Genomic DNA, 55,378 nt, shown 5'->3' with positions numbered 1-55,378 from the left:
AGCATGCTTTCTCCGGCAGGCCCGCTTATCAGCTCGCGCGCCACCATGGATGCTTTAGCTTCAGTAGGGGCCTCTATGAAACTACTACCCATATCCCTTATCTCAGGTAGAAGTGAATCATCAAAGTTCGTTGGTCCGGCAAAGTAAAGGATCACCTGATTCTGGGATATTGATAGCGCCTGCCTGGCTGTATTCTCTCCAGAACTCCGAGTATTTTTCCTTTCCACATTTTGCTCTGGTTTTCCTCTATCTTTCCTTGGAACACCTGTGCCATTGTTCCTTGCACCCTCGGTCTCCCTCTTATGTCTATCCGCTAGATAGCATATAATCCCGTGAAAGATGGCCTCAGCCACCTTCTCCCGGTATTCCGGGCTTCCAAGCAGCCCTTCCTCGCGCGGGTTCGACAGAAAGCCGACTTCGATGAGAATTGCAGGCATCCTGGCATTCCGTAGGACGAAATACGCATCTCCAGGTTTAGCCCGCCTGAGGTTCGGACCGAGACGCCTGGAAAGCTCATTCTGCACAGCTATAGCCATGAGACGCGATTCCTCGGAAGAAGGATGATAGAATGTCTGCGCCCCGGACCAAACTGGTTCAGGAAAGCTATTAGCATGCAGGCTGATAAACAGATCAGCTCCGCTGCCATTGGCGAGCTCCATTCTCTTTTCCAGTTCGGCGCGTCGCCAGTATAGGGTTTCATCTGCTCCTGACCCTACCAAAACCTCGTCGCTCCGCCTGGTCATTATGGTATATACAGCGACACGGTTCAGCATACGCTCGAGGCGGCGGGCGATATCCAGGACAATGTCTTTTTCCGCGACGCCAGATTTGCCAACAGCGCCCGGATCAGGGCCCCCATGGCCCGCGTCGATGACCACCATTTTGCCGCAAACGGCTCCGTAGAACGGGGATATCACGAGGGTAGAAGTCCTTGCAAGGACGAATGCCAGAATGAATATGCTCGCAAGGCTGATCAATATTAGAATGAAATTCCTGCGGTCCCATTTGACAATAATGATATTGGCCATCAGGAATCCCTCGCACACAGAGAGTAGACCGGCGTGCAGGCGGCGCAGTCGACGCCTTAGCGCCTCCGGTGGCACCGACTGCCATATGCGCCTCAGCGCCTGCCTCTCTACAGCCTATGCCAAGTTACATCATGTAAGACCTTATGACCCTATATCCACCCCCGCGTTCTACCTCGTCGGCATTCCCGAAAATCCGCTCCATTTCAGAAGCCAAAGTCAGGACGCCCTGCTTTGTCCTGGCTACCATCCAAAATGTCCCGCCCTGCCCTAGATGATCCCGAGCCCCCTCGAATAGCTTGATGAGGACCTTTCTTCCCGCGCGAATCGGCGGATTCGTGAGAATTACGTCAAACTCCAAGTCCTTGACAGGCACGAAACCTTCGCCCTGAAGGACTACCACATTTCTCACATTATTCTCCTGCGCATTTCGCCGTGAGAGCCATATGGCCCGTTCATTAATGTCCACCATATAGACGACTCCCTGAGGGGCGAGCCTGGCCGCGACTATCCCTACGGGACCATAGCCACATCCGAGATCCAGGATCGTGGCATCTGGTGGGATCTCCATGGCATCTATCAATAATCTCGTGCCGCGATCAACCCTTTCCCTCGAAAAGACAGATGAATCTGTCCAAAAGCGGTAATCACTGCCTCTGAGTCGGGCGAATATGAGTTTTTCCCTATGCGGGGCTTCGGGTCTCTCAGAGAAATAATGATCTTTCAAACTACTTGAGGCTCCCCCTTTATAGATTCAACGATCCTCTTGATTTCAGTCACCTGTTCATTATCACCTTGAACGACCAAAGTCACGGCGCCTTCGGAACCGGCCACGCCGCCGGACGCGACACATGTAGCTTGAGCGCCTGAGAGAAGATTAATTGCCTCTATTTCCGTCACGACCTCGGCGTTTGTCACAACCATCATCCCGGCAGTTCCGCCGATGGCCCAATCAAATGTCTGGGATCCCATAAGACCAGCAGCCTCCACCACAGAGGGCACCAGCTTTTCTAGTCCGATGGGCACTACAAGGGTAGACCCTCTGGACGAAATTACAGGTAATGCACGACCTATCGTGCCGCCATAACCGTCGCCTGTCAGAATCCCGACAAAACCATCGAGGTCCAAAGCATTTCCACCCTTTATGAATACATCGTGAGGCCCAAATTCAGGCAAGACATCTCGCCATGGAATCTCCACCCGCGTCCCATGCTTGATGACAAGTGGGGGCATTACCTTTTCGGGCGGATTGGCTGTGAGTTTTCCCCCGGTGATGATGCCAACAGAATAAAGAGCCTTAGAAGCCACCGTGATCTTTCCAAGTTCTTCGGCAACAAATGCATTTGTGGTACCATTCGCTACAATTATGGTGCCCCTAGACAGGGCATTCCTTACCGATGGAAGATGAGGAATTGCTTTTGCGATGAGACGCTTGGATTCGAATGGTGTCAGGGTGAATAGACCTTTCATGTTCTTCGGCGCTATCGCCTCCAAGTAGGAGAGATGTGCCAATCCCCCTTTCAGAAGAATCCTAGAGGAAGAAAAACGGACGTATCCCTTCTTGTGAGAGAATCGCCCGTTCCTTTAAGCCCGATTCCATGATGGCATATTCTAACGCTTGGAGAACTGAGGAGCCTTACGAGCCTTCTTAAGGCCATACTTCCTTCGTTCCTTCATGCGGGGATCCCGGGTCAGGAGCCCTGCCTTTTTGAGAGCCTGCCTGTAAGTCTCGTCAAATTCCACCAGGGCCCTAGCTATCCCATGACGAATGGCGCCTGCCTGGCCTGTAGGCCCCCCTCCTTGCACCCTGGCTTCCACATCAAATTTGTCCACCGTCTCTGTGAGACGGAGAGGCTCGGTGACGACCAGCTGCAAGACCTTCCTGCCAAAATACTCCGTCATCGGAACGCCATTTACTGTTATACTGCCCTGTCCGGGCTTCACTCGCACTCGGGCAATTGCACATTTCCTCCTGCCAGTCACAGGTGATTCAGCAAGAGCCAATCCAACCCCTCCTCGAAATTACCTTTGCTTGTCGTCAACTTCCAGTGGTTCCGGTTTCTGAGCAACATGAGGATGCTCCGGCCCTTTGTATACGCGGAGTTTCTTAATGAGTTTCCGTCCCAACCGATTATGGGGTAGCATACCCCATACAGCCAGACGGATTGCAAGCTCAGGCCTGGTATTGAGTAACTCATCATATTTGACTGCTTTGAGACCGCCCGGATAACCCGAATGCCGATAGTAGATCTTTTGCTGCCGTTTCTTGCCAGTTAGAATCACTTTATCAGCGTTGACAACGATAACGTGGTCTCCAGAGTCTATGAAGGGAGTATAGGTCGGCCTATGCTTGCCTCTCAGCACGGCCGCTATTTGGCTTGCAAGCCTCCCCAACACCTTATTCTCCGCATCGACCACGTACCATTTCTCTTCCTTTTCATTTCCTTTGGGCATATACGTGGTATTATTCATATCGTTATCCTCCCAGCTATACCTCACCAAGAGCGAAGCCGTAGCATAGTCGCAAAACCCACATGGGTATTCTAATATAGCCCCCCTATGCTGTCAAGGCACTCCTGCCATGGCGCTCTTGCAGATTCCCTTAATATGCAGATTCCCTCAATAATTGACGCAGACTAGCACAAGACCCTTTGGTGGCGCGGTGGGTCCCCCGCATCGCCTGTCCTGCGACTCCAGTATCCTGGAGATGGTCTCTGGGGCCATCTTGTTGTCAGACATCCAGATGAGTGTTCCCACGATTATCCTCACCATATTGTAAAGAAAGCCATCCGCCTCTATTTCCATCTGCAGGAGACTGCCTTTGCGCCTCCATTCAAGTCTTTTTATCTCCCGCTCATATGTCTTGACTCCAGCGCCTGATGCGCAAAACGCCCGAAAATTCCTGCGTCCTATGAGCAATCGTGAGGCAGCCTTGATCAAGTCCTCATCCAAAGGTCTTGGCACATGATATGAATAAAGCCTCCAGAAAACCGATTCGACAGGTGAAGTATCTATGGTATACCTGTAGACCTTGGACCGGGCACAGAATCTTGAATGGAATTCCGGCGCCACCTCGCAGGCCGTCAGCACACGAATATCTTCCGGCAAAACGCTATTTAGCGCGGGCACCCATCTGTCCTCCGGAATCCTGCTAAATGTCTTGAAATTCACTACCTGCCCGAGGGCGTGAACCCCTGCATCGGTCCTTCCCGCCGCGATGACTACAGGCATTTCCCCTGTCAGGATCTTTATGCTCTCCTCGAGGGACTCCTGGATGGTTGGCACGCCTCGCTGTCTTTGAAAACCGCCATACCTGGTCCCGTCGTATTGCAGTACGAGCTTGATATTGCGACGTGTCACCGCTCTCCAAGCCCCCTACAGACTCAGAAATACACCACCAGCAATACCATTGTGGCTACAGTGATGATGGACGCCGCATAATCAATGGAGCTGAGTCGCAGCTGTCTCAGCCGGGTCCTGCCTTTGCCCCCCCGATAGCAGCGGGACTCCATGGCCATCGCCAGTTCATCCGCCCTTCTAAAAGCGCTCACGAAGAGAGGGACCAGAAGTGGGATGAGCCCCTTCGCCCTCTGGACCATATTCCCTGACTCGAAGTCCGCCCCTCGCGCCATCTGGGCTTTCATGATCTTATCGGCTTCTTCCAGCAGGGTCGGAATAAACCTCAGGGCTATGGTCATCATCATGGCCAGTTCATGGCTCGGTACCCCCAACCTAGTGAGGGGACGTAGTAGATATTCCGTTCCATCAGTGAGCTGTATCGGCGATGTTGCCAAAGTCAAGAGCGAAGTGACAATGACTAGCAGCACCAGCCTGCCCACCATGAAGACGCCCCTGTAGACTCCCTCATATGTGGCAGTCAAGGGCCCGATGGTGAATATCATCCTCCCCGGGTTCATAAAGAGATGGAGGAGGAATGTGATAACCAGAATTGCAACAAGCGGCCGCAACCCCTTCAATACGATCCTCACCCCGATGCCAGATAAAAGAGTGGCAGCCACAAGGAATCCAAGCAGAATGGCATAACCTGATATCGAGGTGATTACGAATAGGGCCACTATGATCACCAGCGAGAGGATTATTTTTGTACGAGGATCGAGCCTGTGTACAATAGACTCTCCCGGGATATATTGCCCAATTGTTATTCCATCAAGCACGTCCTTCCCTCCTGAGAAGAGACGCAATTTCCCGCCTGGCCTCATCAACTGTAAGCACGACCGGACGCACGTCTTTACCCCTTTTGCGCAGCTCGCCCATGAGCCTAGTGACCTCCGGGACGCCAAGACCAATCTGCTGCAATTCTGCAGCCTTGAGGAAGACCTCACGCGTAGGCCCGTCCATGACGATATGACCATCGTGCATTACTACCAAACGCTTGACAAGGCGCGCCACATCCTCCATACTGTGCGACACAAGAATCACCGTAAGGCTGTGTTTTCTATGGAGCTCCTCGATCTTACCCAAGATCTCGTCGCGCCCCCGAGGGTCAAGCCCCGCAGCCGGCTCATCAAGTATGAGCACTCGAGGGTTCATGGCAAGAACCCCTGCCATTGCAACCCTCCTCATCTGTCCCCCACTCAACTCAAAAGGCGAACGATCTTTTACGGACTCAAAATCAAGCCCTACCATCTCGAGGGCTTCTTTCACGCGTCTTGAAACTTCTTCCTCGGGCAGTTTAAGGTTTCTGGGGCCGAAGGCCACATCCTGGTACACAGTCTCCTCAAATAACTGATGTTCAGGGTATTGAAAGAGAAGTCCAACTTTCTGGCGAGTCGTTGTGAGCTTCACTCCCCTTGCGAAAATATCTACACCATCAACATAGACGGTTCCGCTGGTCGGCCTCAGGAGACCATTAAGATGCTGTATCAAGGTGGACTTCCCCGATCCAGTCTTTCCTATGAGACCGATGAATTCACCATCCTCTATCAGGAGGTTTACATCCTCCAGCGCTCTGACCTCAAAGGGTGTGCCCGCCATATATACATGAGTAAGATGCTCAACTTTTATCGCCACTGTGTAAAGTCCTTCCCCGGCCCTGCTGCCTAGACTGCAGGAGAACTGTTTTCCATAATAAACCTGACCATCTCGTCTACGGTGAGAATCCCTTTGGGCACCGGAAAACCTTCTTTACGAAGCTCACTCGCAAGCTCCGTCACCTGGGGAACATCCAGGTGCAAATCCCTCAAGATAGATACATTACTAAAAACAGAACGGGGCGTTCCATCCATGACGATCTTTCCCTGTTCCATCACGATGACCCGATCGCCCATAACAGCCTCGTCCATAAAATGAGTAATATGGACGACAGTCATTCCCTCTTCTTTGTTCAGCTTCTTAACGGTGGACATTACCTCCGCGCGCCCTGAAGGATCAAGCATGGCAGTTGGTTCATCCAACACCACACATGCAGGGCGCATGGCGATCACCCCTGCGATGGCCACCCTTTGCTTTTGACCTCCTGAGAGAAGGTGGGGAGCATGCTTCTTGAACCTCGTCATATCCACGATCTCCAGGGCCTGGTCAATTCTGGCGCGAATCTCGTCCGAGGGCACACCAAGGTTCTCCGGGCCAAAGGCAACGTCCTCTTCGACAGTAGTGGCCACGATCTGATTATCAGGATTCTGAAAGACCATGCCCACGGTCTGTCGTATCTTCCAGAGATTCGCCGGGTCCCGTGTATCAAGGCCATCCACCAAAACCCGACCCGAATCCGGTAGAAGAAGGGCGTTGAGGTGTTTTGCCAGGGTCGACTTGCCCGAGCCATTATGGCCGATGATGACGACAAATTCACCCTTCTTCACAGTGAGGCATATATCCACGAGGGCATCTATTTCGCCCTTTTCCCCAGCCCCATAGGTGTAGCAAAGGTGATCAACCCGGAACATCTCCTCCCCCACACCGTCCACCCTCTTCTACTGGACCAACTCAAGAATCACCATTGAAGCAGCATCGCCGCGCCGCTGTTCCAATTTCGTGATCCTGGTATACCCTCCCGGGCGATCCTTATACCTGGGCGCAATTTCATCGAACAGCTTCTTCAGAGCGTCTTTGCCAATAACAGACGCAGCCGCAAGCCTCCTGGAGTGAAGGTCTCCTCTCTTGGCAAGTGTGATGACCTCCTCTGCCAAGGGACGTATATTCTTCGCTTTTGCTTCGGTAGTACGGATTCTCCCATTCAAGAACAATACGGTCATCAGGTTCCTGAAGAGGGACCTTCTATGCCCGGAAGTGCGACCGAGTTTTCCCTTTCTCACTTGGATCCCTCCGCCTATTCATCGGACGGCCTAAAGGACAAGCCTAGAGCCGCCATTTTTTGTTTGACTTCTTCAAGAGATTTCCTCCCGAGATTTCGAACCTTCATCATATCTTCTTCTGTCTTACGGGTAAGGTCCTCAACAGTGTTGATCCCTGCCCGTTTGAGACAATTGTATGACCTCACAGACAGATCCAATTCCTCGATGGTCATGTTCAAGGAATGATCTTTGGACTCTGACTTCTCTCCTTCTCCGGAAATAGAAGTCATAGGTTTTGCCGTAAGCTCTGTAAACACGCTCAATTTATCCATGAGGATGCGTGCCGCGCGGCTTATTGCTTCCTTAGGATCTATGCTTCCGTTTGTTGTTACCTCAAAGATCAATTTATCATAATTCGTGACCTGGCCAACCCTAGTGCTTTCAACAGTATAGTTGGCGCTGATTATGGGAGAGAATACTGAATCTACCGGAATAACGCCAATGATAGGCTCCAACCGCCTTCTTTCGGAAGGCACATAACCTTGCCCCTTTTCCACCTGGATCTCCATGAAAAGCCGTCCCCCCTTGTCGAGGGTTGCTATATGAAGTTCGGGGTTGAGTATTTCCACGTCAGATCCGGCTATGATATCAGCTCCGGTGACCTCCCCCTCACCCTCAGCCTCTATCCTGAGCGTCCTCGGCTCATCCGTGTGCATTCTTATAAGGAGTCTCTTGAGATTCAGTATTATCTCAGTCGTATCTTCTGCGACTCCCGGAATCGTCGAGAATTCATGTAGGACCGATTCGATCTTGACCGAAGTGACAGCAGCCCCAGGAAGTGACGATAGGAGCACCCGACGCATGGAATTTCCCAAGGTTATTCCATAACCTCTCTCCAGAGGCTCAATGATAAACCTGCCATAAAGCACCTTACCACAGCCATTGAGTCCGTCTTCCTTCTGGGTGATCTCGGCGCACTCGATCCTGGGTTTCTCAATATCCATCATGGGAAACATAGCCCTCCTTTGCACCAGCGCGTGAGGCACCCTTGAGCACATCATCCATGCAATGTAACCTCTCCGTCATGCTCTTTTATCTAGAATACAACTCGACGATCATGTGCTCCTGGACCGGCACATCGATCTCTTCCCGAGTCGGAATACTGACAACACGTCCGGATAGCTGTTCCGGCATAAGCTCCAGCCAAGCAGGAACACTTCGTCCCTTAAGGGTCTCAGCGAGCTGCTTGAACAAAGGGAGATCCCGACTTCCTTCACGTATGGAGATTACATCGTTTGGCATGGTTGAGTAAGAAGGAATGCTCACCTTCTTGCCATTCACAGTAATATGTCCATGCCGGACCATTTGCCTCGCCTCGCGCCTGGAAGAAGCAAATCCAAGGCGATATACAACATTATCTAGTCGCCGCTCCAGCAGTTGGAGCAAGGCCTCGCCTGTGATTCCCTTCTTCTTGGAAGCGAGTCCAAAATATCTCGCAAATTGCCGTTCCAAAATGCCGTAGATCCGGCGCAGTTTCTGCTTTTCGCGTAACTGCAAGCTATATTCCGAAGTCTTCTTCCTGACCTGTCCATGCTCCCCCGGCGCATAGCCTCTCCGATCAATGGCGCATTTCTCGGTGTAGCAGCGTTCGCCCTTGAGGTAAAGCTTCACGCCTTCCCGACGGCACAGCCTACAGGCAGGTCCTGAATATCGTGCCATATCTCCACATACACCTCCTTAGAATCAAACGGATACCCCTCCACCATCAAACTCTCCGACGCTTTGGTGGCCGGCACCCATTGTGGGGAACCGGTGTCACGTCCTTGATCATGTTCACTTCGAGACCCGCGGCCTGAAGAGAACGGATCGCCGCCTCCCGGCCGGATCCCGGCCCTTTGACCATTACCTCGATCTGTCTCATACCCAACTCCATGGCAGCTTTCGCTGCGGCCTCAGCCGCCATTTGCGCAGCAAAAGGAGTTCCCTTTCGGGATCCTTTAAACCCCTGCGCCCCAGCGCTTGACCAGGCAACAATATTGCCCTGGGGATCAGTTATCGATACGATCGTGTTATTAAACGTGGAACGGATGTGGGCTACACCGCTCTCTACATGCTTCCTCTCACGCCTTTTGGCTTTGGTGGCTCTTTTGGGCACCAACTCTTCCCCCCTTTGAATCGAATAAACCAGTCAGACTATATTAAGGTCGATCCATGCTTGCCCTTCCTATGCTGGCGGGAGCAGTCAAACTCGACAACCCACCTGGTTATTTTGCCCTTCTTACTCCAACAGTCTTCCTGGGGCCCTTTCTAGTCCGGGCATTGGTCCTGGTCCTTTGTCCCCTGACCGGAAGCCCGCGTCTATGCCGAAGGCCCCTGTATGTGCCAATGTCGATCAACCGCTTGATATTAGCGGATTCCTCGGCCCGGAGATCGCCCTCTACTTTATAATCCCTATCAATGACCTCTCTGAGCCTCGTAACTTCCTCTTCAGTCAGATCACGCACCCTGGTATCAGGACTCACACCCACCTGGGCCAAGATTTTCCTTGACGCAGTAAGGCCGATCCCATAGATATACGTGAGCCCCACCTCTACCCTTTTATCCCTGGGGAGATCAACACCTGCAATCCTTGCCACTTACCAACTCACCCCCTTGAATAGCGCCATGACGCCCTTCGTCGAGCTATCCTTGCACCTGCTTGTGCTTGGGATTCTCGCATATCACTCTGACCTTCCCTTTACGTCTTATAATCTTGCATTTCTCACAAATCTTCTTGACTGACGGCCTAACTTTCATTGAAAATCCCCCTCTCAGGCCATAAGATGGGCTGTAGGCTCTCTATTTGAACCTATACGTTATCCTGCCCCTGGTAAGATCATAGGGGGACAATTCCACATTGACCCTGTCACCCGGCAGAATACGTATGAAATTGACCCTCATCTTTCCGGAAATATGGGCAAGCACCCTATGCCCATTCTCGAGCTCCACACGGAACATGGCATTTGGCAGGGCCTCTATGACAGTGCCTTCAACCTCGATGACATCTTGCTTTGTCATAGGGCTACTGCTCCTCCTTACCATATTCACGAGTATACATCCTCACCGCACATCGGACCTCCTCATCTGTAGGCACCTCGGACCTTAATAGCTTATCTCGTATATTGTAAGCTACATAATCCATTGGAACAAGATGATATATATTCTTCTTCTTAGGATTTGACATCTTACGGGTATCTCCATCGGCCACCATGACATACCTGTCGCTGATAGTCCCGACCACCACATAGACCTTTCCCCGATCTCTCCCTGCGCGAGACCGGGCTAGTCTTCCCGGCGAAAATTCCATAAAGCTGGCTCACCTCACGTCAGGACCGTGTCAGGATCTCCGGACCATCAGATGTTACGGCTACTGTATGCTCAAAGTGCCCTGACAGCGACGAATCCGCCGTCACTACCGTCCATCGGTCTGGCTTCACGCGTACCTCCCAGGTGCCTGCATTGACCATAGGCTCAATGGCCAATGTCATCCCTGGCATGAGTCTTACCTCTTCCCCTGGGGCCACGAAATTTGGGATCTGCGGTTCTTCATGCATCCTGCGGCCTATCCCATGACCGGCATAGGATCGCACGACGGAAAAACCATGAGCCTCCACGTATTCCTGGATCGCCCTCGAGATGTCGTGCACAGTGTTACCAACCCGCGCCTGTGAGATGCCCCGGTAAAGAGATTCACTAGTAACATCTATCAGAGTCCGGGCTTCCGGCGAAACATCACCCACTGCGAATGTGGCGGCACCATCCCCATGAAATCCACCGACCATGGCTCCCACATCTATGCTTATGATGTCGCCTTCCATGAGCCTGCGTGGCCCGGGAATGCCATGCACAACCTCTTCATTCACGGAGGCGCAGATACTTGCAGGAAAACCATAAAGCCCCTTGAAAGATGGCACCGCGCCATGGCTCCGTATGAAATCTTCAGCGATTTTGTCCAGATATCCCGTAGTCACCCCAGGACGCACTTCCTGCTGAAGCAGTCCAAGCGTGAGGGCCACCACTCTCCCGGCAAGACGCATTATCTCTAGTTCTTCCTGGGATTTCAGAGTTACCATGGACTTATGACGCCTTGATACTCTTCCTGATCTCCGCGAAAACATCATCAATGTCCTGCTCCCCATTCACCGAGATTAGCAAACCCTGCTGCCGATAATATCCGATGAGGGGCTCCGTTTCAGCATAATAGACTTCAAGTCGACGTCTTACAGTAGTTTCGGTATCATCTGACCTCTGATAGAGTTCTCCGCCGCATTTGTCACATCTTCCAGGTGTTGCAGGTGGATTGAACACCAGATGATACACAGCCCCGCACTTCTTGCAGGTCCTCCGCGCCACCAGCCTTTCCACAACTACTTCCTGCTTGGCCTCGATGCTCACCACGTAGTCGAGGGGCATCGAGAGCTCCTTCAGGAGCTTATCGAGGGCCTCCGCTTGGGGAAGAGTGCGAGGGAAACCATCCAGGATGAACCCTGCATGCGTATCTTGAGCCTCGAGCCTCTCCTTGACCAGCCCTATGGTTACCTCATCTGGCACGAGCCTCCCGGCTTCCATATACTTCTTTGCCTCTAGACCCAGGGGGGTACCCTTGGCAAGAGCCGTCCTAAACATATCACCGCTTGATATATGAGGTACATCATAATATTGCGCAAGTTTCTCCGCCTGGGTACCCTTGCCTACTCCCGGGGGGCCCAGAAGAACCATCCTCATAACGCTTCCTCCTATTTGATGAATCCCTCGTACTGCCGCATCAGCAGCTGAGCTTCAATCTGTTTCATCGTGTCCAAGGCGACTCCTACGACGATAAGCAAGGCTGTGCCACCGAAATAAATGCTGCTTACCTTTGTAATGGACGACATAAAGGTCGGCAGAAGAGCAATCGCCGCCAGGAATATGGCCCCAACAAGCGTAATCCTCGAAAGCACCCTCTCCAGATAGTCTGCCGTCGGCTTACCCGGCCTGATACCGGGAACGAACCCACCATACTTCTTCATGTTACTGGCCACTTCATTCACATTGAAAGTGACGGCCGTATAGAAGTAGGTAAACAACACCACCAGGATGGCGTAGATTGTCATATAGAGTACATGATCCTGCTGCCAAGTCCTCAAAAACTCAAGCTTCGGCACGAACTGAGCTATGGTCATAGGGAATGCAAGAACCGACGACGCAAAGATCACCGGCATCACGCCTGCCTGGTTCACTCGGAGTGGCAGATGCGTGCTTTGCCCGCCATACATCCTACGTCCTACAACTCTCTTGGCATACTGCACCGGTATTCTCCTCTGCCCTTCCTGGATCCAAATGACCCCTATGACAGAAGCCACTGCCAACAGCAAGAACAAGACTACATTCAATGGGTTTATTCCCCCCTGCCCTATGGTCAGGGCTGTCACATGGATATTGGCCGGATATCTTGCCACAATACCTGTAAAGATTATAAGGGAGATTCCATTGCCTATGCCATGCTCAGTAATTTTCTCACCAAGCCACATAAGGAAACAAGTTCCCGCGGTTAGAGTAGTGACAATAAGGACAATGGCAAGCACCCCAGGAACCTCCACGGCGCCTTTGATGGCCATGGTGATCCCTAGAGCCTGGATGATTCCAAGCACCAACGTGCCATACCTGGTATACTGCGCGATCTTCTTCCTGCCCTCGATGCCTTCCTTTGCCAGCTGCTCAAGAGCCGGCACAACTACGGTCAACAACTGGATTATGATGGACGAAGTGATATAGGGGTTCACGCCCATTGCAAAGACCGTGAAATTCTTGAGCGCTCCCCCTGCGAACATATCAAGAAGGCTAAAAAGTCCGCCCTCTCCAAATTGGTCTACAAGCTTGGCTGCATTTACCCCAGGAACAGGTATATAGCACCCGATCCTAAATACTGCCAGGAGAAGCGCTGTATACACCAGTTTACGCCTGAGGTCCCCCACCCTGAATGCATTTATCAAGGATTGTAGCACCTATATCACCTCAACTTTCCCACCAGCTGCCTCTATCTTGGCAATCGCAGACTTTGAGAATCCATTGGCTCTTACTGTAAGAGCTTTGTTGACTTCCCCATTACCCAGGATCCTGATCCCGTCTTTGATTTGCTTTATGACGCCCTCCTGAACCAGGAGCTCGGGGGTTACCTGGGTTCCATCCTCAAAACGGTTCAACTTGGATACATTTACCTCGACAAATTCCTTCTTGAACGGATTATTAAAGCCCCTCGTAGGAAGTCGACGCTGCAGCGGCGTCTGTCCTCCCTCGAAACCAGGGCCCTTACCCCCGCCGGATCGAGCCAGCTGGCCTTTATGCCCTCTGCCAGCTGTCTTGCCGAGCCCCGACCCTATGCCACGCCCCCTTCTCTTAGGATCGTGTTTTGCCCCGGCTGGGGGTCTGAGCTCATGAAGTTTCATGATCAGTTTTCCCCCTCTTTTCCTCTTTTCACTCCGCAAGTTCATCTACGGTAACCAAATGCCTCACCTTGGCGATCATCCCTCGGATGGCCTGGTTGTCATCCAATATATTGACTCCATTCAGTTTACGCAACCCTAGAGCCCTGACGGTATCCCTCTGATCCCTGGGGAAACCTATGGGGCTCTTGATCAATGTGACCTTGAGTCTCTTGGTCTTGCCAGTTTCCATCGTTTCCACCTTCCTGACAGCATTGTTGCCCTTTCATTCCTTCACAACACGCGACGGCTCAAGCCAGCAGTTCCTCCACAGATTTGGAACGAAGTCTGGCTACCTCTTCAGCCGTCCTCAAGGAACGAAGGCCTTGGACCGCCGCGCTGACCACATTGATCGGGTTAGAAGACCCAAGAGATTTTGTCAAAATATCCTTGATCCCCGCGCATTCCAGCAACGCCCTGACGGGTCCTCCTGCGATGACTCCGGTGCCTTCCATAGCGGGCTTGAGCAAGACCGTCCCCGCACCGAAATGCCCCACTACTTCATGGGGAATTGTAGTGCCAGCGATGGGAACCTCAAACAGGTTTTTCTTGGCCTTCTCTGTACCTTTTCTGATGGCCTCTGAAACCTCAGCCGCCTTGCCAAGACCGACGCCTACATGGCCATTCCCATCGCCTACAACCACCAAGGCACGAAAGTTCCTAGTCCTTCCTCCCTTAGTGGTCTTGGCCACTGGATCGATAGCGACGACCTTCTCTTTAAGGTCCAATCCCTCTGGGTCGATCCGTTTCCTTTGCATCATCTTCCCTCCTCGCCTTTCATAATGTGAAGGTCTAAAACTCCAAGCCGGCCTCCCTTGCGCCATCGGCGAGGGCCTTGACCCTACCATGATAGAGATTTCCGCCTCTATCAAATACGACTTGCCTGATCCCCTTGGCGAGCGCCCTGCTGGCTATGAGTTTGCCCACCAGCTTGGCGGCCTCTGTATTGCCTCCATATGGAATTTGCTGCCTAACCTCAGGCTCAACAGATGAACATGAAACTAAGGTATGGCCCGCCTCATCATCGATAACCTGCGCATAGATATGGGAGAGACTCCTGAAAACGCTCAGACGTGGGCGTTCTGCCGTACCTTTGATGTCCCTCCTGATCCTCGCATGTCTCCTGAGCCTGGCAGCACGTCTATCAGTACCTTTGATCATATGCGACTGCCCCCTTTTTCACGGCTGAACGGAAATCTTACTTCTTCCCGCCAGCGGCCTTGCCAGCCTTTCCTGCCTTCTGGCGGATATGCTCTCCTGCATACCTAATCCCTTTACCCTTATAAGGTTCGGGCTTTCTTATCGCCCGTATCTCGGCGGCAGTCTGGCCAACCAGTTGCTTATCGATGCCTTTCACCACAATCTTCGTGGGAGCAGGCACCTCGATGTCTATACCGGGTCTCGGAGTCACCTCAACAGGCTGAGAATATCCAACGGTGAGCACAAGCTTATTCCCTTGCTTGGCAGCCCTGTAACCGACTCCGGAGATTTCAAGCCCCTTTTCGTAACCCTGTATTACACCCTTGATCATATTTGCGATGAGGGTTCTCGAGAGCCCATGAAGAGACCTTGCCTCTTTATCCTCTGCCTCACGCGTCACAATGATCTTTGAATCTTGCAAAGAGACCTTCACCCTATTGCTGAGCTTTTGCGTGAGTGTCCCTTTGGGCCCCTTGACCGTCACCGAATCCCCATCGACCTTGACCTCGATACCTTGGGGTATCTCGATCGGCATTCTCCCTATTCTGGACATACCATCACCTCCCGATCATGCCGCATACCATCATATATTACCACACATAACAAATGACTTCCCCGCCGAGACCATTCTTGCGCGCCTCTTTATCGCTCATGATCCCTTTTGGAGTGGAGATGATGGCCACTCCCAGGCCACCGAGCACTTTGGGCACCTCATTCTTCCTAGTGTATATGCGGCGGCCGGGCTTACTTATCCTCTTTAGCCCCGCAATTACTCGCGTTTTATTAGGCCCGTATCTCAGATAGAGCTTGAGGGTCCCCTTCTTGCCGTCCTTTGACTTTACAATCTCGAAATCCCGAATAAAACCCTCTTCCCTGAGTATCCTCGCTAGTTCGCGCTTAACCTTAGATGCGGGCACTTCTACAACATCGCCGGCGGCAATGTTTACATTCCTTATCCGTGTAAGCATATCAGCAATAGGATCGGTAGATTGCATCCATACCTACCTCCTTTCTGACTCCTTTGACTCAATAATCGCCTCTTACCAGCTGGCTTTCGTCACACCCGGGATCTCTCCCCGGTGAGCAAGCTCACGGAAGCAGATACGGCACAGGTCGAATTTGCGCATATAAGCCCTTGGCCTACCGCAGATACGGCACCTGTGATATTCCCTCACGCGATATTTCTGCGGCCGTCTCTGTTTTGCAATAAGAGATTTCTTAGCCAAACAGCTCCCTCCTTACTACGCCCTGAATGGCAGTCCCATGGCTTTCAGTAGCTCATAGGCCTCTTCATCCGTCTTGGCAGTGCTTACAATGGTTATATCCATGCCACGGATTTTATCGACCTTATCATAAGAAATTTCTGGGAATATCAATTGTTCTTTGATCCCGAGTGTATAATTGCCTCTTCCATCGAAACTATCTCGCGGCACCCCGCGGAAATCTCTAATGCGAGGTAGCGCCGCATTGAAAAGCTTATCCAGGAAATAATACATCCGGTCGCCCCTTAATGTGACCTTGCACCCGATGGGCATGCCAGCCCTGATCCTGAAGGCGGCAATTGATTTCTTCGCACGAGTGATCAAGGGCTTCTGCCCGGAAATCGCCGTGAGGTCGTTTACAGCCGCATCAAGCATCTTGGGGTCACCTACGGCGTCACTTACTCCCATGTTGATGACCACCTTCTCGATCTTGGGCACCTGCATGGGGCTCTTATACCCAAACTTTTGGGCAAGAAGAGGGGCTACTTCCTTCAGATATTTCTCCTTCAAGCGCGACGGCATATTCTCACCCCCTACCCAGAAACAGCATCACTTTACTTACTATCGATATCCTGGCCACATCGGCGGCAAATCCGTACATATGAACCATCGGCCAGCCTCTCTCTCCCTATCCTGGCCGGCTTACTGCACCTGGGACATACCAGCATAAGCGCTGATATGGGAAGGGGCCCAGGCCTCTCCACAATGCCTCCTTGGGGAGCGGTTCGAGTCGGCCTCGTATGCCGTTTCAGGATATTGACCCCTTCTACAGTAGCCCGCCCTTCTCGCGGGAAGACCTTGAGCACTTTTCCGCGGCGATCTTTATGCTCCCCGGAGATCACTACCACTGTATCTCCCTTTTTGATCTTGGGCCTTAAAAGCGCCACTTTCCTCACCTCATCACTACAGCACTTCAGGAGCGAGGGATAGGATCTTGGTAAAATCCCTATCTCTAAGTTCCCTTGCCACTGGTCCGAAGATTCTCGTGCCCCTCGGATTATTCTGATCATTTATGATCACTGCTGCATTTTCGTCAAACTTTATATAGGAGCCATCGGGCCTTGGGATCTGTTTGGTGGTCCTGACGACCACGGCTCTCACCACTTCTCCCTTTTTCACCATACCACCTGGCACAGCGTCCTTGACTGTTGCCATGATTACATCCCCAACAGTCGCATAACGTCGGTTAGAGCCACCCATGACCCTGATGCACATGATCTTCCTGCCACCGGTATTATCCGCTACGTTCAACATGGTTTGTGGTTGAATCATTTGAATCACCCCCTATTCCCAGCCTGCCCAGGGCATCGAAATGCCCGTAGCATGGAAGATCAAAGGCTACTTAGCTTTCTCGAGAATCTCCACGACTCGCCATCTTTTCTCTTTGCTAAGCGGGCGAGTCTCCATTACCCTCACTTTATCCCCGATATTGCATTCATTTCCCTCATCATGTGCCTTGACCTTAGTAGTCCTGGTCAGGATCTTGCCATATCGGCGGTGACGCACGCGTCGTTCAACGGCGACAACCACCGTCTTATCCATGGCATTGGAGACTACCACGCCGACACGTTCCTTCCTCGTGCCTCGATCGGCTTCAGCCAATTCCACCAGCCTCCCTTCACGCACCTGTTATCCCAAGTTGTCGCTCGCGCAGCACAGTCTTGACCCTCGCGATGGTCTTTCGGACGTCGCGCACTCTCATAGGGTTGTCAAGCTGGCCGGTAGCAATCTGAAACCGGAGGTTGAAAAGTTCTTCCTTGAGGTCCCTAAGCCGGCTTTCCAATTCTTCATTCGTCAGGTCTCGGATCTCTCTAACCTTCATGGACCTCACCCACCATTTCCTCACGCTTCACAAACCTGCTCTTAATGGGCAACTTGAAACCCGCGAGTCTCATGGCCTCCCTTGCCACGTCTTCGGGCACTCCAGCTATCTCGAAGAGTATGCGCCCGGGCTTGACAACGGCTACCCAATATTCAGGGTTTCCCTTGCCACTTCCCATTCGGGTTTCGGCGGGTTTGGCGGTCACTGGTTTGTCGGGAAAGATCTTTATCCAGACTTTCCCGCCACGTTTGATATACCGGGTCATGGCAATTCGAGCAGCCTCGATCTGGCGGTCAGTAATCCAGCCCGGCTCCATGGCCTTCAACCCATATTCGCCCAGATATAGCTCCGATCCTCTTGTCGCCTCGCCCTTCATTCTACCGCGTTGCACTTTGCGATGTTTTACTCGCTTCGGTTGAAGCATGCCTACTCGCCTCCCCCGGCAGCTGCCGTATTCTCAACAGGACGTTTGGGCTTCTCAGGCAGTACTTCACCCTTATAGATCCATACCTTTACGCCTATCCGCCCGTAGGTCGTATGAGCCTCGGCAAAACCATAATCCACATCGGCACGAAGAGTATGAAGAGGCACCTTGCCCTCATTATAGCCCTCAGTCCTTGCGATTTCCGCACCTGCCAGGCGACCGCTGCATTTGACGCGGAAGCCTAGGGCCCCAAGCTTTGCCGCTCTGCTCATTGCCTGTTTCATCGCCCTTCGGAATGATACACGTTTCTCTATCTGCTGGGCGATATTCTCTGCGACCAGCTGCGCATCGAGTTCCGGATACTTGATTTCGGAAATATATAGGCCAACCTGCTTGCCGGTAAGAATCTCAAGGTCCTTCCTCAGGCTTTCAACCTCCTGGCCACCTCTTCCGATGACCATTCCGGGCCTTGCGGTGTGAACTGTGACCTTGACACGGTTTGCTGCCCTTTCAATCTCTATTTTGGAGACCCCGGCAGCATAAAGCCTATTTTTTAGGTATCGCCGAATATTGTAATCTTCATGCAAGAGCTCGGAAAAACCTTTACGCGCAAACCATTTGCTGGGCCAGTCTTTGATTATTCCCAATCTGAGCCCAAACGGGTGCACTTTATGACCCACTCATCACCCCTCCTTCTCTCTGACGATCACAGTAATGTGACTGCTTCTTTTTCTGATAGGCGCAGGCATCCCTCTCATTCGCGCCCGCCATCTCTTCATGGTCGGGCCTTGATTCACATAAGCCTCGGCGACGTAGAGATCCCTGCGGTTCAATTCTAAATTGTGCTCAGCATTCGCCACGGCCGATTTCAGCACCTTTTCAACGACGGATGCGGAAATCTCCGGCAAGTGTCTCAGCAGGACCAGCGCCTCTGTAGCGTCTTTGCCCCGTATAAGGTCTACCACCCGCCTTACCTTGCGTGGCGAAATCCGTACATACTTGGCATGGGCCTTTGCTTCCACCCTTTATCCCCCCTGATAGTAACGTACCCATCGCCGAGGAATTATTTCAAGGCCGTGGATCTCTCGGTATGAGCTCCGTGACCTCTAAACGTCCTGGTGGGCGCAAACTCTCCGAGTTTATGTCCAACCATGTCCTCAGTAATATACACCGGTACATGTCTTCGTCCGTCATGTACAGCTATCGTATGCCCGACCATTTCAGGAAAAATCGTCGAATCCCTCGACCATGTCTTGATTACGGTCTTCTCGCCCGTCTCGTTCATCTTGTTGATCTTGGCAAGAAGCTTTGGATCAACATATGGTCCCTTCTTAAGTGACCTCGACATCCATCCTCCCCCTTTCACAAGGGTCTCAAGGTTATAATCAAACGAGGCTTCCTACTGGTTGCGTCTTCTCACAATGAACTTATCTGAGGCCTTAGGCTTACGAGTCTTATATCCAAGGGTCGGCCATCCCCATGGGGAGACCGGGCTCTTGCGACCAACAGGCGCCTTCCCTTCGCCGCCGCCATGTGGATGATCAACAGGGTTCATGACCACACCACGGACTTCGGGCCTGCGCCCCAACCATCTTTTTCTTCCAGCCTTGCCTAGAGTCACGTTCTCATGCTCCACATTCCCCACTTGGCCTATGGTTGCCTTGCAATTTAGACTTATGAGTCTCACCTCAGTGGAAGGCAACCTCACATGGGCATATTCGCCCTCCTTGGCCAGCAACTGGGCACCCATTCCTGCCGCCCGCACAAGCTGGCCTCCCTTGCCAGGGACCAGCTCGATATTGTGGATCATGGTGCCTGTAGGGATCTGGGCAAGAGGCAGAGCATTTCCGGGCTTGATATCAGCGCCCGGTCCTGACATGACCGTGTCTCCAACATTCAGCCCCAAGGGCGCCAGAATATATCTCTTCTCACCATCTACATAGTTTAAGAGCGCTATTCGCGCGGAACGATTGGGATCATATTCTATGGACGCCACCTTGGCCGGTATGCCATCCTTATCGCGCTTGAAATCAATAATCCTGTACATCCTCTTATGCCCGCCGCCTCTTTGCCGAACGGTGATCCGGCCATAGGCATTTCGCCCGCCCTTCTTGCGCAGTGGGGCGAGAAGCGATTCTTCCGGCTCTACTTTAGTAATCTCCTCAAAGTCAGATACAGTCATCTGCCTCCGTCCCGGAGTAACAGGCCTGTAGTTCTTTATCCCCAATCTCAAGTCCCTCCTTTCTTCTGACAACCGTCATCCGGATATGGGACCCGGATGACACGGAGACTCCGACTTGCTCATGTCTATTCAGCCCTTCGATTAAACCCTATACCCCTTCAAATAGAGGGATACTCTGTCCTTCCTCAAGGGTCACAACGGCCTTCTTCCAATCAGGGGTAGTCCCAACGAAACGCCCCATGCGCTTTTTCTTCCCCTTGACGGCTACAGTGTTTACATCCTTGACCTTTACCTTGAATATCTCTTCTACGGCCTTTTTTATCTCGAGCTTATGGGCCCTTTTGTCAACCACAAATGAATACTTCCTGTCTTCCAGCTGGCCGGTGCTCTTCTCTGTAACGAGAGGACGAATGATTACATCCCTAGGCTCCATTGTTTCCAAGCACCTCCTCCAGGCCGTTGACGGCGTCGCGAGTCATCAGTATCTTGTCGCTCGCCAAAATATCGCGCACGTTCAGCCGTCGCACCTCAAGAGTCTTCACGCCCGGTATGTTGCCACTGGAAAGCTGAACCAACCTATCGGGTTTGTCTGTCACTATGAGGACATTGCCCTGCGCGTTCAAATTCGCAAGAATGTTCGACATCTCTCGCGTCTTGGGCTCACTCAGCCTTAGGTCATCAACGATGATCAATTCGCCGGACTTAAATTTCGACGAAATCGCGGACTTCAGGGCAAGCCTCCTCACCTTCTTGGGCAGCTCATATCCGTAGTCGCGCGGCATAGGACCGAAAAGCGTCGCGCCACCAGGCCAGAGCGGCGACCGGCGGCTCCCGTGCCTGGCCCGGCCTGTTCCCTTCTGTCGCCAGGGTTTGATTCCTCCCCCGCTGACTTCGCCAATGGTCTTCGTCTTGGCCGTTCCAAGCCTTTCGCTGGCCTGCTGCATCACGACTGCCTCATGAAGCACCGCAGTATTCACAGGCGCGTCAAAAATGGCCTCATTCAGCTCCACCTGGCCGACCTGCTCACCTTTGACGTTGTAAACCACACCTTTAGCCATAATCGCCATTCCTCACCCCTTCTTAACGCTCTCCCTTATGGTCAGGAGGCTTCCTCGGGTGCCAGGAACTGACCCTTTCACGAGGATGAGGTTCTTCTCAGGATCTACCTTGACGATGCGAAGTTTCTGGATCGTCACCCTCTCAGCGCCCATCCTGCCCGGCATTCGCCGTCCCTTGAATACACGCTGAGGGTCTGTAGCTCCGAGTGAACCGACACGTCGGTGATACATAGATCCATGTGACATGGGACCCCTATTGAAGTTCCACCTCTTGACCACCCCGGTGAATCCTTTCCCTATCGTGGTCCCGGTCACATCGACCATCTCACCCTCCTGGAAAATGTCAGCCTTGATAGTCTGGCCCACATTATACTGGTCTGGGTTATCGACCCGTATTTCCTTAAGGTACCTTACAGGCTGCTCTATGCCCGCCTTCTTCAGATGTCCCCTGACAGGCTTCGTGATAGCGGCCTGTGACCTGGTTCCAAATCCCAGTTGTATGGCATCATAGCCGTCCCTATCTCTAGTTTTCTTCTGCACTATCTGACAGGGGCCGGCTTCAATCGCCGTCACCGGAGTAATGACACCATTCTCATCGAATATGCGGGTCATGCCCACCTTTTTGCCCAAAATTCCCTTGGCCAACAGCTTCACACCCCCCTATTCCAGCATCCCACGGACGGTCTAGAGTTTAATCTCGATATCTACACCGGCCGGGAGATCGAGGCGCATAAGATCCTCGACAGTTTTTTGAGTTGGTTCGAGGATGTCAATCAGCCTCTTATGTGTCCTCATCTCGAACTGCTCCCTTGAGTCCTTGTCGATATGCGGTGACCTGAGCACCGTATATACGCTTCTCTCGGTTGGGAGCGGGATAGGGCCGGACACAAAGGCGCCACTGCGTTTTGCAGTCTCGACGATCTTTTCCGCCGACTGATCCAAAAGTCTGTGATCAAATGCCTTCAGCCGTATCCTGATCTTGTGACCTGCCATACCATTCCCCTCTTTTCGTCCGATTGCTCTTTGCGGACATGCTCCGCGAGAATTCCCCGGGAAATCACTCACCCGGCAACCTCTCGCTTCATCGCGTTATCCATATCAACGCCCATCAACCCAAATGCGTGTCAGAGAGTTGCGCGAAAATCTACTCGATTATGGAGGTGACGACTCCCTTGCCTATGGTCCTGCCACCTTCCCTTATTGCAAACCTAAGACCCTCTTCCATCGCTATCGGCGTTATCAGGTCTATCTCCATCTTTATGTTGTCCCCGGGCATTACCATCTCCACACCCTCCGGCAACTTCGTGCTCCCTGTCACATCCGTCGTCCTAAAGTAGAACTGCGGCCTATACCCATTGAAAAATGGCGTGTGCCGCCCTCCCTCTTCCTTCGACAGGATATACACCTCTGCCGTGAACTTCGTGTGCGGAGTTATCGACCCCGGCTTCGCCAATACCTGGCCCCTCTCTACCTCGTCCTTCTCTATCCCTCTCAGCAATACCCCTATGTTGTCCCCTGCTACTCCAGCGTCCAGCGTCTTCCTGAACATCTCTACCCCTGTCACTACTGTCTTCCTTATCTCCGGACTCAACCCTACTATTACTACCTCGTCCCCTACCTTCACCATCCCGCGCTCTACTCTACCTGTGGCTACAGTCCCTCTACCCGTTATGCTGAATACATCCTCCACCGGCATCAAGAACGGCTTGTCCGTATCCCTCTTCGGCGTCGGAACATAATTGTCTACCGCATCCATCAGCTCCAATATGCTCCCACACCACTTGCACTCTCTCTTCCCACATCCACACTCAAGCGCCTTTAACGCCGATCCCCTCACAAACGGTATCTCATCCCCGGGAAATTCATTCTTGTTCAGTATGTCCCGAACTTCCATCTCAACAAGGTCTATTAACTCCTCTTCCCCTTCCATCCTGTCTACCTTGTTCAAAAATACCACTATATACGGCACTCCTACCTGCCTAGCCAGCAACACGTGCTCCCTCGTCTGCGGCATCGGCCCGTCTTCCGCTGACACCACCAGTATCGCTCCGTCCATCTGCGCCGCGCCCGTGATCATGTTCTTCACATAGTCCGCATGCCCAGGACAGTCTACGTGCGCATAGTGCCTCTTCTCCGTCTCATACTCTACATGTGAAGTCGCTATCGTGATACCCCGCTCCCTCTCTTCCGGAGCATTGTCAATCGTATCGAATGTCCGGTAGTTCGCCATACCATGCTTCGACAACACTAGCGTGATAGCTGATGTAAGAGTTGTCTTGCCATGGTCGATATGACCTATCGTCCCTACGTTTACGTGCGGCTTAGTCCTCTCATATTTCTGCTTTGCCATCTCTCTGTTTACCTCCCAATAGATAAGCAAGTCCAATATCTATGAATTAAAAAGTCTTATGCCCAAGAGTAGAATGCCCAGCGCTCACTAGATCATATCCGGATATCGCAGAGGTATTCAATAAAAAACCGGAGATCACTCCGGCCGATTTTGGAGCCCACGACCGGAATTGAACCGGTGACCCCATCCTTACCATGGATGTGCTCTGCCTGCTGAGCTACGTGGGCTCGAAATTGGAGCGGGAAACGGGATTCGAACCCGCGACATTCAGCTTGGAAGGCTGACGCTCTAGCCAACTGAGCTATTCCCGCAACCTTATGATGCGGCCCGATGTAAGGCCGTCATGGTTAATTTGAGTATTTTGGCACCCGGAATCGCTGGAATCCGGCGCTATACAGCATGTTGAATTTGTATGGTGGAGAGGAGTGGATTCGAACCACTGAAGGCGTGCGCCAGCAGATTTACAGTCTGCCCCCTTTGGCCAGCTCGGGTACCTCTCCACTGCATCTGGAGCCGACGATGGGACTCGAACCCGCAACCTGCTGATTACAAATCAGCTGCTCTGCCAATTGAGCTACGTCGGCATCTGCGCGTCATCATATATACAGCACTACTATATTGCCTGAAACTAACGTCTTTGTCAATGGATATCTTATCCTATTTGCGCTCCAAAATCCTGATTAACGGGCATATAAGACTGAAATATTCAGGCATCGCGCTTTTCTATGTACCGTTCCAGCTTTCGCTTGACGCGCTGCAGCGCGTTATCAATCGACTTAACGTGCCTGTGAAGATCACAGGCTATCTCTTGATAGGACTTGCCATCAAGATATGACATCAAAACCTGCCATTCGAGATCAGAGAGAAACTCGCCCATCTTCGCCTCTATATCCACGAATTCCTCCCTGCTTATCACTACTTCCTCGGGATCTGTGACGCGTGTCCCGGAGAGGACATCCAGCAAGGTACGATCGGATTCCTCATCATAGATAGGTTTGTTCAAGGACACATACGAATTGAGTGGGATGTGCTTCTGGCGAGTCGCGGTCTTGATGGCGGTTATGATCTGCCTGGTGATACATAACTCAGCAAATGCCCTGAATGAAGCGAGCTTGTCACTTCGAAAATCACGAATCGCTTTGAAGAGTCCGATCATTCCCTCCTGAACTATATCTTCGCGGTCGGCTCCAATGAGAAAGTAGGAACGCGCCTTAGCACGGACGAAATTCTTGTATTTGTTAATAAGGTATTCTTCGGCCGAACGATCACCTTTTCTCGCATTCTCAACGACCTCTTCATCCACCATTGACTGGTAGCCATCAAAGGCCAATTCTCCGGCGTTCGCGCCCAACCCTATCGCCTCCAGTGCCATTGCTGAAAAGCGCCCGACCAGCCCAAAACTACCAGACGGGTTCCTCATATGTTATTGTCAAAATTATCTTGTAAGACTTCTATAAATGGGATAAGCGAAGACAGGAATATAGAGGGATAGCTTGTCTTCTAGACTACCCCGATTTCTCCCCCATGCGAGCTACTAATGTAATTATATACGACCAGAAAAGGACAAGTCAAGGGACTCGTCAGACATTCAAACGCATCCATCTAGGATTGCCCAAGCCCTGCCATCTTTCAACGTCAGCGCTTGACAGATAGCGGTCCGCTCCCAACCCGTACAATAGAGGCAATTGGGGAGTAAGTATCGAAGGATATGTCCTCTCTACGGATTTCCTTTCCGTCTTTCAGCATCACCCTGATCGTCTTCACCTTATACCCTGGTTGCCCGTCCTGTTCATGAATCTCCTTGCCTTCGGGCAGAGTGGGATCGAGCCTTTCAACCACAGATGGCTCGATGCGTTCAATCTCCTCGGTCTTGACCTGGACCTCATACCCTAGATTGCGACGGCCATAGATGCTGGCAATCACCTGATTGCCGGTAACCTTTGCCTGTATCATCACCGGCCAGGGCAGAGGATTCCTGAACTTGAGGTCGAGAGAACCATAATGGACTGTCGCGTCTCGGCCAAGAGGTACATAGTTCAGCGGCAATGAATGACAATGCCGCTCGGTTATGTGTTGGCCAGCGAGCAGGGCGGCATTATACAAAGTGGAGGACATCTGGCATACTCCTCCGCCGAAGCCAGGCACGAATTCCCGCGACACGATCTCAAAGGCCTCACGAAAACCATATTCTGGCCCACGGGGACCGACCGCTTCATTAAAGGAAAACTCTTCGCCTGGTCCTACGATGATGCCATTCAGCCTTGATGCCGTAAGCCTTATATTGTAGGAACGGTCCCTATTAGAAGGGTCAAAGAATGACCTGTATGAGCTGATCATGATCCGTGCCCCCGCCGACCGCAACTCCTCCAGTGTGGTCGCGGGCCGGATGATCTCCACGGGAAGTGAGATATCCTCCCTGGGGAACCTTCCTAATGCATCGAGTATCATATTGCGGAACTCATCCACTTTGAGGCGCCTACCAGGCCTCTCCGCGATTTCGGCGCCAGTTTCATCCTCGAACGAGGCGTTGCGGGGTTCGATGTTTATATCATTAGCTATTCTTAACAGCATCTCTCCTAATTTCTGGGGGTCGACTGAAACCCGGACCGGCAAATCGATACCGGAACCATGGGCGCCGACTATCATGGCGACCCGGTCTCTTAGCGGGCCCTGTCTACCTGCATGAAGCAAATCTTCAACGGTGGCCCCAGCATCGATGGAAACCCCCAATTCCTCCGGGTGAATGGCACGTCGATATCCACCATAAACCAGGGTTATCGGCTCATGCGCAAGATATTTCTTTAATTCGGCGACTATCCCGGTTAAAGATCCAGCATCGCATCCGCCTACCTTGAAACCGGCCAGCGAAACTCCCGCCATGACATGATCTCCGAGGAAATAGTAGGCGCCGATTCCCAATGAAGCCCCGAGGAAAATCGCGGTGACCGACGCGACAAGGAGAAAATGGTCCCTTCGCCTCATACAGCCCACCCCAAATCTATGCCATGCTATGATGATGCCATCCTCTGACGCATCACTTCGTAAATCAGTATGGCATAAGCTACTGAAGCGTTGAGGGACGTGACTCTCCCCGGTTGCATCGGTATCCTGACGGCAAGGTCGCACTCTTTTAGCAGAGCCGGACCGACTCCGGCATCCTCTCCCCCAACCACCACAGCCAGCGGACCGGAAAGGTCCACATTCCAGAGTGTCTCATCAGCCTCCGCATGCGAGGCAACCACCCATAATCCATTATCCTTAAGCCATCTTACCGCATTTATGATATTTGGAACCCGAGCTACATGCACATATTCTATAGCTCCTGCTGACGCACGAGCTACGGCCGGAGTGAGGCCGACCTGGCGTCTTTCCCGGATTATGACTCCATGGACACCGGCGGCGCTGGAGGTCCTCAGAATGGCGCCTAGATTTTGGGGGTCGAGAATTCCATTCAATACGGCCACTAAAGGAGCCTCACCCCGAGACCTGGCAAGAGCCAGGATCTCCTCCGGGTCTTTGTATGCTATAGGCGAACCAAAAGCAATAACACCCTGATGCAACCCATCACCGGTCGTGACGTCAAGTCTCCTCCTATCAACCTCCACCACGGGGATCCTCCGATCCTTGGCAAGAACCAGGATTTTTTGCTTGATAGATCCACCAGTTCCCTTGGCTATCAAAATCCTGTTTATAGGGCGACCAGCTTTTATCGCCTCAATTACCGCATTTCGCCCGATGATCAATTGCAGTTCGTCATGGTCTGGGGAATCCGCCAAGACACCGGCACCTCCCTGTCCCCTCAAGTATTCTTGGCCATATTGAGCTGGGTGATTCGCCCGCAGGAGAATTTCCCCTCGGTGCAGATCCCATGGGTCTCACAAGAAGGCCCCACTTTGGCAAACAACCTTGGGGCGACGCGCCTGACTTCGATTAGCATGAGCTGTGCCATCTCCCGGATTTCCCATTGGGCGCGCTGGCACAGCCTCTTCTCGAAGAAGTTGTAAAGACTCCGGCAATTCATCGTCATGACGAATTTGGTCTCACATGCATTCGGAAGAATAAATCGGGCATCTTCTCTAGGGACCATGCCCTGCAGCTTTTGGTAAGCATCTTGAATGACTGCAATGGCCTCTGTATAAATCCCCAATGCTTCATGGTTGTCTCTTATCGAAGGAGGAATAACGTAATCGAACTCCTTCTCATCAACCCATCTCTGAGACTGCTGCGAATATGATGCTATGCGGTGGCGCACGCACTGATGAGAAAGGCTCCGGCTCACTCCTTCTATCGCAAAGGTAAATGAGGCATGTTCAGTCGGGGATAGATGTCCAGAAGATAGAAGGGTCTCAATTAGTTCCCCCACTCTTTCGTCAGTCAGATCTTCAAACAGCTTGGCTGCTCCGATCTTTGAATAACAAAGCCGCGCAGCCGCGGCGACAACTCGTTCTGGATCAGGGGTGTAAGAGATCAGCTTGACACTCATTCCAGCCATAATTTAATTCCTCTCCCATTCTGCTAATCCCGTTCCGTAAGCTCTTCCAGGCTCCAATCCACCAACTGCATCAGACGTTCATGCCGACCGGTAAGATACAAATAGCCAATCAGAGCCTCGAATCCAGTGCTCTTCCGATAGGCAGTGACACCAGCGGATTTGGGATGCCGGCGGCCTTTGGCATTTCTTCCCCGATGTAGTATCCACAGTTCCTCGTCTGTAAGGCAGGGCTCCAGACGTAGAAATGCCTTCGCCTGCGCATCCGCCTTGACCAGTCTTGATACCGTCTTGTGAAGATCCTCAACACTATGGTCCTTCCGCTGGGCAACCGCCCAGGTGCGGGCGCAAAGTTCATATACTGCATCACCAAGATAAGCCAGGACCAGAGGAGAGATCTCCGGAAAGATATCCAGATCATGTGGGTCAGGGGTAGGCACGATCTCCTGAGCGCCATGAACACCCCGAGCTCCCTGAACATGGCTTGCAGTCCTTGAAGGATCGGGGCTATGATGATGTGCCCGACCTATGACCTCCATCAGGAAGCAAACAGCCTTCTCAAGGACCTTCAAATTCTCTCCTTCTTCCACCTGGTGCCTTGCGGGGTGTCCTCCAGGATTATGCCCAGTCTGCCAAGCCCATCGCGAATCTCATCGGCAACCTGCCAATCCTTACGCCGCCTCGCGCTGTCCCGGACCTCCACAATGAATTCAATCAACCGCTCAAAGAGGTCATGATCTGTCCCTGCCGTTTGAATACCCCGCGGGTAAATCCCCAATAGATCTCCGAGCTCTAAAAGGGTCTCCCTGGCGGCTTTCAAGCCTGCAACTTCCTCCGCCGATGTGGGCATGGGCTTTCGTCTCAGGAAGGTATTTGCCGCACGAGCCAGAGAGTGCAGCGCCCCAAGGGCGCCGGCCGTGTTGAAATCATCATCCATAGCCTCGATGAAATCCCTGCGCGCCTTTTCTATCTGTTGAATCAGTTCTTGCGCTAGAATCGATGAACCCTCCGGACCTTCTCCCGTCTTTGAATCACTGTCGGGGATGACTTCGGCGGGTGTACCTTGGCCAGCGGGTGAACTGCTGCTGGCAAAAGATTTCAGGGCATGGTCAATGGCATCCAGTGCATTTAGGAGACGGTCCAGGGCGCTCCTTGCGGATTCTAATTCAGCGACGCCGAAATTGGCCGGGCTACGGTAATGGGTAGATACAAGGAAATATCTGACCTCTTCAGGTCTGAAATCTCTCAAGACATCACGGACGGTGAAAAGGTTGCCAAGAGATTTCGACATCTTTTCCCGATCGACATTGAGCATCTCATGATGGACCCAATATCTTACGAAAGGCTCCTTACCCGTGTACGCCTCGGCTTGTGCGATCTCGTTCTCATGGTGAGGGAAGATGAGGTCTGTCCCTCCCCCATGCATGTCGAATCCGCTCCCAAGATATTTCAACGCCAGGGTCGAGCATTCTATATGCCACCCCGGCCTCCCGGGGCCCCAGGGGCTATTCCACGCAGGCTCCCCTGGCTTGGCCTTTTTCCACAATGCAAAATCCGCTGGATCTTTCTTTTTTTCATCAACTTCCACCCTTGCGCCCGCCAACATCTCATCTCGAGTCCGCCCCGAGAGCTTACCGTACCCCGGAAATGAAGCAACATCGAAGTAAACGCCATTTTCTGTCTCATAGGCATGACCGTTTCTAACCAAGCCATCGATCACGGCTATGATGTCATCGATATGATCCGTGACCCTCGGATAAACGTCTGGAGGTTCTACCCCCAATGCCTCCATCGTTTCCAGAAATTCCTGATCAAACTGCCTTGCGAGCTCCGAAGGAGATATTCCCTTAGCTGCCGCCCTGGCAATGATCTTATCCTCTATGTCTGTGACGTTTTGGACACAGAATGTCTGAAACCCCCTATATCTAAGGTATTTCCTTATGATATCCCACAAGACATATTGCCGGGCATGTCCCATATGAGTGTAATCATAAGGGGTAACGCCACATTGATAGATATCGACCCTTCCTGGCTGTCTCGGAATGAAATCTTCTTTTCTTTTCGTAAGCGTATTGTATATCCTTATACCCATCGCTTTCCCCCCCGACTATTTCTCCAGGCGTCTTACTTTGGCGCCGAGACTAGACAGCTTTTCTTCGATGCGGTCATAACCGCGGTCTATATGCTCCATGCCATGGACCTCTGTAATCCCTTCCGCCATTAGCCCTGCGATTATCAGGGCAGCACCGCCCCTTATGTCCCTAGGAGATTCAAGAGGAGCGCCGGTTAGCTTATCCACTCCTCTCACTATTATGGTATCCCGGTCCACCTGTAAATTGGCCCCCATCCTCCTGAGTTCGTCAGCATACCCAAAACGGCTTTCGAACCGGGTCTCTGTAATGGCTGCGATCCCATTACATCTTGTCATCAAGGCGGTGAACTGGGGTTGTAAATCTGTAGGAAATCCTGGATAAGGTTGGGTTTCGATATTTACGGCTACGGGGTGCTCGGGGCCAATAACACGCAGGCCCTCAGGCACTTCGATGATCTCAACGCCAGCCTCTCTTAGTTTGATGATGACGGTGGTTAGATGCTCGGCCACGGCATCCTCTACTACGATATCCCCACCTGTCGCGGCAGCGGCTATCATGAAGGTGCCGGCCTCAAGCCTGTCAGGGATGATCTCATGCCGGGTCGCTCCAAGACGTTCCACTCCATCGATCCGTATCGTGCCCGTTCCGGCTCCCCTGATCTTGGCCCCCATACTGTTCAAGAGCACGCTGAGGTCTACAATCTCGGGATCACGGGCGGCATTCTCCAAGATAGTGGTTCCCTCGGCGCATACCGCGGCCAGCATCATATTCACCGTCGTGCCATGGCTCGCCTTTCCCACATAGAAATCCGCACCCCTCAACCTGCCCGCTCTCAGCTTTACATAGCCATGCTCTATAGATACATCCGCGCCCAATGCCCTAAAGCCATTGAGATGAAAGTCGATTCCCCGTGCTCCAATCATGTCACCTCCGGGAAACGGGACAGAAGCCCTGCCGAGTCTGCTCAGCAGTAAGCCGGCGGTGTAAAATGACGCCCTGAGCTTTCTTACCAGCTCATAAGAAGGGGTGTCATTCCCTATATTAGTCCCATCAATAGCCAGGACTCCTGGCGCAGGCCACTCAATCTCAGCCCCAAGCTCCTTTAGGATATCACACAATATATGAGTGTCTGTATAATTCGGGACATTTTCAAGGATGGTCTTCCCATATCCCAAGGCGGCTCCGGCAATTATCCCTAGAGCGCTATTCTTTCCTCCAGTAAGTTTGATAGTCCCATTAAGCCTGTATCCACCTTCTATCAGGAGTGTACCCACGCCCGGCCCCCCTTACAGCCAAAGACAAGATCTAAGAGCCCGATTCTGTATTTGAATATCTCATGCCTTCCATTCTTCTCTTGCTCATCAAAAAATAAGCGTCAAATATGTTACCGAGCCATAGGCCGAGTATAGGCAGGCCCAGAGCGATATACCGATATAAGAGGGATCTTAGATGGCCCATATGCGCTGTCACAGGGCCAAAGGCCACTATGGACGCATTCAGGACATTGGCCCGAAACAAAAGCCACCAGGCAATGCCCGGAATGATGCAGCCGAAAGCAAGGTATATACCTCGCCGGGGATGCCCCGTGTAGACCTGGCCGAGACCCGGGATCAAACAGGAGAGCGTTGCAGCCAATAAAGACCGCCGGAAAACCTTCACAGAGATCCTCTCTCCAACAGACCGCATGGAGATCCCTCCATTTCGTACAGATGATCCAGCATCCCCGTCAAATGATACTATATCCAACCGCAAGCTGTTCAGGACCATCAGCAAGGGCGTGACCGAACCTCCCGAAAATAGATACAGACACGCGACCGTCGCCGCGGACAACCGCCAATTTAAACCCACCTCCGAGGCCGGGATTTATCATGGCAAGCTGGGCATATGCATCTCGCACGGCGTTTGATATAGCTATCTTTTCTCGAGAGCTCTCGCCTATGACCCCCCTTGCCACTGCGGCAGCGATCATGCTCTCACGCAGTTTCAATGCAAGTTTATCGGGTCCCGCTCCCACCTGAGTGGCTGCGGCGCGGTAACCATATCCCTCCACCTTATCCAGCCAATATTGTTCATATTCCCGGCTGCGAGTCATAGACAGGTAAATGGCTGCACTTTCTACAGACAATCGCATAGGCACCTCATCAGCCATGAGCGCCCGCATTATATCACGCGGCGTGACGATCCCCGCGAGCTTGTCATCATGGCTCAGAACCACAATGGCTGGCTTGGCTCTCTCAACCATAATATTGGATGCTTCACGAACATCGAATTCTTCATGAACTCTTAGAAAATCACGATCCATGACATCACTGACATGAGTCCGGCCATCTATGTCCCTTAGAAGGTCTAAATGTGATACGACCCCCCTGACATCACCATTCTCTGCAACTACCAGAATATGAGTGCCGCTATTTAGAATAAGCTTTCTTGCCTCTTCCAGGTTGGCTTCTGGCTCTATTACAACGGGATTGCCTGACATGACCTGTCTTACATACACAGCCCGCTCCCCCTTTATGCGCTTTCCAATACACATACAGCATATGCCTCTATCCCGCGAAGATCCCCTATAGCTCCCAATTTTTCAGCCGTCTTGGCTTTGATGCCCACCTGGTCCTGGCTCACCTGCAAAACCTCGGCTATCTTTTTTTTCATGTCACCTATGTACGGCGCGATCCGAGGCTCCTCAGCTATGATGACCATATCAACGTTGAGGACCCTGTACCCCGAAGATCTTATTCGAGCCCAGACATTTGAGAGCAGTTCCAGACTTGATATCCCTTCGTATTTGGGATCAGTATCCGGAAATAGCTGACCGAGATCTGGCATGGCCGCAGCGCCAAGAAGAGAATCGGCGAGAGCGTGCAGAAGGACATCAGCATCAGAATGCCCCATAAGCCCCTTATGATATGGGATCTTTATGCCTCCGAGCCACAGTTCCCGACCTTCCTCCAGCCTGTGAACATCAAATCCTATCCCGGCCCTTATCAATTTCTCTCCCTCCAAAAAGCCTCAAAAAGCATCACGTCCGAACTGGTGGTGATCTTTATATTATCATATGAGCCAGGAACCATCTTCACCTTAAACCCATAACGCTCGACGAGACTCGCGTCATCCGTTCCCAGAAAACCTTCCTCCTCTGCAAGTTTATGAGAGGTGATCAATATAGATTTATCGAAAGCCTGGGGCGTTTGGACGGACCATAGGAGATCTCGCTCTAGAGTGCGTGAAACCAAGCCGTCTGCCCCGACTTCTTTGATAGTATCCTTGACCCGGACTCCACATACTGCGGCCCCGAACTCGCGGGCGCACCCGACAACCTCATGGATGGTTTCCCCTCTTACGAGAGGCCTGGCGCCATCGTGAACCACCACTATCTCGGTTTCATCACGAAGACAAAGCAAACCGTTAAAAACGGATTTCTGTCTGGTGCTGCCGCCGGAGACAATGGATGAGACCTTATCATGCGGGATTTGAGGGAGAAGATCGAGAGAAACCCACTCTCTACTATCTTCACGGACCACCAAGATGATCTCATCCACATCTGGAGAATCCTCGAATGCAGATATAGCGTACGCAAGAAGAGGCCGTCCTGCCAGGCACAGCCTCATCTTGTCAATCCCTTGCCCCATCCTACTGCTGGCGCCTGCGGCTACAATAATACAGGCAGTGTCTCCCATACCTCCAGGACCCCTCGATAGGCATTACATGCCGCGTTCAGATACTGCCCGGGGCCTCGCAAATATCATCCTGCCGGCGGCGGTCTGGAGGACACTCGTAACAAGGACATCAACATCCTCGCCTATGTACCGCCTGCCTCCATCAATGACTATCATGGTACCATCATCCAAATATCCAACGCCCTGCCCAAGTTCCTTACCATCTTTTATCACCTTCACCGTCAACTCTTCCCCGGGCAACACCACGGGTTTGAGGGCATTGGCGAGTTCGTTGATATTGAGGACCTTGACCCCGCGCAACTCACAGACTTTATTAAGATTATAGTCGTTTGTCACGATTTTGCCGCCGACGGCGCGCGCCAATTTGATCAGCCTGGAATCCACATCCTGCGATTCATCGACGCTGGTCTCGTAGATCTGGACATTGATCCCCGGCTCCTTCTGCATTTTATTCAGTATGTCTAGACCACGTCTGCCACGATTCCTCTTGAGTACATCGGATGAATCGGCGATCTTCTGAAGTTCCTCCAGAACAAAACTTGGTATGACCAATGTACCTTCAAGAAAGCCGCTCTTGCATATGTCAGCGATCCTGCCATCGATGATCACACTGGTGTCAAGGATCTTCCATGAATTCCTTGACCCGGGTTTCACCCCGTGTTCCTTCGCCAGGCTCGGGGTTTTCTCCACCACGGCTGCATGCCTTTCTTGAGGTCTCGCGCCTATAGAGAAAAGACCGAGCAGCTCATCCTTCTTCCTCACAGCCACCATTGTCCCGGTATACCCCAGGACAACCGTCACAAGGACTGGAAGGTATCTACCTATAATGGGCAGTTGCGTCAGCGGGAGAGATAAAAGCACCGCTATCAAAAGACCGATTATTGCGCCAAAGACTCCGACGATCATATCGTGGGTAGGAGTTCTGCGAAGAAAGATCTCCAATAATTGAGACGCGCGGCGGACAGCCCTGATGAAAAATGGAACTATTATGAGACCGGTAATTGCCCCCGCGCCTGCCGCAACCGAGGAAGAAACGGCACCGGCGCCTGAAAAACCTTGAGTTACGGGCACATGAGTTATCACGCTATGAATCCAGAGGCCTATTCCTGCACCGGCAGCCAAAAAAAATGCCCGGATTAACTTGTTAACCAGGGACACGGATATTACCACCTCCCACGAGAAGCCTGATCATATTTTAGTATCTTCATGATACACCAGTCTTATCCATTGATTCAAGGAAATATACCTCGAAACCTGTCGGATATATGCTCAGTGGTGAGGTGATCCGCAAAAACGGGCCCAACCGGACTCAACCAAGGATAGCGTCAATGGTGCGGGTGACTTCCTCTTCGTCCTTGCCGGTAGCAAGGACGATCTCGCTGGTCAAAATATGTCTTGCACTTTCCAACATCCTGCGTTCCCCGGTGGAAAGACCTTTCTCCTTATTCCTTTTGGAAAGATTCCTGACGACCTCCGCTACAGCGTACACATCTCCACTTTTTATCTTCTCCAGGTTGGCTCGATATCGCTTATTCCAATTCTGAGACATGGCAGTCTTTTCTCCACGAAGGACATCAAACACCCGCTTAACCTCCTGGCTGGAGATTACGCCCCTTAAGCCTACATTCTCGGCAGTCTTGGTAGGGACCATCACCTTCATCTCACCTAAAGGTATTCGCATTATGAAGTATTTTTGGCGCTCACCGAGTACCTCTCTCTCTTCTATTGCCTCGATGACCCCTGCTCCATGCATGGGATATACAACTTTATCGCCTACATTGAACAACACAGACGCCTCCTGATTACCCTACCAAAATCCCCATTTTTAATTTTAACATCCGCAGGTAACAGTGTCAAGGAATAGCCACTATCAGCCATATATGGGTGATTACAGGAAATTCAGATAGAACATCAAGGCCCATTTGCCCCACGGCAGATGCCAAGGTGCAAATATGAAGCCAAAAGAGCGCCAGATTCGTTGACAAAAGCCCGAAGTCAAAACTATAATTGAGATGGCCCGCAAAACATTGCCTTCCAGATAAGCTGGTATCCCGCCAAATAGGTGGGGTGGTCAAGAAAGTCTTCTTCATCATAGATGCCGGACGAGAGGTGGGAATTGCATGAGGGACCTTGACCAGCATGATTTTCAAGAAACTGTCTCAGCCTGTCTGATACGCCATAGAAGTATACTAGATTGTCTTTCGAAGCTTCAAGAATCAAGCGCAAGAGTAAATAGGGCGGTGACCAAGTCGGTGACATGCTGCGGGTGCCTGCAGATAAACGCCAAACGCCAGTGTGTCCCAGAGAATACGCCTCTTGCGGAGGCAGCAAAATATATGTCCACGCACATCATAGGGTCTCTCTGCCCTGAATGCCGCGAAGTCGTTGAAACAGAGCTCGGGGGATTGCTTTTCTATCTTGTAGCGGTATGCACGATTCTCGGCCTTGACGTTGGGGATATATTGGAAAAAGAGCAGAAATACCTATCTACATTGGGGGTGTACAACCTGCTTTAAGGTCTTCTCTCTATCATGGCGCTCTCCCTGAGACGCTTGAGACCTTCCTTGATGGTCCTTGCGCGGGATTCGCCTACCCCTTCGACCTTATCTAGCTCTTCAACTGATGAGTTGAGAATGGCAGGTAGATTCCCGAAGGTTTCCACGATATTGTCTACCACAAATGAAGGGATCTTGGGGATCTTGGACAGGATCCGGTAGCCTCTAGGACATACAGGTTGCTCCAACAGGTTCATATGAGTCGAAAACCCTAATGCCCTGGCAATAAGGACCTGGTCCACCAATTCATCAAATGATAGCCTTTTTAGCTGCTTCTTTACCGAGTCGATCGTCCTATTGTCGGAAGGGAGCATATAATCACGCACAAGATTTGTGCCCTCATTTTCCACGTCAAAGACGAGTTCCTGCAGCTGCATCTCTATGAGGCGTCCCTCCACGCCAAGCTCGGCCACATAATGCTCGATCTCCGCCTCAACCCGCCTTAGCATTTCCCTTCTCTGGACGGCCCAAATGGGGTCACCCAAGGTGACTGCGTTTTCGAACTCCAAAATGGTAAGCCTGGCAAGGGATTTGTCCAGAATGGTCCTGAATTCCTGCAGCGTCTGTATAGCTTGATTGGCCTTTGCAAGTGTCAGCCCCACATCTCTGAGAACATATTTGATGGCGTTTCTGTAGAGAGTCACTACATTCCGTCTCTGAGACACGGCCAACACAGTGGAATGGGTCTGCTTCGCGACTCGCTCTGCTGTTCTATGGCGACTGCCAGTTTCATCTGAAGGTATCGTAGGATCAGGAAGCAACTGAACATTGGCGAGGACGATTCTCTTGGCCTCATCATCGAGAATGATGGCCCCATCCATCTTTGCAAGTTCATATAGGCGGGCAGCAGTGAGCTCACAATCCAGGCGGAAACCCCCGCTCGTGATCTTTATGACATCCGGCCCATCTCCAATGACAATGAGGGCCCCGGTCCTGGCTCTTATGATGTTCTCAAGGCTCTCATTCAAGAGAGTCCCCGGAGCAACCATCCTCAGTGTATTCAGAAATAACGCCTCAGAGTCGTCACCGCTGTTGAACCCCTCATCGACCTGCACCCGGTGCACCTCCCTCGGTATATTCAAGCGCCTGGCTGACGGTTTCGGCGCCCAGGATCTCCAGCTGCGCGCTCAAAGCCTTCGCGGTTCTCAGATTGCGACACGGTATGATGCATCTCTTGAATCCCAGGCGTGCGGCCTCCATGATCCGCGGTTCAATCCGGCTCACAGACCGTAGCTCGCCGGTGAGTCCTATTTCCCCGATCAATACCGAAGATGCACTGATGGGATGACCTCTAAAGCTCGATGCGATCGCCGAAGCCACAGCTAGGTCGGACGCCGGGTCGTCGAGTTTCAATCCGCCAGCAACGCTTACATATACATCTTCCCCGCTCACGAACAATCCTACACGTTTTTCGAGCACAGCTAGGATGATCGCGACCCTGTTGTAATCGACCCCGATCGCCACTCGACGAGGATTGCCATAGGTGGATCTGGTCACCAGCGCCTCGATTTCCACAAGGATGGGCCGGGTCCCCTCCATGCTGGCAGCTACAGCAACACCCTGGACAGCCGATGCCCTGTCGGACAGGAAAAATGCTGAGGGGTTCATAACTTGGGCCAGGCCGGAATCCCCCATCTCGAAGATCCCTATCTCATTTGTTGACCCAAACCGGTTCTTGACGCCTCTCAAAATGCGAAACGAATGATTTCTTTCGCCTTCGAAATATAGGACAGTATCCACCATGTGCTCCAGCACGCGTGGACCAGCGATCACACCGGACTTTGTGACGTGCCCCACGACGAATATGGCGCATCCAGACAACTTGGCCATTCTCACAAGCTGAGCGGCAGATTCGCGGATTTGGGACACGCTCCCGGGAGACGATTCAAGCTGCGGCACCCACATGGTCTGAATCGAGTCAATCACCATGAGATTCGGCTGTACCTGTGTCACATGCTGCTCAATGGCTTCCATATTTGTTTCGGATACCACCATCAACTTCTCTGATCCGAGGCCAAGCCGCCGGGCGCGAAGTGACACCTGCCTCGAGGACTCCTCACCTGAAACGTATAGAACAGTAAACCCTTGCGAAGCTACTCTGTCAGCCAGTTGAAGCAGCAATGTAGATTTGCCGATCCCTGGGTCACCGGCTACCAGAACCACTGAGCCGGGAACGATCCCGCCTCCAAGCACTCTGTCAAGCTCGCTGAATCCCGAGGAGAAACGTTCGTCAGGCCTGGCGTCAGCCGAGAGAATTGACAGAGGTGCCTCCTTAGGGAGAGCTTGTCCCTTACCAGGGGCTGATTCCTGTACCCTTTCTTCCACCAAGGTATTCCAGGAACCACAATCAGGGCACCTGCCAAGCCATTTTAAAGTCTCATAGCCGCACTTCTGGCAGACGAACCTACTCTTTACCTTCGACATCATCATCCCTCTTTGCGCTATACCCCAGCCGTTCCTTCAGCATTTCCAAGATTCTATCAGGGTCGGTTTCATCTCCCACCATGAGCTCAAATGGACATGGGCCACTCCGATCCCGGTTAAGGACGATGTCCACAATTTCACCAGCTTCCGCGTAAATACCAGATACCTGAAGCTCATGCAAGGCTTTTTCCCTGGCGACCCTGGCAAAGACCTGATCTACCCCGGCCGACCTGAGCACCGCGCCGGACGCCCTGCCCAGCACCTTGTCCGCGCAGCTGGAGCCTTCCAGGTCCGTACCGATCTGCATAAAGGCATCCAGCACGGGTTTTACTCCAGATCCACGCGACTCAAATATCACTGAGCCATCTTTTACGAAGATCAGGCCAAGCTGGCGTTCAGAGAGGAGACTCTTCGCCAGCTCAAGGTCGGCCACATTTAGGACCCGGGCTCCTCTAGTCTCTATAGTAGTTATGAATGATATAGCCGAAATTCCGTGTCGTTGAAAGGCCTGCACCATATTGAACGCGATTTTCTCTTCGGCCTGAGTAGCCAGCGCCACGACGGACGGACCGGATCCGGCCAGGGCAACCCCCAAGGCGCCCGCTGCGATGGCGCTGGCAAAGACATCCTCGAGTCCCGGAACCAGTTTGCTCCTGTATGGCTGGTGGAGGCGATCCTCCATGGCCGGCTTCAGTAAATCCAGTTTCCCAGATGAAAGGGCAGATATCAAGATGGCAGTCCGGCTTACATTGAATACTGCGTCACCCAATGGCACCTGAGCCGGCAGGATCCTGCGCGCATCTTCCGTGCGAATTTCAAACGCTGGCACCGCAATTACGACTTTTATTCGTCTCCCCACGGATATCGGGGCCTTTATCGAGATCACACGGCCATCGACCTTAGAACTTGCAACCAGACCACCCATTAGAGCCGGGGCTACATTGTCTGGGTGCCCCTCGATGGCTGCGGCAATATCCAAGAGCTGATCTGCGGATAGTGGCCTTCCCAAAATCTCGTTGGCCAGGACTGCTCCACCGACTATAGCCGCCGCGCTGCTTCCCATACCGCGAGCCAGTGGAATCTGATTCAGAATATCAATAGTAATCGGCGGCAAGGAATGTCCTGATCCAGATTCCACCGCTCTCATAGCCTTTACTACAAGATTGTCCTGACCATCCAGGATCTTCTCCCCATCTACGCCATGAGCGCATATGGTTATACCGTCACCGTTACCCGATGACCTGGCTTCGAAAATACAATGTACCCCAACAGCCATCCCCATAGCATCAAACCCGGGGCCCAAATTGGCTACAGTAGCAGGGGCACTCACCCTCACCATCATTGTCAAATAATCCCCTCTCGCTGCAGGATCTCCTTAACCAATTTTACACTATTCTCAACTATTTGGGGCTTCCCCCCCGTTGCGATGGCGCGATCAGGATCTTTCAAACCGTGGCCGGTCAAAACCGCAACAACCTTTGCATGCGCTGGGAAGTAACTCTGCTTCCATAGTTTGAGAAGCCCTGCCACTGAGGCGGCCGATGCAGGTTCACAAAAGACGCCCTCCCTCCCCGCGAGCAGCCTGTAAGCGTCGAGGATCTCATCATCACTCACCTTATCGATCACCCCGCCGGATTCGTCACGTGCCTCCACTGCCCGTTGCCAGCTAGCCGGGTTTCCTATCTTTATTGCCGTTGCGATGGTCTTCGGGTCAGGTATCGGTCGCCCTTCTACTATGGGCGCTGCTCCGGCTGCCTGGAACCCCAGCATCTTTGGGAGCCTGGATACCAGACCAGCTGAATGATATTCCTTGAATCCCTTCCAGTAAGCCGTGATATTCCCTGCGTTACCTACGGGAATTGCAAGGTAATCCGGCGCCCCTTCAAGGGCATCACATATCTCAAACGCAGCTGTCTTTTGCCCCTCGATACGGTATGGGTTTATGGAATTCACCAAGGTGATAGGATATTGTTGCGTCATGGCCCGGACGATCTTCAGGGCATCATCGAAATTCCCTTTGATAGCTATTACGATTGCCCCGTGCATCAAAGCCTGCGAGAGTTTGCCAAGGGCGATGGCCCCTTCAGGAATGATCACGATACATTTGAGGCCCGACCTCGCAGCATAGGCTGCGGCAGATGCCGAAGTGTTGCCGGTTGACGCGCACATGACCGCCTTAGCGCCCTCTTCACATGCCTTGCTTATCGCCATGGTCATCCCTCGATCCTTAAAGGAACCGGTGGGATTGAGCCCTTCATATTTCAGATATACTTCCAGCCCCGTCATTTCCGAGATGTAGCGCGCGTAAATGAGCGGGGTGCTGCCTTCATTTAGAGTGACGACTGGTGTCTTATCTGTCACGGGAAGATATTTCATGTAACGAACTATGATACCTGCCTTATGCATTCTTATGCCTCCTCGCCCTCTACCCTGATGACATTCGCCAGGTTTACAACCGTTGGCAGCTGTTTGATTTCCTTTAACGCCTGCCTCACATTTCTCTCTCGCACCTTGTGGGTCACAAACACGAGCCCCACAGGCTCTTTGCCGCGGCCTTTTTGGATCACGGATTCGAGGCTTACCCCGGCCTCACCAAAGCACCGGGCAATCGAGGCAAGCACACCAGGACGATCTACAACAAGGATGTGGATATAGTATCTAGTCATGACGTCCTCAATCGATGTGAGGTGAAAATTCCCATTCCATCTTCTAAACATGGGGACCAGCCGAGTAGCGGCCCTCCCCTTCACCACATCCTCTGCGGTCTCCATCAGATCACCCACCACGGCGCTTGCCGTTGGGAGACTGCCCGCGCCCCTTCCATAGAACATCAACTGCCCCACCGCATTTCCTTTTATGAAAATGGCATTATATACGCCGACAACGGAAGCCAATGGATGGGTGCAGGGGATGAATGAAGGATGAACCCGCACTTCTACATTGCCATTTACCTCCTTGGCGATGGCCAGGAGTTTCACCACGAAACCTAGTTCCCTGGCGTAATTCAAATCTAGAGGAGTGATCTCACGAATGCCCTCCGTATAAATCCGGTCAGGCCCGATTTCCGCTCCGAAGGCGATGCTGCTGAGAATGGCCAGTTTATAGGCCGCATCCTGCCCATCTATATCGGCGCGGGGATCGCTCTCGGCATATCCCATCTCCTGGGCCTCCTTTAGAACATCTCCAAACTCACGCCCTTCACTAGACATCTTCGTGAGAATATAGTTGGTGGTCCCATTGATTATCCCAACGATCTCTGAGATGCGATTTCCGGCCAGGCATTCAGCAAGGGGTTTGATGATAGGAATTCCTCCTGCCACACTCCCCTCAAACCGCAGGCTTACTCCTTGTTCTGCGGCCTGCCTGAGTAGGCCAGACCCATGTTTTGCCAGGACCTCCTTGTTAGCCGTCACCACATGCTTACCGCGCCTAAGGAGTTCGAATATGTAATCCTTTGCTGGAGTTACTCCTCCCATCAGTTCAAGAACGATCTTAATATCTTCGTCAGAAAGGATCGTGTTGAAATCATCTGTTAGCAAATCCGGAGATACATACTCCGGCCTGCTTTTTGAAAGGTTGCGTACCAGAATGCGCTTCACGCGGATTGGAAACCCGAGCTTCCCCTCTATAATGTCTCTATTCTCACTCAACACTTTCATGACCCCACTGCCAACGACACCACAACCTGCAAGAGCAATATCGACCCCTGCGTCCATGGACCATCACCTCTTTGCCTATTGGTGTTGTTGCATTTCTACCAACTTATGGTATAATAGTAAAATCGATGTTCAATCGTCTCCGGCCGGGTTCTCCTATGTGGCGGCTTCCTCGTATTATACCATCATCAATGAGAGTTTGGGAATGAATATATGAGCCTTTCGATCGTCTTAAAGATTGGGGGTGTCCGGTACGGGAAACCAGCCAGACAAAACGGATCCACGTGCTCAATATGACACGCTTTTCGTCAGCCTCGTGGAGGAATATCGCGCAAAGGTATGGTTTCTGGCGTACCAGATGCTCCAAAACAAAGATGATGCCGATGATGCATGCCAGGAAGTATTTTGCCGGGTGTTTAGGCAGTTATCGAAATTCCGTGGTGAATCCAAGCCTTACACCTGGATTTATAGGATCACAGTCAACTATTGCGCCGATGTGATGAGAAGGCGCAATTATATCCAAACCATATCATTGGACGAAGACCCTGGTCATTCCCAGGATGGAGAATCAACGACAAAAAGGGAGGTCATATCCGGTATAGCGAGCCGTATGGGAGATCCCGAGGAAGGAGCGGAAAATCGTGAGATCTCAAAGGCCATCAGAGACGCGATCGGAAAATTGCCTTTCCATCATAAGCAATGTCTGATCCTCAAGGAGATCTATGGACTTTCCTACAGAGAGATCAGCCAGATCGCAGAGGTGCCCGTGGGAACGGTGATGTCACGATTATATCATGCCAAGAGGCGGCTTAAAGAGATGCTGGGCTGGTTAATGGAAACGGAATAGTGCCTGATGGTCTGGCACTTTACGAGGAGGGTGAGGGATTTATCTATGAGGAGCCCCTATCTTGCGTGCCGTAAGATTCAAAAGATGCTTCCTGCTTATATCTCGGGAGATGTGAAGGGAAGACTGGCGGAGCATATATGGCGGCATGTCAAGGAATGCGCGAAATGTGCTTCAGAACTCAAGTATTATCAAGATCTTGATAAACTCATACATTCCACTGCGTTCGACATATCTCTCACTCCCAGTGAAGAGGAATTTTGGCGGCAGCTTGATGCCCGATTAGCCCGGAAGGTCGGAGAGCAAGCACGAGACGGCATCTTCATGCCGAAGCACATCAATTACATCAGGGATATGTTCAATGAATTTGATAGGGTGGCTTCCGTCATGCTCGAATCACCGCTGCAGGTGTTGGTCCCGGCTGCAGCCGCGTTTTGCGTCGCTATGTCGCAGCTATCCGGCCTACCATTTCTTAGGGAGATTTTGAAGCCTCTTCTCTTGGTCCTGGCCGGGGTCTTGAGGCATGGCTACCTTTTGGGTTGATCGGTTAGTTGGTCGATGAATCGCTGAATGCCATGGATCTTGAAGCCATCTGTCATTGATCTTCGATGAAGGAAGGGCGCTTTTGTGTGGTCGTCTTTCATACTCACTGCAAGATCATTCTTGATCAGGCCGAGGATCTTCTTTGAAGATGCCCTATCGCGTGGGCAGATCCTTTGGTCCCTTGTTATAGGTTCCATCGCCCTCTACCCGGAAGTGATCCTGTGGCCTGAACTTCTCTGGCCACGGATAAGGAACCCATTCATATACTTGATTTTGGCCATCCTCGCTGCAGTAGCCTATTTCATCTTGATTTCGCTCCTTATAAACCTAGTATGTCTTCTATTGGGCGGGAAAGGCACGGCAACCGATACACTCAAGGTCTTTGGATATACTTACTTGCCGGGAATATTGGGCGGGGCCTTCATCCTTTTATTATTTCACTTGCTTATATATAGGCCGGGCAGAAGTCCATACCCGGCAGATGGAACTCCAATGATGACCATGCTGGTGTCAACGCTGGCGGCCATCATATGCCTCGCCTTCTGGGACGTATTCCTCAAAGCGCTTGCTTTAAGGGTAGTCCACAAGGTCAGCATCTGGCGCCTTGCGCTCATAGGGACAATAGTCTTAATAGCATCCGGAGTTTTAAGTAGCTCTATTCATTCCCTCCTCTTAGAAAGAACAGAGTTCAACGACCCATCGATATTTTCCGGCATGAGCGGAGAATTGGCAAGAAAGATGGGGACTCGCCAGGAAAATCTTGCGAGGATCTTCAAATTGTGCAGCCATGGCGAGGGAACCTGGAAGCTGGATGTAAGTATAGAGATGAGAATTCTCCATCGGCCTCCGCATCGCGGAGATATCGTCGTGTTCGAGAAGGGAAAGAACGGGGAATTGGGTCTTGCAAGAATCGTAGGCTTGCCGGGGGAGATTGTAGAGGTCGTAGATGGCGAAGTTATCGTAAATGGAAGGCGAATCTCCGAACCATACGTGAGAGAACGCAAGGGGCTTACTATGCCCCCCATCGAGCTAGGCAGGAAGGATTACTATCTCCTCGGCGATGAGAGGTCTTTGTCTCCTCAAACCTATGAAGGGGGCATCGTCAAACAAGAAGCAATAAGAGGGGCCTACTTTGAGACCGTCCTGTTTTTGCAGAAATCCGGCCTCATGTAGGCCCGTCCTCATCCTACCTGCGCATATCGTACACGGTCACTGTGATTCTGCCGCGACTTTTGGTTCAACTACGATCTTGCCGTCTTTAGCGTCTATACGGATAGAATCTCCATCTTTTACCTTGCCCTCCAACATCTCCTCTGACAGGCGATCCTCGATAAGCCGCTGAATAGCCCGTTTCAAGGGCCTTGCGCCAAATTCCACGCTAAATCCCTCTTTAGCGATCAAATCCTTCGCCGAATCGGTGACCTCGATGGAGATTTCATGTTCCTTCAAGCGCTTTGCCAGCTCGTTGACCTGGAGATCCACGATCTTTCTAATATCGCCCTGGGTAAGAGCATGGAAGACGATCACTTCGTCGACTCGATTGAGGAATTCCGGCCTGAACGTCCTCTTCAGTTCACCCAGGACCTTCTCCTTCATCCGCTCATATGAAATCCCCTCTGCGTCTTCATCTTTTTCGAGCCTAAAGCCTAGGGTCGTGTCTCTCTGTATCAAGTTTGCGCCTACATTACTTGTCATTATGATGACCGTGTTCTTGAAATCTACAGTGCGTCCCTTGCCATCAGTCAAACGCCCATCGTCCAAAACTTGAAGAAGGACATTGAAGACTTCAGGATGAGCCTTTTCTATCTCATCGAACAAGACCACTGAGTAAGGACGTCTTCGCACTCGTTCCGTAAGCTGACCTGCTTCCTCATACCCCACGTATCCAGGAGGAGCGCCTATGAGACGAGACACGGTATGCCTTTCCATATACTCTGACATATCAAGCGTGATCATTGCATCTTCGTCGCCGAAGAGAGCTTCGGCAAGAGCCCTGGCAAGCTCCGTCTTGCCAACCCCAGTCGGTCCGAGGAAGATGAATGATCCTATCGGACGCTTCGGATCTTTGAGCCCTGCCCTTGCCCGCCGCACGGCCATAGATACTGCCTTGACCGCCTCATCCTGGCCTATGACTCTGCTGTGGAGCACTTCTTCAAGATGCAGCAAGCGTTCAGACTCCTCCCTGGCAAGCTTCAGCACGGGGATTCCCGTCCAGGCCGATACTACCTGGGCAATGTCGTCAGCAGTCACATTAGATTCAGTACGACCACGCATCTTCTGCCAGGCAGCCTTCCGGTCCTCGATCTCGTCACGAAGCTTCTGCTCCTTATCACGCAACTTGGCAGCCTTCTCGAATTCCTCGTTCTGGATGGCGGACTCCTTCTCAGCCCTTATCTTGTTTACCTCATCCTCGAGCTGTTTGAGGTCCGGAGGCGCAGTCTGAGCCTGGAGCCGCACGCGTGAAGAAGCCTCGTCTATGAGATCGATAGCCTTATCAGGAAGGTATCGATCTGTGATGTACCTATCAGAGAGCTTTGCAGCGGCATCAATAGCCTCATCAGTGATCTTCACCCTATGGTGAGCCTCATATCTATCCCTCAGTCCCTTTAGTATAGCGATGGTTTCCTCCACCGTAGGCTCCCCAACCTGGATCGGCTGGAACCTTCGTTCCAGAGCTGCATCCTTTTCCACATGTTTACGGTATTCATCTAGAGTGGTCGCTCCAATGCACTGAAGCTCCCCTCTCGCCAGGGCCGGCTTCAGAATGTTCGAGGCATCTATTGCGCCCTCTGCCGCGCCCGCTCCAACTATGGTATGCATCTCATCGATGAACAGGATGATGTCATTCGAAGCCCGGATCTCATCGATGATCCTCTTTAGGCGTTCTTCAAATTCTCCGCGGAATTTCGTACCCGCCACGATTCCCCCCATGTCGAGGGTGACAACCCTTTTATTGGCAAGTACCTCAGGAACATCTCCCTTGACGATCTTTTGCGCCAGGCCCTCTGCAATAGCGGTCTTTCCGACTCCGGGATCACCTATCAATACCGGATTGTTCTTGGTCCGGCGGCTCAATACCTGGATCACCCGTTCTATCTCTTTTTCGCGCCCGATCACCGGGTCAAGCTTGCCGTCGCGCGCCATCGCCGTGAGATCTCTTCCGAATTGATCCAAAGTGGGTGTCTTCCCCGCGGATTTGGCCGGGCCAGGCTGACCTGGCGTAGTCCCAAGTAGGGAGGTCACCTCTTTCCGGACCTTTTCAAGGTCAGCCCCGAGGTTGAGCAATACCTGAGCGGCGACGCCTTCACCCTCACGGATCAACCCCAAGAGTATGTGCTCTGTTCCAATGTAACCATGTCCGAGCCGCCGGGCCTCGTCCATCGCCAACTCCAAAACCCTTTTTGCTCTTGGAGTCAACGAAAGCACGGTCACCTTCTCCGGGTCGCCTCTGCCGACCAGCTTTTCAACCTCACTCCTGACTTTTTCTAGACTAATGCCTAGATTCTGAAGCGCACGCGCCGCCACACCTTGACCTTCTCCCACAAGCCCCAACAATATATGCTCGGTTCCGACCACATCGTGGCCAAGCCTTCGAGCCTCTTCCTGGGAAAGCTGTAACACTCTTTGTGCCCTTTCAGTCAGCCCACCAAACATTATAATCACTTTCCTTCCCTGGCAGATTTAACTCGATCCCTTACCAAGGCCGCCCTCTGAATATCACGTTCTTCAGGCCCTAATTCTGCACCAACTAGTTTCTGCAGATAAGCAGGCCTGGTAAGGACCATAAGCTCATTTAGCATTCGAGGTGGAATCACCGTTATTATGCCTGTATCCACGCCAAGCCGTACATCCGAGATGAGTTTCAAGACCTCATCTGATGTCAGGAGCCTGGCATTCTCCAGGATACCGTATGCGCGCCATACCCTATCCTCAAGAGTTTTCTGGCGTTCTCTCAAGAGAAAATTCCTGGCCGTGCGTTCCTGTTCAATAACTTGTCTCGTTATGCCCCTGAGGTTTTCAATTATGTCTTCCTCAGACCGGCCGAGAGTGACCTGATTAGAGAGCTGATATATATTGCCTGAGGATTCGGTTCCTTCCCCATAGAGCCCTCTAACCGCTATACCCACATGGGATATGGTCGACAGTACCCTCCCTACCTGGCCTGTCGCCGCCAGGGCGGGCAGATGAACCATCACAGACGATCGCATTCCTGTGCCAACATTGGTCGGGCATGCGGTGAGATATCCAATTTTCTCATCAAAGGCATACTCCAGCCTGGATTCAAGGATATCATCGATCTCACTGGCATTTTGCCAGGACTTATCTAACTCAAAGCCGCTATAAAGTGTTTGAATCCTCAGATGGTCCTCTTCATTGACCATGATGCTTACTGTCTCATCCGGGCTCAAAATGACAGCCCTATTGCGCCCTTCTAAAATATGTTGGGGGCTCACAAGATGCTTTTCTACCAACACCTGGCGGTCGAGATTCGGAATCTCCGACAAGATCAATATCCCAAATTCTTTTAGTTTCCCGGACTCTTTTACCGCTCTTCGAACCTGATCCAGGACTCTTCCAAGGTCGGACTCTGACGCCACGTGCGGGAAAGGGATACCCACCAGGTTGCGAGCGATCCGCACACGGGAACTCAAGACCACATCTGATTGCGGGCCGGTTCCCTTTATCCAGCCGCTGAGTATCTTTTCTATGAAATCTCTCGAGGTCATATCCCCGCCTCCCGTGACCGCCCATCGATCTTTCTATCAAGCTCCCTGATCTTATCTCGGATCTCAGCCGCCTTCTCATACTCCTCCCGTGCTATGGCAGCTTCCAATTGTTTTCGCAGGCTCTCTATCTCTTTCTTGATTCTCACTGCCCCACCTGTCCTGGCAGGCACCTTGCCCACGTGACGAGTGCTTCCATGAACCCTCCTCAAAATGGGCTCGAGACGGTTCTGGAACTGCTGGTAACAGTCGCTGCAGCCGAGGAAACCGGTTCTCTTAAAATCTCCAAAGTCTGTGCCGCAAGTAGGGCACTTCCGCGCCACCGGTGCCGACGAAACCGGCGGCATCGACCCCGATGTGCTCTCGGGATCAAAGAGTCCTGCCAGCACATTATGAAATGAAAATTCAGGCATCGTGAAGAATTGGAATTGCCCTGTCTCCCGGGCACAGCCCTCACATAGGTGCATTTCGGTCTTCCGACCGTCGATCACCTTGGTCACATGTACATTGGCGGGACGTTGTTTGCAGCGGTCACACAACATCGCATTCACCCCCAAATCTCATCCTTTAGACGATCATCGCGTCAGGACAACAATTAGAAGGCCCTTGAGAAGCTTGGCCCGGAACACGTCAGAGAGTTCCCTGGGGATGCCATTGGTCTCGTGTGCAAGAACCGATTTAATGCAGAGCTTTTCCATTTCGTTTAGCAATCCGAGGCTCTGCAATTGTTCGAGAATCCGATCGGCAGCCTCCGGCGTGATCTCATCTCCCAGCCTCTCCTGGACCCACGCCACCGAATCAGCCATGATATCCTGCCTGACTTTGAACACGCGGATGTAACCGCCTCCACCGCGACGGCTTTCTACTATGTATCCGTCCTGGATGGTAAAACGCGTGCTGAGGACATAGTTGATCTGCGACGGCGCACATCCGAATTTCCTGGCCAATTCAGATCTTTGTATTTCTATGACATTACCGGCAGTTTCCTCAAAGAGCTGCTTAAGATAGCCTTCGATATAATCTGCGAGACTTCCCAAACCTATCACGTCCTGAAAGTTTGACCTTCCCTGACCTTCAACTCTATTATAATACTATCAAGCAATAGTTATGCATCCCCCATTTAAGACCAAATTTAGGCGGATTCGACCATGAAATGCATTTGTCTGCTATTATCGCCTGCATATGCTTAAAGGCTCGATGGGATATTCCGGTTCTCATAGATCCCTTGGAAATTGGTGAGGATCTAAATGAAGGAATCTTGCAGGTGAGAGAGAATTGACTCAGATAACAGCAGCATCGAGATTACGCCCGCGGTATATTCGAGGGCAGGAAGGAATGTGCTCATAATGGCGAGATTCAAGATTGTTACCGATAGTACCTGCTATCTAGACCCCAAATGGCTTTCTGATCACGGAATAGGCATGGTTCCCCTGCTTGTTAATATGGGCGGCAAGATAGCCAAGGAAATAGTGGATACAGACAACAAGGAATTCTTCAAATATCTAAGAGAGTCACCGATATTGCCGACAACTTCGCAGCCTTCATCCGGAGAGTTCAGGGAAATCTATCAGGAGATGGGCAAGCAGGGACTTCCGATCATCTCGGTTCATATTTCTGGTGGGATAAGTGGCACTGTCAACTCAGCCATCCAGGCAAAGTCCATGCTGCCAGACCTTGATATCACGGTGGTAGATGCTAGAACAACGGGCCTTGGCCTTGGCCAAATGGTGATGGAATTGCAGAGCATGGCTGAGCGTGAAGCCAGCAAGGAGGAGGCCCTTTCGAGGCTAGAACACATCATCGCCACCTCCAGGACTTACTTCCTCGTCTCCGATTTGATGTATCTGTACAAGGGAGGCAGAATCGGTGGAGCTCAGGCCCTGATCGGATCTGCACTCCAGATCAAACCCATCCTGACATTCAGGGATGGAAGGATTGACGTGCTCGAGAAAGTTCGTACCGAACGCAGGGCACTGGATCATATCATTGAAAAGATAGCTAGTGAAATTGCAGGCCGTAAAGTCAGCCCTGTTGCCATCGTTTTTGGAGACGCCTATGAGAAGGCGCAGGCCCTGGTAGAGACACTCAAGGGCCGTCTCCCGGATCTCCATTATGATCTCTATGAACTCGGGCCCGTGATTTGCACCCATACAGGTCCGGGAGTGCTGGGGATCCAATTTTACACAGACCCAAATTGAATATGACGGCACGGTGAGCGGGATACTCCTCGCGGCGGTATTGGCCCCAGGCCATCCTGCAACCGAGGGACCGGTCATCCGGGGGGTGGGTGATACCGTCCCAGGGCCATTGATCCGACACTTGGAGGCCAGGGGAGCGACGGTATCCCTGAAGCTGGCATTGATCCGAGGCCTTACTACCCGGGGGCCTCGGATCACTGAGCGGCCTCTCAGCAAGGCCGCGTCCAGCGGAAGGGATACCGTCGCAACCCATTGCCGCCAGGCTGCATCCGATGGAACAGCATCACCATCCCCTGCTACACTCCCGTCGTCACCCGGCTATGCTCCCGTTGCCACCCCCACATTCCCGAGCATTATTGCAGGAACCTTATATGGCCCCATAGCCCATTCTGATGCATCAGAGATCGCCTCGATCCTTTGCAGCGACTCCAGCAAATTGCCCGAGATCATGGTGTTCTTGACTCGACCGGAGATCTTCCCATGATCGATTTTGAAACCAAGATGCACGTTCATTGAGAAAGCGCCTGAGAGAACATTCCCCTGGCCTGCGCCGAGGACCTGATCCACTAAGAGGCCCTCCTCGACCCATGATATCATCTCCTCAAGAGAAGCATCACCAGGCTCTATCACCAAATTGGTCGATGAAGGAGAAGGTTGGCTTTCAAAGGACCATCCTCCATTGCGCGATATCCTGAAGCCATTTCCAGTGCTCCTAGTTCCCGCGAGGCTAGCTGTCTTAAGGTCATAAATGAAATTACACACAACCCCCCTCTCTATCAAAGGGGTCCGGTTCGTCGGGACGCCCTCATCATCCACAGGATAACTGCCCGATCCATAATCCAGGGTGCCATCATCATATACTGTCAGCTGTTCATCGAATACCTTCTTCCCCAATTTATCACGGAGGGGAGATGCCCCCTGGAGTACAATCTTGCCATTGAATGCGGGATTCAGGCTGGCAAGGAGGAAGACAATGGCCCGCGGCGTAAAGATCACAGGAAAATGACCAGTCTTCATGGCAGCTATTCTCTGAGACATATGGAGGCGCTTTACAATGTCGCCAGCCATATCCTCAAAAGGTACATCACGCCTGGCTGATGCGTTGAAATTATAGACATTCAAAATATCCCCCTCAGAAGCCAAAGTAACCTCCAGCCCGCCCGAGATTTCGGTTTTTAAATACGAAAAGCTCATCCCGGCAGAATTCATGTGCGATATCCTGGTTATCTCCTTGCTGAATTCTCCATCGCATTTGGCCTCGGGGAAATCGCCGAGGACCATCTTTATCATCTTCTGCCCTTCAGAGACTAGATCCTCAACAGTGAGATTCTGGATTTCAGAGTCCTCGACCTTCGGAGACGATGCCGGGGGCTTAGCGAGACCAAACTCGAGATTCGTCGGGTCGGAAAACTCACTCGCCGCGACCGCATCTTTTACGACTTTTTCGGGGTCATCTAAACGACTCGTAGACGAAAACCCGATCCTCCCTTCGCGGATCACCCGCAAACCCAAGCCCCGCACCTGCTTTCTTTCCACGGCCTTCACGCGATTTGACTCAAAGATGACTGGCTCCATGATTCTATCGATGAAAAAGACCTCGGCCGCATCTGCTTCCTTAAGAGCCATTTGCAGGATCTTATCCATTCTTTTGTCCACCTCCAACTACTACATCTCGAATTCTGACATGGGGTCCTCCATCTGCGACAGGGAGCGGAAATTGCCCACCTTTGCCACATCCTCCGACGCCGCCATCTTTCCAGGCGAAGTCATTGCCTATGCATTCAATATTCTTCAGAGTCTCAAAGACATTCCCAGTAAGGACCACATCTCTTACTCTCTCCGCGATCTTTCCATCCCGGATCATAAATGCCTCCATGGCGCTGAAGGTGAACATCTCCGCTGCCGTCTGGCCTCCATAAGCTTCTATGGCATATATACCTTCCTTTATATCCGATATCATGTCATGAAAGCTCGTGGTTCCACCCTCGATGGCAGTGTTTGTCATACGGACAATGGGCCGGTGGCGGTAGTTTATGGCCCTGGCGTTTCCAGTGGGACGCTCTCCCATCTTTCCTGCCGTTTCCCTTGAATGAAGGCGACCTACCAAAATGCCATCCTTTATGAGATAAGTCTTCTGTGCCGCGACCCCTTCATCGTCATACTTGTACGAACCACGATGCCCGGGGATGGCAGCGCCATCGAATACATTTAGAATATCCGATCCAAAGCGCCTTCCAAGCGTCATAATCCCCTTCAATCTCTCGTTCTCATATAGGAAATCAGATTCGCTCAAGTGGCCGAATGCTTCATGGATGAAAACCCCGGCCAGGCCCGGATCAATGACCACTGTATACTTGCCTCCAGTTACAGGCCTCGCATCCAACATCTCCACAGCCCTGCGGGCCACATCTTCGGCTCTGGATTCGAGACCTCGCATGGAATCAAATCCCGTGATGCCACCTGCCGTCGCGAAACATTGCTGAACAGTGTCTTGCCTTCTCGCAATAGCGACGAAGTTGGCGCCCATATTGCTACTTTCTTGGATAATTCTGGATCCCTCAGAAGTAGCATAGTATTTCTTCTTGTAGGAATCCAGATACGCGACCATGGTCGTCTGAATCTCGGGGCTGAACTCGATCATGATCTGGTTATAGTCTGATAAGAGCCTCTTTTTCTCAGAGAGAGACACAGCCCTGGGATCGGATGTGAGATTCAACTTGACATTATCCACCACAGGCTCCACAGGCGCAAGGTCTACTCTTTCCCCGTTCACGAGCCGAGCGTAATTGCAGGCGTCCCGCACCCTTTCCGCGAGATCGTCTAGTCCGTCAAAGGAGACAAATCCCCAGCCTCCTCTTACCAGGGCGCGGACGCAACCGCCAAACGAAGAAAGGGCGCCAATCTCGTCCAGCAGCTGTCCGCGAAACGATATACGAGTCGTCTCACTCTCTTCCAAACGAATTTCGACGAAATCCGCGCGAGCTGCCTTCAATGCTTCGTCGATTTTTGCCAAGACCGCGCCTTCGTCCCTTGGCTCATTCTTCATAAATTTTACCCCCTCAATGCTTTTTACCATGCCATGCAGATCTATTGTTTCCATATCTTACTTACGACATCTCATGAATATGATCCTGCAAGAGTGGCAACTATAATAACGCAGGGTCGGTAATGGCCGAGCGAAGATCATCACAGGCTCCGTCGGATCGGGGCTTGTGATGGTCGAGCAAAGGTTGTCACAGGCCAACACTATACGGTCTGTGGCAGCCGGCGCGCAGATCACTGCCTGTCTTGTAAGGGTCTGCGGCAGTTGAAGGCTTTTGAGATTGTCGCAGGCTCAAAAGAGATGCGCAGTGGTCGGGCTAAGATTGTCATGGGTTCCGCAGGTTCTTGAGTTCTATGAGTCCTTAGAATTCTTTAACTGGAGGTTCGTGGCAGTCGAGAGATTGTCACGGGCTTCTAAGGGACTCATGACAGTCGAGTCAAGGTTATTGCAGGTTCCGTAATGGTCCATAGTAGCCGAAAGGTTGCTGTGGGCTATGCAGGGATCTGCAGTAGCCGGAGCAAAGGTCATTACCGACCCTCTTTATCACCGCCGGCGCCAACTGCTATAACCAAAGGGCAGTCAAACACCGGATGCTTCATCACTAAGGCCTCGACGCCATATACCTCTCTGATATTATCTGGTGTAAGGACCTCCCATGGCGTCCCAGACCGGTATACTCTTCCGCTTTCCAACATGATCAGTTCGTCACAATACCTGGCTGCAAGATTGATATCGTGGAGCACGACACCGCACGCGAGCCCATCCTGGCGCGCTAACTGGGAAATCAGATCCATGATCTCTACCTGGTATTTCATATCCAGATGAGATGTCGGTTCATCCAGCAGGAAAACTCGAGGTTCCTGGGCCAGCGCCCGGGCAATCAGGACCCGCTGTCTTTCTCCGCTGCTGAGGGTGGTCACCGGCCTATTCGCATAATCAAGGACGCCTGTTCGGCGCATAGCGCGCATTGAAATCTCGATATCCTCAGGCCGCTCAAATTCCAGCCGACGAAGATAAGGAGTCCTCCCCATAAGCACCATTTCCATCACTGTAAAAGG

General features: G+C 52.1%; 72 protein-coding genes and 4 tRNA genes (2 of these 76 running past the window's edge). 5 read left to right on the top strand and 71 right to left on the bottom strand.

The genetic code is table 11. The features are described from left to right. The 59 genes from HPY52_05260 to HPY52_04970 all read right to left on the bottom strand — a co-directional run. Nucleotides 1-1,028, bottom strand: the 5' portion of a protein-coding gene (locus tag HPY52_05260; protein NPV79669.1) for a hypothetical protein. Its footprint begins 280 nt before the window's first position; the window shows 1,028 of its 1,308 coding nt (coding positions 1-1,028); the start codon lies at nucleotides 1,026-1,028; the stop codon falls past the left edge of the window. A gap of 124 nt (nucleotides 1,029-1,152) precedes the next feature. Continuing rightward, on the bottom strand, nucleotides 1,153-1,752 hold the full coding sequence (locus HPY52_05255; protein ID NPV79668.1) for a class I SAM-dependent methyltransferase: 600 nt from the start codon (nucleotides 1,750-1,752) through the stop codon (nucleotides 1,153-1,155). Beyond that, nucleotides 1,749-2,519 (bottom strand): hypothetical protein, encoded by a 771-nt coding sequence (locus HPY52_05250; protein ID NPV79667.1) that lies wholly within the window; start codon nucleotides 2,517-2,519, stop codon nucleotides 1,749-1,751. The genes HPY52_05255 and HPY52_05250 overlap by 4 nt, the downstream gene beginning before the upstream one ends. Nucleotides 2,520-2,636: 117 nt before the next feature. Beyond that, nucleotides 2,637-3,029: a 30S ribosomal protein S9 gene (gene rpsI, locus HPY52_05245; GenBank protein NPV79666.1), complete on the bottom strand. Its 393-nt coding sequence runs from the start codon at nucleotides 3,027-3,029 to the stop codon at nucleotides 2,637-2,639. 18 nt (nucleotides 3,030-3,047) lie between these two features. Next, nucleotides 3,048-3,497, bottom strand: a complete 450-nt coding sequence (rplM, locus tag HPY52_05240) for a 50S ribosomal protein L13 (protein ID NPV79665.1) — start codon at nucleotides 3,495-3,497, stop codon at nucleotides 3,048-3,050. A 147-nt stretch (nucleotides 3,498-3,644) separates the two neighbouring features. Further along, entirely contained in the window at nucleotides 3,645-4,385 is a 741-nt protein-coding gene (gene truA / locus HPY52_05235) for a tRNA pseudouridine(38-40) synthase TruA (GenBank protein NPV79664.1), read from the bottom strand. A 23-nt stretch (nucleotides 4,386-4,408) separates the two neighbouring features. Then, nucleotides 4,409-5,200 carry an energy-coupling factor transporter transmembrane protein EcfT gene (locus tag HPY52_05230; GenBank protein ID NPV79663.1) on the bottom strand — a complete coding sequence of 264 codons (792 nt, stop codon included), beginning with the start codon at nucleotides 5,198-5,200 and terminating at the stop codon, nucleotides 4,409-4,411. Then, nucleotides 5,193-6,056: an energy-coupling factor transporter ATPase gene (locus HPY52_05225; protein NPV79662.1), complete on the bottom strand. Its 864-nt coding sequence runs from the start codon at nucleotides 6,054-6,056 to the stop codon at nucleotides 5,193-5,195. The genes HPY52_05230 and HPY52_05225 overlap by 8 nt, the downstream gene beginning before the upstream one ends. A 29-nt stretch (nucleotides 6,057-6,085) precedes the next feature. Beyond that, complete coding sequence (locus HPY52_05220; GenBank protein ID NPV79661.1) at nucleotides 6,086-6,928, bottom strand: energy-coupling factor transporter ATPase; 843 nt, start codon at nucleotides 6,926-6,928, stop codon at nucleotides 6,086-6,088. 27 nt (nucleotides 6,929-6,955) lie between these two features. Beyond that, nucleotides 6,956-7,297: a 50S ribosomal protein L17 gene (gene rplQ / locus HPY52_05215; protein ID NPV79660.1), complete on the bottom strand. Its 342-nt coding sequence runs from the start codon at nucleotides 7,295-7,297 to the stop codon at nucleotides 6,956-6,958. A 14-nt stretch (nucleotides 7,298-7,311) separates the two neighbouring features. After that, a complete protein-coding gene (locus tag HPY52_05210) occupies nucleotides 7,312-8,283 on the bottom strand; it encodes a DNA-directed RNA polymerase subunit alpha (GenBank protein ID NPV79659.1) in 972 nt (323 codons plus the stop codon). 85 nt (nucleotides 8,284-8,368) lie between these two features. Continuing rightward, entirely contained in the window at nucleotides 8,369-8,995 is a 627-nt protein-coding gene (gene rpsD, locus HPY52_05205; GenBank protein NPV79658.1) for a 30S ribosomal protein S4, read from the bottom strand. 46 nt (nucleotides 8,996-9,041) lie between these two features. Continuing rightward, nucleotides 9,042-9,431, bottom strand: a complete 390-nt coding sequence (gene rpsK, locus HPY52_05200; protein ID NPV79657.1) for a 30S ribosomal protein S11 — start codon at nucleotides 9,429-9,431, stop codon at nucleotides 9,042-9,044. A gap of 109 nt (nucleotides 9,432-9,540) precedes the next feature. Then, nucleotides 9,541-9,912, bottom strand: a complete 372-nt coding sequence (gene rpsM / locus HPY52_05195) for a 30S ribosomal protein S13 (protein ID NPV79656.1) — start codon at nucleotides 9,910-9,912, stop codon at nucleotides 9,541-9,543. A 46-nt stretch (nucleotides 9,913-9,958) separates the two neighbouring features. Then, nucleotides 9,959-10,072, bottom strand: coding sequence for a 50S ribosomal protein L36 (rpmJ, locus tag HPY52_05190; protein ID NPV79655.1), 114 nt, complete (start codon nucleotides 10,070-10,072; stop codon nucleotides 9,959-9,961). Between the two features lie 42 nt (nucleotides 10,073-10,114). Then, nucleotides 10,115-10,333, bottom strand: coding sequence for a translation initiation factor IF-1 (infA, locus tag HPY52_05185; protein ID NPV79654.1), 219 nt, complete (start codon nucleotides 10,331-10,333; stop codon nucleotides 10,115-10,117). A 4-nt stretch (nucleotides 10,334-10,337) separates the two neighbouring features. Continuing rightward, nucleotides 10,338-10,622, bottom strand: a complete 285-nt coding sequence (locus HPY52_05180) for an RNA-binding protein (protein ID NPV79653.1) — start codon at nucleotides 10,620-10,622, stop codon at nucleotides 10,338-10,340. A 19-nt stretch (nucleotides 10,623-10,641) separates the two neighbouring features. Beyond that, complete coding sequence (gene map, locus HPY52_05175) at nucleotides 10,642-11,388, bottom strand: type I methionyl aminopeptidase (protein NPV79652.1); 747 nt, start codon at nucleotides 11,386-11,388, stop codon at nucleotides 10,642-10,644. Nucleotides 11,389-11,392: 4 nt separating this feature from the next. Beyond that, a complete protein-coding gene (locus HPY52_05170) occupies nucleotides 11,393-12,040 on the bottom strand; it encodes an adenylate kinase (protein ID NPV79651.1) in 648 nt (215 codons plus the stop codon). Nucleotides 12,041-12,051: 11 nt separating this feature from the next. After that, nucleotides 12,052-13,299 (bottom strand): preprotein translocase subunit SecY, encoded by a 1,248-nt coding sequence (secY, locus tag HPY52_05165; protein NPV79650.1) that lies wholly within the window; start codon nucleotides 13,297-13,299, stop codon nucleotides 12,052-12,054. Further along, entirely contained in the window at nucleotides 13,300-13,740 is a 441-nt protein-coding gene (gene rplO, locus HPY52_05160; GenBank protein NPV79649.1) for a 50S ribosomal protein L15, read from the bottom strand. 28 nt (nucleotides 13,741-13,768) lie between these two features. Then, nucleotides 13,769-13,969, bottom strand: a complete 201-nt coding sequence (rpmD, locus tag HPY52_05155; protein ID NPV79648.1) for a 50S ribosomal protein L30 — start codon at nucleotides 13,967-13,969, stop codon at nucleotides 13,769-13,771. A 58-nt stretch (nucleotides 13,970-14,027) separates the two neighbouring features. Then, nucleotides 14,028-14,534: a 30S ribosomal protein S5 gene (gene rpsE, locus HPY52_05150; GenBank protein NPV79647.1), complete on the bottom strand. Its 507-nt coding sequence runs from the start codon at nucleotides 14,532-14,534 to the stop codon at nucleotides 14,028-14,030. A gap of 34 nt (nucleotides 14,535-14,568) precedes the next feature. Next, entirely contained in the window at nucleotides 14,569-14,937 is a 369-nt protein-coding gene (locus HPY52_05145) for a 50S ribosomal protein L18 (GenBank protein ID NPV79646.1), read from the bottom strand. Between the two features lie 37 nt (nucleotides 14,938-14,974). Further along, the gene (gene rplF / locus HPY52_05140; GenBank protein NPV79645.1) at nucleotides 14,975-15,529 is read right to left on the bottom strand and encodes a 50S ribosomal protein L6; all 555 of its coding nucleotides are present in this window, start codon (nucleotides 15,527-15,529) and stop codon (nucleotides 14,975-14,977) included. A gap of 37 nt (nucleotides 15,530-15,566) precedes the next feature. Further along, a complete protein-coding gene (gene rpsH / locus HPY52_05135; GenBank protein NPV79644.1) occupies nucleotides 15,567-15,971 on the bottom strand; it encodes a 30S ribosomal protein S8 in 405 nt (134 codons plus the stop codon). Between the two features lie 45 nt (nucleotides 15,972-16,016). Then, entirely contained in the window at nucleotides 16,017-16,202 is a 186-nt protein-coding gene (locus tag HPY52_05130) for a type Z 30S ribosomal protein S14 (protein NPV79643.1), read from the bottom strand. 15 nt (nucleotides 16,203-16,217) lie between these two features. Further along, complete coding sequence (rplE, locus tag HPY52_05125) at nucleotides 16,218-16,760, bottom strand: 50S ribosomal protein L5 (GenBank protein NPV79642.1); 543 nt, start codon at nucleotides 16,758-16,760, stop codon at nucleotides 16,218-16,220. Nucleotides 16,761-16,792: 32 nt separating this feature from the next. Continuing rightward, entirely contained in the window at nucleotides 16,793-17,248 is a 456-nt protein-coding gene (locus tag HPY52_05120; protein NPV79641.1) for a 50S ribosomal protein L24, read from the bottom strand. Then, complete coding sequence (gene rplN / locus HPY52_05115) at nucleotides 17,142-17,510, bottom strand: 50S ribosomal protein L14 (protein NPV79640.1); 369 nt, start codon at nucleotides 17,508-17,510, stop codon at nucleotides 17,142-17,144. Before rplN ends, HPY52_05120 begins: the two co-directional genes overlap by 107 nt. Before the next feature lie 66 nt (nucleotides 17,511-17,576). Beyond that, complete coding sequence (gene rpsQ / locus HPY52_05110; GenBank protein ID NPV79639.1) at nucleotides 17,577-17,840, bottom strand: 30S ribosomal protein S17; 264 nt, start codon at nucleotides 17,838-17,840, stop codon at nucleotides 17,577-17,579. Between the two features lie 16 nt (nucleotides 17,841-17,856). Further along, nucleotides 17,857-18,060 (bottom strand): 50S ribosomal protein L29, encoded by a 204-nt coding sequence (gene rpmC / locus HPY52_05105; GenBank protein NPV79638.1) that lies wholly within the window; start codon nucleotides 18,058-18,060, stop codon nucleotides 17,857-17,859. After that, complete coding sequence (rplP, locus tag HPY52_05100) at nucleotides 18,050-18,484, bottom strand: 50S ribosomal protein L16 (protein NPV79637.1); 435 nt, start codon at nucleotides 18,482-18,484, stop codon at nucleotides 18,050-18,052. The genes rpmC and rplP overlap by 11 nt, the downstream gene beginning before the upstream one ends. A gap of 2 nt (nucleotides 18,485-18,486) precedes the next feature. After that, nucleotides 18,487-19,164, bottom strand: coding sequence for a 30S ribosomal protein S3 (gene rpsC / locus HPY52_05095; protein NPV79636.1), 678 nt, complete (start codon nucleotides 19,162-19,164; stop codon nucleotides 18,487-18,489). A 3-nt stretch (nucleotides 19,165-19,167) separates the two neighbouring features. After that, nucleotides 19,168-19,506, bottom strand: coding sequence for a 50S ribosomal protein L22 (gene rplV, locus HPY52_05090; GenBank protein ID NPV79635.1), 339 nt, complete (start codon nucleotides 19,504-19,506; stop codon nucleotides 19,168-19,170). Between the two features lie 41 nt (nucleotides 19,507-19,547). Beyond that, nucleotides 19,548-19,832: a 30S ribosomal protein S19 gene (gene rpsS, locus HPY52_05085; protein NPV79634.1), complete on the bottom strand. Its 285-nt coding sequence runs from the start codon at nucleotides 19,830-19,832 to the stop codon at nucleotides 19,548-19,550. A 51-nt stretch (nucleotides 19,833-19,883) separates the two neighbouring features. After that, nucleotides 19,884-20,711, bottom strand: a complete 828-nt coding sequence (gene rplB, locus HPY52_05080) for a 50S ribosomal protein L2 (protein NPV79633.1) — start codon at nucleotides 20,709-20,711, stop codon at nucleotides 19,884-19,886. A 103-nt stretch (nucleotides 20,712-20,814) separates the two neighbouring features. After that, a complete protein-coding gene (gene rplW / locus HPY52_05075; protein NPV79632.1) occupies nucleotides 20,815-21,099 on the bottom strand; it encodes a 50S ribosomal protein L23 in 285 nt (94 codons plus the stop codon). Continuing rightward, complete coding sequence (gene rplD, locus HPY52_05070) at nucleotides 21,089-21,724, bottom strand: 50S ribosomal protein L4 (GenBank protein ID NPV79631.1); 636 nt, start codon at nucleotides 21,722-21,724, stop codon at nucleotides 21,089-21,091. The genes rplW and rplD overlap by 11 nt, the downstream gene beginning before the upstream one ends. A gap of 12 nt (nucleotides 21,725-21,736) precedes the next feature. Next, nucleotides 21,737-22,369 carry a 50S ribosomal protein L3 gene (rplC, locus tag HPY52_05065; GenBank protein ID NPV79630.1) on the bottom strand — a complete coding sequence of 211 codons (633 nt, stop codon included), beginning with the start codon at nucleotides 22,367-22,369 and terminating at the stop codon, nucleotides 21,737-21,739. A gap of 39 nt (nucleotides 22,370-22,408) precedes the next feature. Next, a complete protein-coding gene (gene rpsJ, locus HPY52_05060) occupies nucleotides 22,409-22,717 on the bottom strand; it encodes a 30S ribosomal protein S10 (GenBank protein NPV79629.1) in 309 nt (102 codons plus the stop codon). Between the two features lie 151 nt (nucleotides 22,718-22,868). Further along, complete coding sequence (gene tuf / locus HPY52_05055) at nucleotides 22,869-24,074, bottom strand: elongation factor Tu (protein NPV79628.1); 1,206 nt, start codon at nucleotides 24,072-24,074, stop codon at nucleotides 22,869-22,871. 151 nt (nucleotides 24,075-24,225) lie between these two features. Beyond that, a tRNA-Thr gene (locus HPY52_05050) sits at nucleotides 24,226-24,301 on the bottom strand. Between the two features lie 7 nt (nucleotides 24,302-24,308). Then, nucleotides 24,309-24,385, bottom strand: a tRNA-Gly gene (locus HPY52_05045). Nucleotides 24,386-24,487: 102 nt separating this feature from the next. Continuing rightward, nucleotides 24,488-24,574: transfer RNA gene (locus HPY52_05040), tRNA-Tyr, on the bottom strand. Nucleotides 24,575-24,582: 8 nt separating this feature from the next. Beyond that, a tRNA-Thr gene (locus tag HPY52_05035) sits at nucleotides 24,583-24,658 on the bottom strand. A 122-nt stretch (nucleotides 24,659-24,780) separates the two neighbouring features. After that, the gene (gene sigH, locus HPY52_05030; GenBank protein NPV79627.1) at nucleotides 24,781-25,446 is read right to left on the bottom strand and encodes an RNA polymerase sporulation sigma factor SigH; all 666 of its coding nucleotides are present in this window, start codon (nucleotides 25,444-25,446) and stop codon (nucleotides 24,781-24,783) included. Nucleotides 25,447-25,709: 263 nt separating this feature from the next. Then, entirely contained in the window at nucleotides 25,710-27,056 is a 1,347-nt protein-coding gene (locus HPY52_05025; GenBank protein NPV79626.1) for a vanomycin resistance protein VanB, read from the bottom strand. Nucleotides 27,057-27,082: 26 nt separating this feature from the next. Continuing rightward, nucleotides 27,083-27,850, bottom strand: a complete 768-nt coding sequence (gene rlmB, locus HPY52_05020; protein ID NPV79625.1) for a 23S rRNA (guanosine(2251)-2'-O)-methyltransferase RlmB — start codon at nucleotides 27,848-27,850, stop codon at nucleotides 27,083-27,085. A 23-nt stretch (nucleotides 27,851-27,873) separates the two neighbouring features. Next, nucleotides 27,874-28,557, bottom strand: coding sequence for an FAD-dependent thymidylate synthase (locus HPY52_05015; GenBank protein NPV79624.1), 684 nt, complete (start codon nucleotides 28,555-28,557; stop codon nucleotides 27,874-27,876). Nucleotides 28,558-28,589: 32 nt separating this feature from the next. Beyond that, the gene (locus tag HPY52_05010) at nucleotides 28,590-29,102 is read right to left on the bottom strand and encodes a Mini-ribonuclease 3 (protein ID NPV79623.1); all 513 of its coding nucleotides are present in this window, start codon (nucleotides 29,100-29,102) and stop codon (nucleotides 28,590-28,592) included. Nucleotides 29,103-29,131: 29 nt separating this feature from the next. Then, the gene (locus HPY52_05005; protein ID NPV79622.1) at nucleotides 29,132-30,655 is read right to left on the bottom strand and encodes a cysteine--tRNA ligase; all 1,524 of its coding nucleotides are present in this window, start codon (nucleotides 30,653-30,655) and stop codon (nucleotides 29,132-29,134) included. A 15-nt stretch (nucleotides 30,656-30,670) separates the two neighbouring features. Beyond that, entirely contained in the window at nucleotides 30,671-31,930 is a 1,260-nt protein-coding gene (gene murA / locus HPY52_05000; protein NPV79621.1) for a UDP-N-acetylglucosamine 1-carboxyvinyltransferase, read from the bottom strand. A gap of 31 nt (nucleotides 31,931-31,961) precedes the next feature. Continuing rightward, on the bottom strand, nucleotides 31,962-32,342 hold the full coding sequence (locus HPY52_04995) for a hypothetical protein (protein NPV79620.1): 381 nt from the start codon (nucleotides 32,340-32,342) through the stop codon (nucleotides 31,962-31,964). 40 nt (nucleotides 32,343-32,382) lie between these two features. Next, nucleotides 32,383-33,189, bottom strand: coding sequence for a CBS domain-containing protein (locus tag HPY52_04990; protein ID NPV79619.1), 807 nt, complete (start codon nucleotides 33,187-33,189; stop codon nucleotides 32,383-32,385). Further along, on the bottom strand, nucleotides 33,168-33,644 hold the full coding sequence (locus HPY52_04985; protein NPV79618.1) for a 2-C-methyl-D-erythritol 2,4-cyclodiphosphate synthase: 477 nt from the start codon (nucleotides 33,642-33,644) through the stop codon (nucleotides 33,168-33,170). Before HPY52_04985 ends, HPY52_04990 begins: the two co-directional genes overlap by 22 nt. Further along, nucleotides 33,641-34,333 (bottom strand): 2-C-methyl-D-erythritol 4-phosphate cytidylyltransferase, encoded by a 693-nt coding sequence (gene ispD, locus HPY52_04980; GenBank protein NPV79617.1) that lies wholly within the window; start codon nucleotides 34,331-34,333, stop codon nucleotides 33,641-33,643. The genes HPY52_04985 and ispD overlap by 4 nt, the downstream gene beginning before the upstream one ends. Before the next feature lie 24 nt (nucleotides 34,334-34,357). Beyond that, nucleotides 34,358-35,239, bottom strand: a complete 882-nt coding sequence (locus HPY52_04975; GenBank protein ID NPV79616.1) for a PIN/TRAM domain-containing protein — start codon at nucleotides 35,237-35,239, stop codon at nucleotides 34,358-34,360. Nucleotides 35,240-35,642: 403 nt separating this feature from the next. Then, entirely contained in the window at nucleotides 35,643-36,119 is a 477-nt protein-coding gene (locus tag HPY52_04970) for a CarD family transcriptional regulator (protein ID NPV79615.1), read from the bottom strand. A 334-nt stretch (nucleotides 36,120-36,453) separates the two neighbouring features. Between HPY52_04970 and HPY52_04965 the strand changes: the two genes are divergently transcribed. Beyond that, nucleotides 36,454-36,849, top strand: coding sequence for a DUF1573 domain-containing protein (locus tag HPY52_04965; GenBank protein NPV79614.1), 396 nt, complete (start codon nucleotides 36,454-36,456; stop codon nucleotides 36,847-36,849). Here HPY52_04965 and disA read toward each other — a convergent pair. The 5 genes from disA to HPY52_04940 are packed head-to-tail and all read right to left on the bottom strand — an operon-like array spanning nucleotide 36,846 to nucleotide 43,028. Beyond that, on the bottom strand, nucleotides 36,846-37,877 hold the full coding sequence (gene disA / locus HPY52_04960; protein ID NPV79613.1) for a DNA integrity scanning protein DisA: 1,032 nt from the start codon (nucleotides 37,875-37,877) through the stop codon (nucleotides 36,846-36,848). The two genes, HPY52_04965 and disA, sit on opposite strands and share 4 nt — an antisense overlap. A gap of 52 nt (nucleotides 37,878-37,929) precedes the next feature. Further along, nucleotides 37,930-39,312: a DNA repair protein RadA gene (radA, locus tag HPY52_04955; GenBank protein NPV79612.1), complete on the bottom strand. Its 1,383-nt coding sequence runs from the start codon at nucleotides 39,310-39,312 to the stop codon at nucleotides 37,930-37,932. Further along, nucleotides 39,293-40,654, bottom strand: a complete 1,362-nt coding sequence (locus HPY52_04950; protein NPV79611.1) for a homoserine kinase — start codon at nucleotides 40,652-40,654, stop codon at nucleotides 39,293-39,295. Before HPY52_04950 ends, radA begins: the two co-directional genes overlap by 20 nt. A 2-nt stretch (nucleotides 40,655-40,656) precedes the next feature. Next, complete coding sequence (locus tag HPY52_04945; GenBank protein NPV79610.1) at nucleotides 40,657-41,718, bottom strand: threonine synthase; 1,062 nt, start codon at nucleotides 41,716-41,718, stop codon at nucleotides 40,657-40,659. Between the two features lie 2 nt (nucleotides 41,719-41,720). After that, the gene (locus HPY52_04940) at nucleotides 41,721-43,028 is read right to left on the bottom strand and encodes a homoserine dehydrogenase (GenBank protein NPV79609.1); all 1,308 of its coding nucleotides are present in this window, start codon (nucleotides 43,026-43,028) and stop codon (nucleotides 41,721-41,723) included. Between the two features lie 178 nt (nucleotides 43,029-43,206). Here HPY52_04940 and HPY52_04935 point away from each other — a divergent pair, with 178 nt between their 5' ends. From HPY52_04935 to lepB, 3 genes are all read left to right on the top strand, one after another. After that, the gene (locus HPY52_04935; GenBank protein ID NPV79608.1) at nucleotides 43,207-43,815 is read left to right on the top strand and encodes an RNA polymerase sigma factor; all 609 of its coding nucleotides are present in this window, start codon (nucleotides 43,207-43,209) and stop codon (nucleotides 43,813-43,815) included. Between the two features lie 45 nt (nucleotides 43,816-43,860). Beyond that, nucleotides 43,861-44,355 (top strand): zf-HC2 domain-containing protein, encoded by a 495-nt coding sequence (locus HPY52_04930; GenBank protein ID NPV79607.1) that lies wholly within the window; start codon nucleotides 43,861-43,863, stop codon nucleotides 44,353-44,355. 84 nt (nucleotides 44,356-44,439) lie between these two features. Next, nucleotides 44,440-45,528, top strand: a complete 1,089-nt coding sequence (gene lepB, locus HPY52_04925; GenBank protein ID NPV79606.1) for a signal peptidase I — start codon at nucleotides 44,440-44,442, stop codon at nucleotides 45,526-45,528. 36 nt (nucleotides 45,529-45,564) lie between these two features. Here the strand turns inward: lepB and HPY52_04920 are convergent, their stop codons facing one another. From HPY52_04920 to HPY52_04905, 4 genes are read right to left on the bottom strand one after another with little or no spacing between them, the layout of a single operon-like run. Beyond that, on the bottom strand, nucleotides 45,565-48,009 hold the full coding sequence (locus HPY52_04920; GenBank protein NPV79605.1) for an ATP-dependent Clp protease ATP-binding subunit: 2,445 nt from the start codon (nucleotides 48,007-48,009) through the stop codon (nucleotides 45,565-45,567). Nucleotides 48,010-48,014: 5 nt separating this feature from the next. Further along, complete coding sequence (locus HPY52_04915) at nucleotides 48,015-49,082, bottom strand: protein arginine kinase (GenBank protein NPV79604.1); 1,068 nt, start codon at nucleotides 49,080-49,082, stop codon at nucleotides 48,015-48,017. After that, a complete protein-coding gene (locus tag HPY52_04910) occupies nucleotides 49,079-49,621 on the bottom strand; it encodes a hypothetical protein (GenBank protein ID NPV79603.1) in 543 nt (180 codons plus the stop codon). The genes HPY52_04915 and HPY52_04910 overlap by 4 nt, the downstream gene beginning before the upstream one ends. Before the next feature lie 33 nt (nucleotides 49,622-49,654). Beyond that, on the bottom strand, nucleotides 49,655-50,116 hold the full coding sequence (locus tag HPY52_04905; GenBank protein ID NPV79602.1) for a CtsR family transcriptional regulator: 462 nt from the start codon (nucleotides 50,114-50,116) through the stop codon (nucleotides 49,655-49,657). Nucleotides 50,117-50,425: 309 nt separating this feature from the next. Between HPY52_04905 and HPY52_04900 the strand changes: the two genes are divergently transcribed. Continuing rightward, on the top strand, nucleotides 50,426-51,277 hold the full coding sequence (locus HPY52_04900) for a DegV family protein (GenBank protein ID NPV79601.1): 852 nt from the start codon (nucleotides 50,426-50,428) through the stop codon (nucleotides 51,275-51,277). A 318-nt stretch (nucleotides 51,278-51,595) separates the two neighbouring features. Here HPY52_04900 and HPY52_04895 read toward each other — a convergent pair whose 3' ends face one another. The 3 genes from HPY52_04895 to HPY52_04885 form a co-directional block, all read right to left on the bottom strand. Beyond that, nucleotides 51,596-52,921, bottom strand: coding sequence for a TldD/PmbA family protein (locus tag HPY52_04895; GenBank protein ID NPV79600.1), 1,326 nt, complete (start codon nucleotides 52,919-52,921; stop codon nucleotides 51,596-51,598). Beyond that, nucleotides 52,914-54,323, bottom strand: a complete 1,410-nt coding sequence (locus HPY52_04890; GenBank protein NPV79599.1) for a TldD/PmbA family protein — start codon at nucleotides 54,321-54,323, stop codon at nucleotides 52,914-52,916. Before HPY52_04890 ends, HPY52_04895 begins: the two co-directional genes overlap by 8 nt. Nucleotides 54,324-54,847: 524 nt before the next feature. Then, nucleotides 54,848-55,378: the 3' portion of an ABC transporter ATP-binding protein gene (locus HPY52_04885; GenBank protein ID NPV79598.1), read on the bottom strand. Its footprint extends 267 nt past the window's final position; 531 of the gene's 798 nt are visible here — the last part of the coding sequence; its start codon lies off the right edge, out of view; its stop codon occupies nucleotides 54,848-54,850.

The organism is Bacillota bacterium (assembly GCA_013178415.1).
In the GTDB taxonomy this organism is placed as follows: Bacteria; Bacillota; SHA-98; order Ch115; family Ch115; genus Ch115.
Note: the sequence above shows the minus strand (reverse complement) of the source record. Positions and strands in the feature narration are given on the sequence as shown.

Excerpts from the sequence above, each read along its gene's own strand:
- rplM (NPV79665.1), bottom strand. The coding sequence starts at position 3,497 with ATGAATAATACCACGTATATGCCCAAAGGAAATGAAAAGGAAGAGAAA.
- HPY52_05220 (NPV79661.1), bottom strand. The coding sequence starts at position 6,928 with ATGTTCCGGGTTGATCACCTTTGCTACACCTATGGGGCTGGGGAAAAG.
- HPY52_05210 (NPV79659.1), bottom strand. The coding sequence starts at position 8,283 with ATGATGGATATTGAGAAACCCAGGATCGAGTGCGCCGAGATCACCCAG.
- rpsD (NPV79658.1), bottom strand. The coding sequence starts at position 8,995 with ATGGCACGATATTCAGGACCTGCCTGTAGGCTGTGCCGTCGGGAAGGC.
- rpmJ (NPV79655.1), bottom strand. The coding sequence starts at position 10,072 with ATGAAAGTTAGGCCGTCAGTCAAGAAGATTTGTGAGAAATGCAAGATT.
- infA (NPV79654.1), bottom strand. The coding sequence starts at position 10,333 with ATGACAAAGCAAGATGTCATCGAGGTTGAAGGCACTGTCATAGAGGCC.
- HPY52_05180 (NPV79653.1), bottom strand. The coding sequence starts at position 10,622 with ATGGAATTTTCGCCGGGAAGACTAGCCCGGTCTCGCGCAGGGAGAGAT.
- map (NPV79652.1), bottom strand. The coding sequence starts at position 11,388 with ATGGTAACTCTGAAATCCCAGGAAGAACTAGAGATAATGCGTCTTGCC.
- HPY52_05170 (NPV79651.1), bottom strand. The coding sequence starts at position 12,040 with ATGAGGATGGTTCTTCTGGGCCCCCCGGGAGTAGGCAAGGGTACCCAG.
- rplO (NPV79649.1), bottom strand. The coding sequence starts at position 13,740 with ATGAAACTTCATGAGCTCAGACCCCCAGCCGGGGCAAAACACGATCCT.
- rpmD (NPV79648.1), bottom strand. The coding sequence starts at position 13,969 with ATGGAAACTGGCAAGACCAAGAGACTCAAGGTCACATTGATCAAGAGC.
- rpsE (NPV79647.1), bottom strand. The coding sequence starts at position 14,534 with ATGCAAAGGAAACGGATCGACCCAGAGGGATTGGACCTTAAAGAGAAG.
- HPY52_05145 (NPV79646.1), bottom strand. The coding sequence starts at position 14,937 with ATGATCAAAGGTACTGATAGACGTGCTGCCAGGCTCAGGAGACATGCG.
- rplF (NPV79645.1), bottom strand. The coding sequence starts at position 15,529 with ATGTCCAGAATAGGGAGAATGCCGATCGAGATACCCCAAGGTATCGAG.
- rpsH (NPV79644.1), bottom strand. The coding sequence starts at position 15,971 with ATGCAATCTACCGATCCTATTGCTGATATGCTTACACGGATAAGGAAT.
- rplE (NPV79642.1), bottom strand. The coding sequence starts at position 16,760 with ATGCCGTCGCGCTTGAAGGAGAAATATCTGAAGGAAGTAGCCCCTCTT.
- HPY52_05120 (NPV79641.1), bottom strand. The coding sequence starts at position 17,248 with ATGATCAGAATAATCCGAGGGGCACGAGAATCTTCGGACCAGTGGCAA.
- rplN (NPV79640.1), bottom strand. The coding sequence starts at position 17,510 with ATGATTCAACCACAAACCATGTTGAACGTAGCGGATAATACCGGTGGC.
- rpmC (NPV79638.1), bottom strand. The coding sequence starts at position 18,060 with ATGAAGGTTAGAGAGATCCGAGACCTGACGAATGAAGAATTGGAAAGC.
- rplP (NPV79637.1), bottom strand. The coding sequence starts at position 18,484 with ATGCTTCAACCGAAGCGAGTAAAACATCGCAAAGTGCAACGCGGTAGA.
- rpsS (NPV79634.1), bottom strand. The coding sequence starts at position 19,832 with ATGTCGAGGTCACTTAAGAAGGGACCATATGTTGATCCAAAGCTTCTT.
- rplW (NPV79632.1), bottom strand. The coding sequence starts at position 21,099 with ATGGAGCCTAGGGATGTAATCATTCGTCCTCTCGTTACAGAGAAGAGC.
- rplD (NPV79631.1), bottom strand. The coding sequence starts at position 21,724 with ATGGCTAAAGGTGTGGTTTACAACGTCAAAGGTGAGCAGGTCGGCCAG.
- rpsJ (NPV79629.1), bottom strand. The coding sequence starts at position 22,717 with ATGGCAGGTCACAAGATCAGGATACGGCTGAAGGCATTTGATCACAGA.
- tuf (NPV79628.1), bottom strand. The coding sequence starts at position 24,074 with ATGGCAAAGCAGAAATATGAGAGGACTAAGCCGCACGTAAACGTAGGG.
- sigH (NPV79627.1), bottom strand. The coding sequence starts at position 25,446 with ATGGCACTGGAGGCGATAGGGTTGGGCGCGAACGCCGGAGAATTGGCC.
- HPY52_05025 (NPV79626.1), bottom strand. The coding sequence starts at position 27,056 with ATGAGGCGAAGGGACCATTTTCTCCTTGTCGCGTCGGTCACCGCGATT.
- HPY52_05015 (NPV79624.1), bottom strand. The coding sequence starts at position 28,557 with ATGAGTGTCAAGCTGATCTCTTACACCCCTGATCCAGAACGAGTTGTC.
- HPY52_05010 (NPV79623.1), bottom strand. The coding sequence starts at position 29,102 with ATGGAGGTCATAGGTCGGGCACATCATCATAGCCCCGATCCTTCAAGG.
- HPY52_05005 (NPV79622.1), bottom strand. The coding sequence starts at position 30,655 with ATGGGTATAAGGATATACAATACGCTTACGAAAAGAAAAGAAGATTTC.
- HPY52_04995 (NPV79620.1), bottom strand. The coding sequence starts at position 32,342 with ATGCGGTCTGTTGGAGAGAGGATCTCTGTGAAGGTTTTCCGGCGGTCT.
- HPY52_04990 (NPV79619.1), bottom strand. The coding sequence starts at position 33,189 with ATGTGTATTGGAAAGCGCATAAAGGGGGAGCGGGCTGTGTATGTAAGA.
- ispD (NPV79617.1), bottom strand. The coding sequence starts at position 34,333 with ATGGGAGACACTGCCTGTATTATTGTAGCCGCAGGCGCCAGCAGTAGG.
- HPY52_04975 (NPV79616.1), bottom strand. The coding sequence starts at position 35,239 with ATGATCGTCGGAGTCTTTGGCGCAATAATCGGTCTTTTGATAGCGGTG.
- HPY52_04965 (NPV79614.1), top strand. The coding sequence starts at position 36,454 with ATGAGGGACCTTGACCAGCATGATTTTCAAGAAACTGTCTCAGCCTGT.
- disA (NPV79613.1), bottom strand. The coding sequence starts at position 37,877 with ATGGTTGCTCCGGGGACTCTCTTGAATGAGAGCCTTGAGAACATCATA.
- radA (NPV79612.1), bottom strand. The coding sequence starts at position 39,312 with ATGTCGAAGGTAAAGAGTAGGTTCGTCTGCCAGAAGTGCGGCTATGAG.
- HPY52_04950 (NPV79611.1), bottom strand. The coding sequence starts at position 40,654 with ATGATGGTGAGGGTGAGTGCCCCTGCTACTGTAGCCAATTTGGGCCCC.
- HPY52_04945 (NPV79610.1), bottom strand. The coding sequence starts at position 41,718 with ATGCATAAGGCAGGTATCATAGTTCGTTACATGAAATATCTTCCCGTG.
- HPY52_04940 (NPV79609.1), bottom strand. The coding sequence starts at position 43,028 with ATGGACGCAGGGGTCGATATTGCTCTTGCAGGTTGTGGTGTCGTTGGC.
- HPY52_04930 (NPV79607.1), top strand. The coding sequence starts at position 43,861 with ATGAGGAGCCCCTATCTTGCGTGCCGTAAGATTCAAAAGATGCTTCCT.
- HPY52_04920 (NPV79605.1), bottom strand. The coding sequence starts at position 48,009 with ATGTTTGGTGGGCTGACTGAAAGGGCACAAAGAGTGTTACAGCTTTCC.
- HPY52_04915 (NPV79604.1), bottom strand. The coding sequence starts at position 49,082 with ATGACCTCGAGAGATTTCATAGAAAAGATACTCAGCGGCTGGATAAAG.
- HPY52_04910 (NPV79603.1), bottom strand. The coding sequence starts at position 49,621 with ATGTTGTGTGACCGCTGCAAACAACGTCCCGCCAATGTACATGTGACC.
- HPY52_04900 (NPV79601.1), top strand. The coding sequence starts at position 50,426 with ATGGCGAGATTCAAGATTGTTACCGATAGTACCTGCTATCTAGACCCC.
- HPY52_04895 (NPV79600.1), bottom strand. The coding sequence starts at position 52,921 with ATGGATAAGATCCTGCAAATGGCTCTTAAGGAAGCAGATGCGGCCGAG.
- HPY52_04890 (NPV79599.1), bottom strand. The coding sequence starts at position 54,323 with ATGAAGAATGAGCCAAGGGACGAAGGCGCGGTCTTGGCAAAAATCGAC.